Genomic DNA, 56,729 nt, shown 5'->3' on the forward strand with positions numbered 1-56,729 from the left:
ACGCCCCGCCGCTGCACATGGAGCACCTGCCCGAACGGTTCGGGCTGTTCGTCATCCTGCTGCTCGGGGAATCGGTCGCCGCGACCGTGCACGGCCTGCACGACGGGAAGTGGACCGCCGGGGTGATGACCACGGCCGGCGCGGCGTTCCTGGTGGCCGCCGCGCTGTGGTGGTCTTACTTCGACCTGTCCGGCGGCGCCGCGAAACGCCGCCTGGTCCAGGAGGGCGGCGAACGCACCCATCAGGGGGTGCACGACTTCTACGTGTACGCCCATCTGCCGGTGGCGATCAGTCTCGCGGCGGTGGCGGTCGGTCTGGAACACGCCATCGTGCACGGCTCGGAGGGTCATCTCAGCTCGGGCACACGGGGGGTGCTCGGCCTCGGCCTGGCCGGCTATCTGCTCAGCGCCGCCCTCATCCAGGGCGTGCTGTCGCGCCGCTACCGTGCCGTGCTGATCTGGCCGGGCCTCGGCGTCCCGGCGATCGCCGTGGTCATGCTGCTCGATCTGGCCCCGCCGGTGCTGGTCGGCCTGTGCGCGGCGGTGCTCGTCGCCGGCGTCGCCACCGGCATCCGCCAGCACCGGCACGGCGAGATCAAGGTAGCGAAGGTTTGACCGCCGCCGTGCCGATCCGCTCGCGCAGGTCGGCGGCGCTCATCGGCCGTGCGAAGTGGAAGCCCTGTGCGCGGTCGTAGCCGAGCCGGGTCAGGCAGGCCACCTGCTCCTCGGTCTCGACGCCCTCGGCCACCGCCTCCAGGCCGAACGCGCGGGCCATCTGGGCGACCGCGTCGGCGATCGCCTCGGAGCCGCCGTCCGGCGCGAAGGAGCGATCCAGCTTGATCTGGTGCACCGGGCAGGTGGCGAGCAGGGTGAGTGTGGAGGCGCCGGTGCCGAAGTCGTCCAGGGACAGCCGTACGCCCATGTCCCGCAGGGCTTGCAGGTTGTCGGCGGTGGCGCCGCCGCCCACCGCGACCGACTCGGTGATCTCCACGGTCAGCCGGTGCGACGGCAGGCCGCTGTCGTGCAGCGCCGCCGCCACCACCGCCGGTAAGCCGCACTCGCGCAACTGGCGGGCCGACACGTTCACCGACACCTTCAGCCCGCCCGGCCACGTCGCGGCCTCCCGCGTGGCGGCGCGCAGCACCCATTCGCCGAGCGGCACGATCAGGCCGGTCTGCTCGGCGAGGTCGATGAAGGCGCCCGGCCCGAGCAGGCCCTCGACCGGGTGCTGCCAGCGGATCAGCGCCTCGGCGCCGGTGATCCGGCCGTCCGGCAGCGTCACCACCGGCTGGAAGTACGTCACCAGCTGGTCCTCGAGGATCGCCGTCTGCAGCGCGGCCGCCCGGCGGCGCCGTTCCGCGCCGCGCGCCTCCATGCCCGGCCGGTACCGCTCGCAGCCGCCCTCGCCACGGTCCTTCGCCTCGTACATCGCGATGTCCGCCCGGCGCAGCAGCTCGCCGGCGTCGACGCCGTCGCTGCCGTCGACGACGCCGAAGCTGGCGTGCACGGTCATCGGTTCGCCACCGATCACGGCCGGTTCGAGCAGCGCCGAACGGATCCGGATCAGCACCTGGTCGACGTCCGGGCCGGCGATTCCCTCGAAGAGGACCGCGAACTCGTCGCCACCCAGCCGGGCCACCGTGTCGGTGGGCCGCACGCACGCCCGTATCCGCCCGGCCACGTGCACCAGCAGCGCGTCCCCGGCGACGTGCCCGAGCGTGTCGTTGACCAGCTTGAAGTCGTCCAGGTCGACCAGCACGACGCTGACCGGCAGATCCGCGCCGGTGGCGGCCACGGCGGCGGCCAGCCGCCTGCCGAAACGCGCCCGGTTCACCAGGCCGGTGAGCCGGTCGTGACCGGCCTCGTAGCTGAGCCGGTCCCGCACCTCACGGGTCTCGGTGATGTCCCGCGCGTTGCTGACGATGCCGCCCACGCTGGGCTCGGCGGTCAGGTTCACGCTGATCATCTCCAGCCACCGGTAGGTGCCGTCGGCGTGCCGCAGCCGGGCCTGGTAGGTCGCCGCGTTGCCGGGCGCCTCGGCCACCGTCGCGATCCGCTCGGCCACCGTGGCCCGGTCGTCGGGGTGCATCCGCGGGGTGATGTCGGCGCCGGTCAGCTCGTCCGGGTCGGTGCCGAGGATCCCCCACGAGGCCGGGCTGACATAGGTCAGCACACCGCTCGGCTGTCCGATCGTGACCAGGTCGGTGGAGTTCTGCACCAGCAGACGGAACCGGTTCTCCTGCACGCCGATCCGGGCGAGCAGCGCGTCGTTGAGCCGGAACGCGATCAGCTGTCGGAGCACCACCAGCCCGGTCAGCCCGACGGCGACGCCGTCGATCAGGATGCTGTTCCGGCCGCCGGAGACGTTCTCGTAGATCACCATGGCGTCCACGGCCGCGATCGCCACGTACGGCATCAGGCTGTAACCACGCGAGGCGCTCCGCGGCCGGGCGGCGGCAGCGGAGTCGACGACCTGCACGCGCGCGCCCACCGCGGCCGCGTACGCGGCGAGGGGAAGCACCAGCACCAGCAGGTTGCCGTCCGGCTGGAGCGGGTGCAGGAAGGCGATCGCCGAGCCGAGGCCGCCGGTCAGCGCCGACGCGCCGATCCAGTAGAGCCCTCGCCGGGCGAACGAGTCGACCCCGGCGAGCACCACCTTGGCGGCCAGGTAGACGCCGTTGAGACCGGCACCCATGATCACGATCGCGGACAGTGTCCCGGTCACGGTGACCGGGCCGCCGGCGAACTGGCGGGACGCGGCGAAATGCCAGATCAGCAGGCCGGCGGCGGCTGACAGGGTGCCGAGATCCAGCCAGACCCCGAGCTTGCGGGACCGGCCCCGGGCGCTGAACGGCAGGCCGACCAACGGCCAGGTGAGCACCAGTCCGCCGATGACGTGCAGCACCACGGAGACCGGCAGCGGCCAGTCGCCGAGCCCGGCCTCGTACAGCACGCGCAGTCCCGCGACCCCGACGAACAGCGCGATGCCGGCCCGGACCGTGCGCCAGTAGCGGCGCACCACCGGCGACGACGCCGGGTCGGTCTGCACGCGCCGGCAGAGCACCAGCGTGGGCACGATGACAGCGATCATCAGCAGCCAGTCCACCGGCGCCGGCCACAACCGGCCGAGGCGCTCCTGCGACAGGAACGCCACGACATCGACGACTGTCAGGGCCGTGACGGCCTGGAACGCCCGGTCGGCGAGGAGCGGCAGACGGCCGGTCGTGTCGGGCACACGATCATCATCGACGCCGCCCCCACCGAGTTTAGGTTCCGCGGTGGCTAGGCGCAGGCGTCCGGGCGGTCGTTGCCGGGCACCGACAACGGGTTGCGCTCGTCGTCGCGGGCCGCGAGCCGGGCCAGCGCGGCCTGGTACTGCGTCCGGTTGATCTCCCCGTGCACGAGCTGAGCCACCAGCGCGCCCTCCAGGGTGGTCGCCGCGGGGGCGGCATCACCGGGTTCGGTCTTCTGCTCCGCGGCCTGGGCCTCGTCCGTCTCGTCCCGCGGGAACAGGAGGATCAGGACCGCGATGAACAGCGCCGCAGCTCCGATTGCCGTCAACATCCCAACCACCTCCGTCGATACCCATCCTCGGCCGGGCGGCGGCCGGCCGGGAGGGACGAAGGTCCCGCCCACCAGGGCAGGACGGCCGGGGGGCGAACAAGGCGCCGGGCGGGTCCGGCATACGAATCCGGCCCGCCCGCGCGCTGCTGTGACGATGTCGTTCTCCGGGCGTGGCACCGGTCGATGCCGGCCGACCTCCGACTCCGGCCGGCATGCGAGATCCGGGGCCCCGCCCATGGCGCTTGTCAGTACCGGCCGGCCTCCGAGATCCCGGCCGACATCCGGCCGGCCTCCGAGACCCCGGCCGACATCCGGCCGCCCACCGGCCACCCCGGCGGCACGAGCAGGACCGGGCACAGCTGGCGGCCACCGGACGCCATCCCACCGGAGTTGTAGACCGCCTCCACCGACCAGCCCTTGCGGCCCCGCCCGGCGACCAGCAGCCGGCAGCGGCGCGACGCCCGGTCGATCGTGTACGGCACCTCGTCCTCACCGACGGACAGCCGTTCCACCGGCACCTCGGGCCACAACGCGCCCCACTCGGCCAGCACCTCGTCCAGGTGGGCCTCCACCATGCCGCCGGTCTCCTTCACGTGCACCGCCGTCAGGCCACTGCCCGCCCGGGCCGCCGACTCGAACGCACACCGCAGCGACGCGGTACGCCGGCCGGACACGGCCACCACGACCGGGCCGCGCGGGGTGGACGCGCCACGATGGACCAGCAAGGGGCAGACGCTGTGGTGCGCCACGTACGCCGCCGTCGAACCCCACCCGTGACCGAGGCCGCCCTCGTCGCGATGCCGGACCACCAGCAGCCCGGCCCGGGCCGACCAGCGGACCAGCGCCTCGGCTGCGCCCTCGTCCACCAACTGGGTTCCGACTATCAGGCTGGGGTAGGCCAGCTGGGCACGACGGATCGCCAACTCCAGGAGGTGGCGCCCGTCCAACTGGTCCGCCGCGCCTCGATGCCGCGACCACATCACCTGCCGGCCAGGCCAGGCGTGCACCACGTGCAACGGGACTCCACGAACTGCCGCCTCTTCGGCGGCCACATCCACCACCTGCAGATCGGCCGGCATCCCATCGACGCCGACCACCACGGGCAGCCTCTCCACTACCGACACGACACTACTCATATCCGCACCGTAAGACTCGGGTGTGGCGTGCGGCACCGCCGGGCGGCAGGTACCAGTGGTCCGTTGGGCCCGGGGTCCGGCGGTCGGGACCTTCGGCTCTGGGTACCGTATCGCCACCGCGCGACGCTTCAGACACCCCCCCCACCGGCCGGGTGGCGAAGCCCACCGGCTGCCGGACGAGACACTGGACGGCCTTGGTGCCACCAGACCCACCGTCGTCAAGACGGGCACCGGATCCGGCGGGCCGCCGCCCGGCCGGGCGGGCGGGACGGAACCGTTCCTCACAGGTCCGGGGTGTGCCATGGACACGACGGCGTCATACACATCGGTGGAACGGCTGGCCGCGGCGATCCGGGAGCATCTGGACGCGGACGGGCCGTGGCGCCCGCACGCCGACCCGGACCGCCACGCGGTCGAACTCACTCCCGCGACGAGACCGCCCGGCGACGTGGTGCTGGCCGCGATCACCGAGGACGCCGCCCTGGACGCCGTGCTCGGCTACGCCCGCGCCCGGGCCGCCGAGCAGGGCCTGCCGCTGCGCCTCGTGCACGTCTGGACCGGGCACGGCCGGGAGGCCGCCGGTGTCCGGATGCGCCCGGAGTCGCTGGCCCACGCCGATCTGCTGCTGGCGTCCGCCGCGCACGAGCTGGGCATGCCGGCCGAGCGGCAGATCCTGCACGACACCGACCCGGGCGCGGCGCTGCGGGCGCTCGGCGACCATGCCGCGCTGCTGGTGGTGGGCGCGTCCCCGGACCTGCACGGCCACACCGCTCGTGCCCTGGTCGGCCGGACCGCCTGCGCGCTCGCCCTGGTCGTTCCCCGGCCGCCGCGATGACACGGCTCGCCGAGACGGCGGGCCTCACGGTACGGGGCCTGTCCGGTGTGGAGGCGGCGGCCCGGCTGGCCGCCGACGGCCCCAACCTGGTGGCTCCGCCGCGGCGGCACGGCGTCGCCTACCGGGCCGGCCGGCAGCTGACCGACCCGCTGGTGGCGCTGCTGCTGGTCGCCGGGGTGGTGACCGCGGCGCTCGGCGACGTGCCGGACACGTTGATCATCCTGCTCGTGGTGACCGTCAATACGGTGATCGGCGTGGTGCAGGAGGTCCGCGCGGACGCGGCGATCGCCGCCCTGGACCGGCTGGCCGCACCGGTGGCCCGGGTGGTCCGCGACGGCCGCGACCAGCTGGTGCCGGCAGTCGACCTGGTCCGCGGCGACCACGTACGCCTGGAAGCCGGCGACGTGGTCCCCGCCGACCTGGACCTGACCGAGGCGCACCGGGCCGCCTTCGACGAGTCCGCGCTGACCGGCGAGTCGGCGCCGGTGCACCGGGACGTCGGCGAGCCAGCCGGCGCCGGGACCGTGCTGGCCGCCGGCCGGGCCGCCGGAACGGTCACGGCGACCGGCCCGGACAGCGCGCTGGGCCGGATCGCCGACCTGGTCGCCCGGACCCGGCCCGGCCCGACCCCGTTGCAGCGGCGGATCACCGCGCTCGGCCGGCTGCTGGGCGCCACCGCCGTGATGGTGTCGGCGCTGGTGTTCGCCCTCGGGGTGCTCGCCGGGCAGCCGGTGACCCGGATGGCGATCACCGCGGTCAGCCTGGTGGTGGCGGCGGTGCCGGAGAGCCTGCCGGCGGTGGTGACGCTGGCGCTGGCGCTCGGGGCCCGCCGGATGGCCCGGACCCGGGCCATCCCGCGCCGGCTGCACGCCGTGGAGACGCTCGGCTCGGTCACCGTGATCGCCTCGGACAAGACCGGGACGCTCACCGAGAACCGGATGGCGGTGCAGCGGGCGGTCACCGCGGACGGCGCCCGGCACACGGTCACCGGCACCGGCTACGACCCGGCCGGCACGGTCGGCGGCGCCGTCGGCGAACCGTTGCGGCTGCTGGCACGGGCCGGGGCGCTGTGCAACGACGCGAGCCTGCTGCCGCCGGACGAGGGCCGCGCCCACTGGGCCGCCGCGGGCGATCCGATGGAGGCGGCGCTGCTGGCCTTCGCCGGGCGCTGCGGCCTCGACCCGGACGCCGAACGGGCCGCCGCGCCCCGGATCGCCGAGCAGCCCTTCGATCAGGCGCACCGCCGGATGACGACGGTCCACCGGACCCCGGACGGGCGGTATCTGGTGGCCCGCAAGGGCGCCCCGGAGACGGTGCTGGACCCGGCCTCCGACGCGGACCTGCTGGCGGCGGCCGCCGAACTCGCCGCCGCCGGACTGCGGGTGCTGGCCGTGGCCACCGCCGTCACCACCGTCCGGCCCGACCCTGCCACGCCGCCACCGCTGCACGCCGCCGGCCTGGTCGGCATCGGCGACCCGCTGCGGGCCACCGCACGCGACACGGCGGCGGCGTTCGCGCGCTCCGGCGTACACCTGCTGTTGATCACAGGTGACCACCCGGGGACCGCGAGCGCCATCGGCCGGGATCTGGGGATTCTGGCGCCCGGCGACGAGGCCGCCCGCGGTGACCTCGGCCCGCTCACCCCCGCGACCATCGAGAAGACCCGGGTGTACGCGCGAACGCGCCCCGAACAGAAGCTGGACATCGTGGCCGCGCTGCAGGAACGCGGCGAGGTCGTGGCGATGACCGGCGACGGGGTGAACGACGCCCCGGCGCTGCGCCGCGCCGACATCGGGGTGGCCATGGGCAGCGGCACTGAGGTGGCCCGGCAGGCCGCCGAGCTGGTGCTGGTCGACGACAACCTGGCCACCGTGGCGGACGCCGTCGGCGAGGGCCGGCGGATCTACGACAACATCCGCCGGTTCCTGCGCTACGCGCTCTCCGGCGGGCTGGCCGAGCTGGCGGTGATGCTGGCCGGGCCGCTGCTGGGTATGCCGCTGGCGCTGCTGCCGGCCCAGCTGCTCTGGATCAACCTGCTCACCCACGGGGTGCCGGGTGTCGCGCTGGGCGCCGAACCGGCCGAGGCGGACGTGCTGCGCCGGCCACCGCGATCGCCGCAGGAGTCGGTGCTCGGCGGCGGCCTGCTGCGTGACGTGCTGACCGGCGCCGGGCTGCTGGCCGCGGTGACGCTGGCGGCCGGGGTGACGGCGCACCGGCTGGACCTGCCGTGGCAGTCGGTGATGTTCCTGGTGCTCGGGTTCGCTCAGCTCGGCGTGGCCCTCGCGGTACGCGCGCGGCCCGCCCCCGGCGCGGCCCGCAACCACGCGCTGCCGGCCGCCGTCGCGGTGTGCCTGCTGCTGCAACTGGCCGGGGTGCTGGCTGCCCCGATGCACACCCTGCTGGGCACCGAACCGCTCTCCGCCGCCACCGTCCTGGCCTGCCTCGCGGCCGCCGTCGTGCCCGGCGCGGCGCTGCGGATCGCCCGTGGGTGGCGCCGCTGAGGTACGGGACTTCCGGCCCTGCCCGGCAGGGGTCGATGGGCGTGCCATGGGAGGAGAGTGAAGAAGGAGGGCCGTACCGTGCACAAGAGAATCATCGTCGGGTACGACGGGTCGTCCTGGTCTCACGACGCCCTCGTCTGGGCGCTGGAGGAGGCGGAACGCACCGGCGAATCCGTGGAGCTGGTCTACGCCGACGAATGGCCGGTCCTCGCCCCCGCGGCGAGCCTGGTCCCGTCCCCCGCCCTGCGCCCCGAGCCGTATGTCGCACAGGTCATCGACGGCACCTTGAACCGCGCGGTCGAGGCGGCCCGCAAGTCGCACCCGCTGGTGCCGGTCACCGCCGCCACCGTGCGCGCGCACGCGGCCACGGCCCTGCTGGAACGGTCCGGGCGAGCCCGTCTCATGGTGCTCGGCGGCCGAGGGCACAGCGCCGTCGCCGGGCTGCTCGGCTCGGTCACCGTCGCCGTGACCGCCCACTCGCACTGCCCGGTCGTGGTGGTGCGCGGCGCCTCGCCCGCCACCGGCGCGGTGGTCGCCGGCATCGACGACACCGCCGCCGCTTCCGGTGTGCTGGCGTTCGCCGCCGAACAGGCGGCGGCCCGCAAGGCGCCGCTGCGGATCATCCACGCCTGGCCGCCGGTCACCGGCATCTGGATGGAGACCCCGATGGCCACCTGGACGGTCACCGACGCGGAGCGGGCGCCGTTCGACTCACAGGTGACCGTCGTCCGCGACACCTTCCCGGACCTGCAGATCGAGGCGGACGCCGTCGTCGAGCACCCGGCCGCGACCCTCACCCGGGCCAGCGGCGGCGCGCAACTGCTGGTGGTCGGCTCCCGCGGCCGCGGCGCTCTCCGCGGACTGCTGCTCGGCTCGGTGAGCCAGCACCTGCTGCGCCACTCGGCCTGCCCGGTGGCGGTCGTCCACGACGGGACCGCGATGTCCTGACCCGCACCATCCGGCGGCAGGGAGGCCGGCATGAACAGCGTGTGGCACGACATGACGCCGCTGCCCGATCTGGTGCACGACCAGGCCCGGGGCGGTCCGGTACGGCAGCGGCGACCGGTCTACGTGGACCTGCTGCCGCCCTGCGACGCCGGCTGCCCCGCCGGGGAGAACATCCAGTCTTGGCTCGGGCACGCCCGGACCGGCGACCACGAGCGGGCCTGGCGGGTGCTGACCGCCGACAATCCACTGCCGGCGGTGCACGGCCGGGTCTGTTACCACCCGTGCGAGTCGGTCTGCAACCGCGCCCACCTGGACAGTGCCGTGTCGATCCACGGGGTGGAGCGGTTCCTCGGCGACCTGGCGCTGGAACGCGGCTGGCGGTTCGATCCGCCGCCGGCGCCGACTGGCCGGCGGGTCCTGGTGGTGGGCGCCGGGCCGAGCGGGCTGTCCGCGGCGTACCACCTGGCCCGGCTCGGGCACCGGGTGCACGTGCGGGACGCCGGCGACGAACCGGGCGGCATGATGCGGTACGGCATCCCGGCGTACCGGCTGCCCCGTGACGTGCTGGCCGCCGAGATCGCCCGGATCGCCGGCCTGGGTGTCACCATCGAGTGCCGGCGCCCGGTGCACGACCTGGAGGCGGAACGCCGGGCCGGCGGGTTCGACGCGGTGTTCGTGGCGGTCGGGGCGCACCTGTCCAAGCGGGTCGACATCCCGGCCCGGGAGGCCGGGCGGATCGTCGACGCGGTGAGCCTGCTGCGCAGCGTGGCGGCGGGCGAACGGCCGGCGATCGGGCGCCGGGTGGCGGTCTACGGCGGCGGCAACACGGCGATGGACGCCGCCCGGGTGGCCCGCCGGCTGGGCGCCGAGGAGGCGCTGATCGTCTACCGGCGGACCCGGGCGCAGATGCCCGCGCATGCCGAGGAGGCGGAGGAGGCCGAACGCGAAGGCGTGAAGATCAACTGGCTGCGGACCATCCAGGCGTTCGACGGCCCGGAACTGACCGTCGAGGTGATGGAGCTCGACGCCGACGGCCGCCCGGAGCCGACCGGCCGCACCGAGACGCTCTCCGCCGACACCGTGGTGCTGGCCCTCGGACAGCGCGCCGACACCGCCTTCCTGCGCGGGGTGCCGGGCGTCGAGTTCGGGCCGGACGGCACGGTCCTGGTGTCACCGACGTTCATGACCGGCTGCCCGGGCGTCTTCGCGGGCGGCGACATGGTGCCGGCCGAGCGCACCGTCACGGTCGGGGTCGGGCACGGCCGCACGGCGGCCCGGCACATCGACGCCTACCTGCGCGGGCTGTCCGCTCCGGCGCCGGACGAGCGCCCGGTCGCCGAGTTCGGCCTGCTGCACCCGTGGTACTTCGCCGACGCCGGCCGCCGGCCCCAGGCCGAACGCGACCCGGCCGCCCGGGTCGGCGACTTCACCGAGGTCGTCGGCGGGCTCGGCGAGGCCGCCGCCCGGTTCGAGGCCGGGCGCTGCCTGTCCTGCGGCACCTGCTTCGAATGCGACGGCTGTCTGGGCGCCTGCCCGCACGACGCGGTGATCAAACTGGGGCCGGGCGAACGCTACCGGTTCGACTACGACCGGTGCACCGGCTGCGGCACCTGCTTCGCGCAGTGCCCGGTACACGCGATCGAGATGATCCCGGAGGACCGGTCATGACCCGCGTGACGATCGACGGCAACGAGGCGGCGGTGTCCGTCGCGTACCGGCTGAACGAGATCTGCTGCATCTACCCGATCACCCCGTCCTCGGTGATGGCCGAACTCGCCGACCAGTGGTCGGCGGCCGGGCGGCCCAACGTGTGGGGAACCGTCCCGTCGGTGGTGGAGATGCAGAGCGAGGGCGGCGCCGCCGGAGCGCTGCACGGCGCCCTCCAGAGCGGGGCGCTGACCACCACGTTCACCGCCTCGCAGGGCCTGCTGCTGATGATCCCGAACATGTACAAGATCGCCGGGGAGCTGACCCCCGCGGTGCTGCACGTGGCGGCCCGGGCCCTGGCCACCCAAGGATTGTCCATCTTCGGCGACCACTCGGACGTGATGGCCGCCCGCGCCACCGGGTTCGCCATGCTCGCCTCCGCCTCCGTGCAGGAGGCCCACGACCTGGCACTGGTCGCCCAGGCCGCGACGCTGCGCACCCGGGTGCCGTTCGTGCACTTCTTCGACGGATTCCGCACCTCGCACGAGCTCAACACCGTCGACACCCTCACCGACGAGGACCTGCGCGCCCTGGTGCCGGCCGGCCTGGTCCGGGCGCACCGGGCCCGCGCGCTGTCGCCGGAACGGCCGGTGATCCGCGGCACCGCCCAGAACCCGGACGTCTACTTCCAGAGCCGGGAGACGGTCAACCCGTACCACGCGCGGGTCCCGGCGGCGGTGCAGGACGCCATGGACGCCCTCGCCGCGCGGACCGGCCGCGGCTACCGGGTGGTCGAGTACTCCGGCGCCCCGGACGCCGAGCGGGTGCTGGTGCTGATGGGGTCGGGCGCCGAGACCGCCCGGGAGACCGTCGCCCACCTCAACGCGCGCGGGCAACGCGCCGGAGTGCTGCGGGTGCGCCTGTTCCGCCCGTTCCCGGCCGCCGAACTGCTCTCCGCGCTGCCGCCCACCGTACGCCGGATCGCGGTGCTGGACCGTACCAAGGAACCCGGCTCGGCCGGTGAGCCGCTGTTCCTCGACGTGGTGGCCGCCCTCGCCGGCAGCGGCCGGCCGATGCCCGAGGTGATCGGCGGCCGCTACGGGCTCGGCTCCAAGGAGTTCACCCCCGGCATGGTCGCCGCGGTGCTGGACGAACTGGCCGCCGACCGGCCCCGGCCCCGGTTCACCGTCGGCATCGTCGACGACGTGAGCGGCACCAGCCTGCCCTGGACCGACCTGGACATCGAACCGGCCACGACCACCCGGGCGGTGTTCTTCGGGCTCGGCTCGGACGGCACGGTCGGCGCCAACAAGAACACCATCAAGATCCTGGCCGCCGGCCCGGGCACCCACGCACAGGGCTACTTCGTCTACGACTCCAAGAAGTCCGGCGGGCTCACCGTCTCGCACCTGCGGTTCGGGCCGGAACCGATCCGCGCCCCGTACCTGATCTCCCGGGCCGGTTTCGTGGCCTGCCACCACAGCGGCCTGCTCGACCGGGTGGACGTGCTGGACCACGCCGCACCGGGCGGCACCCTGCTGCTCAACAGCAACGCCGACGACGTCTGGCAGGCGCTGTCGCGCCCGGTCCAGGAACAGATCATCGCCCGGGACCTGACCGTCTACGCGATCGACGCCGACCGGGTCGCGGCCGCCGCGGGCCTGCCCGGGCGCAGCAACACCGTGCTGCAGACCTGCTTCTTCGCCATCTCCGGGGTGCTCCCGCGGGACGAGGCGGTCACCCGCGTCAAGCAGGCCATCACCAAGACGTACGCCCGGCGCGGCCCGGACGTGGTCGCCCGCAACCACGCCGCCGTCGACGCCACGCTCGCCGCCCTGCACGCCGTGCCCGTACCGGGACGGGCGACCGCCACCCGGCAGCCGCCGCCGGTCGTCCCGGACGGGGCGCCCCGGTTCGTCCGCGAGGTCACCGCCGCCATGATGGCCGGGCGCGGCGACCGGCTGCCGGTGAGCGCGCTGCCCGCCGACGGCACCTACCCGGGCGGCACCACCGCCTACGAGAAACGCAACATCGCCGACCAGGTCGCCACCTGGGATCCGCAGACCTGCATCCAGTGCGGCGCGTGCGCGTTCGTCTGCCCGCACAGCGTCATCCGGTCCAAGTTCTACGACGCCGACCTGCTGGCCGGCGCGCCGGACGGGTTCCGGTCGGCCGAACTGAACGCCCGCGGCCTGCCCGGCACCGCCTACACGCTGCAGGTCTATCTGGAGGACTGCACCGGGTGCGGGCTGTGCGCCGAGGCCTGCCCGGTCGCCGCGATCGACCTGCGGCCGCGGGAGCCGCAACTCGAGCCGCAACGCGCCGCCATCGCCCACTTCGAGACGCTGCCGTACGCCGACCGCTCCCGGGTCGACTTCGGCACCGTCCGCGGCGCCCAGTTCCTGCAGCCGCTGTTCGAGTTCTCGCTGGCCTGCACCGGTTGCGGCGAGACGCCGTACCTGAAGGTGCTGTCCCAACTGTTCGGCGACCGGCTGATGGTCGCGAACGCCACCGGCTGCTCGTCGATCTACGGCGGCAACCTGCCCACCACACCGTGGACCCGCAACGCCGAGGGACGCGGCCCGGCCTGGTCGAACTCGCTGTTCGAGGACGACGCCGAGTTCGGGCTCGGCTTCCGGCTCGCCGCCGACCTGCACCGGGGTCTGGCCGAGACCCGGCTGCGGGAACTGCGCGACCGGGTCGGCCCGGATCTGGTGGACGGTCTGCTGGCCGCGCCGCAACGCCACGAGTCGGAGTTCGCCGCGCAGCGCGAGCGCCTGACCCGGCTGCGGGAACGACTGGCCGGGCTGGACCCCGCCGAACCGGCCGTCGCCGACCTGTCCAGCGTGCTGGACCACCTGGTGCGCCGCAGCGTGTGGATCGTGGGCGGGGACGGGTGGGCGTACGACATCGGCGCGGCCGGCCTGGACCACGTGCTGGCCAGTGGCCGCGACGTCAACGTGCTGGTGCTGGACACCGAGGTCTACTCCAACACCGGCGGGCAGATGTCCAAGGCGACCCCGCTGTCGGCGGTCGCCCGGTTCGCCGCCGGCGGCAAGACCACCCCGAAGAAGGATCTGGCGTTGCAGGCGATCGCCTACGGCAACGTGTACGTGGCCCGGGTCGCGATGGGCGCCGACCCGCAGCAGACCCTCCAGGCGCTGCGCGAGGCGGAGGCGTACGACGGGCCGTCGCTGGTCATCGCGTACGCGCACTGCATCGCCCACGGCTTCGACATGCGCGACGGCCTGACCCGGCAGCAGCTGGCGGTGGCCACCGGCTACTGGCCGCTGATGCGCTACGACCCGCTGCTGCGGGCCGCCGGCGCCAACCCGTTCCTGCTCGACTGTCCCCGGCCGAGCCGGCCCCTGGCCGACTTCACCGAGGGCGAGCTGCGGTTCCGGCAGCTGCGTGACACCGACCCGGCCGAGGCGGACCGCTTGGCCCGGCTCGCGCAGGAGGCGGCCGACCAGCGCTGGATCCGGTACGAGGAGATGGCGGCGCACGGCCCGGAGCGGTTCCCGGCCGACGCCCGCCGCTGACGTTCGTCACGCTTGAGCAAGGAGGCTGAGGCGATGAGGACCGACGGAATTCGCGTTCTGCATCCCGCCACCGGCGAACTCATCCGGGTCTGCCCCGGCCCCGACCGGTCCGGTGGCTGCCCGCTGGCGGCCCCCAACGGGGTCGTGCCGTGCGCCGGGCTCCTGATCGCGCCGCAGCCGGCCGACCCGGAGTACTGGCCGCTGCCGGTGCCGCACGGATACCGGTACTGCGACGTGCCGTGGAACGTCCGGGCCCGCGCCTGCCTGCGGAAGGCGGAGTGGCTGCGCGAGCGCTGGCGGGCCGGCCTGCGCCAGGAGACCGAACGGGTGTGGGTCCTGGCCGGCCGCCACGACCCGCGCTACCGGAAGATGACTCCCCACGAACTCAACGCCACCGCGCTGTGGCGCTGGCGGCTGTCCGCGGCCGGCCAGGCGCTGCGGCGTGCCGAGCAGAAGGCCCAGGAGCAGGGCGAGACCTACCTGGCGTTCACCGAGCACCGGCGCAACTCCGGGCACTGGGTGGGCTGACCGGCCCGCCCGGGGCCGGCTCAGCAGATCCGGGGCAGTTGCTCGCCGAGCAGCACGTCGAGGACCCGGCGCGAGCCGACGGCGGTCCGGACCACCACCGGGCCGCCGGCACACGCCGTGCCGATCCGGACCGCCTGCCCGCCCTCCGGGCGGGCACGCATCGCGGCCAGCACCGCGTCCGCCCGGTCCGGCGCGACGAACGCCACCAGGCAGCCCTCGTTCGCCACGTACGCCGGGTCCAGGCCGAGCATCTCGCAGGCGGCCCGCACCGGCTCCGGCACCGGCAGCGCCCGCTCGTCGATCTCGACACCGACCCGGGAAGCCGCGGCGATCTCGTTGAGCGCCGACGCCAGGCCGCCCCGGGTCGGGTCACGCAGCGCGTGCACGGCCGCGCCGCCGGCCGCCACCATCGCCGCGACCAGCCGGTGCAGCGGGCGGCTGTCCGAGACGAGGTCGGCCTCGAAACCCAGCCCCTCCCGGGTGCTGAGCACGGTGACGCCGTGCGCGCCGATCGGGCCGGACAGCAGCACCGCGTCGCCGGGCCGGGCGGCCGCCACCGACGGGGCCGTGCCCGGCAGCCGCCGGCCCAGCCCCGCCGTGATCACGAAGAGCCGGTCGGCGGCGCCCCGGCCGACCACCTTGGTGTCGCCGGTGACGATCGGGACACCGGCCGCTGCGGCCGCCGCCCCGGCCGACTCGGCCACCGACCGCAGCACCGGCATCGGCAGGCCCTCCTCGACCACGTACGCCACGGTCAGCGCCACCGGCATGGCGGCGCGCATGGCCAGGTCGTTGACGGTGCCGTGGACGGCCATCGAGCCGATGTCGCCACCCGGGAAGAACAGCGGGTCCACCACGTACGCGTCGGTGCTCAGAGCCAGATCGGACTCGCCCACCCGGACCACCGCGGCGTCCTCGAGCGGGCCGCCGGGCGTGGCCGCGCCGAGCGCCGGGACCAGCACCCGGCCGATCAGCTCGGCGGACAGCCGCCCGCCGGACCCGTGCCCGAGCAGCACCCGCTCGGTCTCCGGCAGCGGGGTGGGGCAGGTTCCGGCGGTCGGGTCAACGTGGCGCATGACGGTCCTCCTGTCGGCGTCCGGCGTTGTGGTAGGCGGCGCAGGTGCCCTCGGCGGAGACCATCGGCGCGCCCAGCGGCGTCCGGGGTGTGCAGGTGATGCCGTAGGCGGCGCAGTCGAGTGGCGTCTTCGCGCCGGTCAGGATGTCACCGGCCACACAGTCCGGATGCTCGCGCGCCACCAGCCGGCCCACGTCGAAGCGGCGTTCGGCGTCGAACGCGGCGAACTCGCCGGCCAGGGCGAGACCGCTGGCCGGGATGACGCCGATGCCCCGCCAGGCCCGGTCGGTGACCCGGAACACCCGCCGGACGGCGGCCCGCGCCACGGTGTTGCCGTCCCGGCGGACCGCCCGGGCGTACTGGTTCTCCACCTCGTGCCGGCCCTGCTCCAGCTGCCGGACCGTCATCAGGATGCCCTCCAGCAGGTCCAGCGGCTCGAAGCCGGTGACCACGATGGGCACCCGGAACTCGGCGGCCATCGGCTCGTACTCGGTCCAGCCCATCACGGCACAGACGTGCCCGGCGGCGAGGAAGCCCTGCACCCGGCAGCCGGGGGCGCGCAGCACGGCGGTCATCGCCGGCGGCACCAGCACGTGGCTGACCAGGACGCTGAAGTTGGTGAGGCCGAGGGCGGCGGCGTGCAGCACGGCCATCGCGTTGGCCGGCGCGGTCGTCTCGAACCCGACGGCCAGGAACACCACCTGCCGGTCCGGGTTGTCGCGGGCCAGCGTCACGGCGTCCATCGGCGAGTAGACGATCCGCACGTCGGCGCCGCGAGCCCGCAGGGCCAGCAGATCGGTACGGGACCCGGGCACCCGCAGCATGTCACCGAAGCTGGTCAGGATCGTCCCGGGTGTCCGCGCGATCGCCATGGCCCGGTCCAGCACCTCGAGCGGGGTGACGCAGACCGGGCAGCCCGGCCCGTGGATCATCCGGATGCCGCCGGGCAGCAACTCGTCGATGCCCTGCCGCACGATGGTGTTGGTCTGCCCACCGCAGACCTCCATGAGCGTCCACGGGCGGGTGGTGACCCGGCGCAGCTCGGCGAGCAGCAGCCGGGCCAGGCCGGGATCGCGGTACTCGTCGAGGTACTTCACGGCCCCAGCTCCCGGTCGAGGACGTCGCCCATGGCCCGCAGCACCGCGAGGGTGCGCCGCGCCTCAGCGGCGTCGACCACGCTGATCGCGAAGCCGACGTGGACGATCACGTAGTCGCCGACCGTCGCCTCCGGGGCGTAGGCGAGGCAGACCCGTTTGCGGACGCCGCCGAAGTCGACCGTGCCGACCCGCAGCCCGTCCCGCTGCTCGACCCCGGTCACCAGGCCGGGAATGCCCAGGCACATGTCATCCTCCCCCGGCGATCCGGGCCGCGGCGACCACCGCCTGCCCGTAGCTGATGCCGCCGTCACCGGCCGGCACGTCCCGGTTGAGCAGCGCGGTCAGGCCGGCGGCGCGCAACGCCCCCGGCAGCGCGCCGGCCAGGATGCGGTTCTGCAGACAGCCGCCGGACAGGCAGACCACCCGTACGCCGGTGCTCTCCGCGGCCCGGCCGCACAGTTCCACGGTCACGTCCACCAGCACGCGGTGCACGGCCAGCGCCAGGTCGGCGGCCGGTTCCCCGGCGGCGCCGCGCCGCAGCAGGGCGCCCAGAGTGCCGGACCAGTCGTAGACCCACAGGCCGTCCACCCGGGTCAGCCGCCACGGCAGCGGGCCCGGGTGCCCGGTGGCCCGGTGCGCGGCGGCCTCCAGCAGAATCGCGGCCTCGCCCTCGTAGCCGTTGTCGTCACGGATGCCGAGCAGCGCGGCGGCGGCGTCCAGGAACCGGCCCGCGCTGGAGGCGTACGGGCTGTTCACCCGCCGTTGGATCATCCGCCGGACGACGGCCTGCTCGGCGGCGGGCATCCGGCGGCACAGCGCGGGCGCCGGGCCGTCCGGCACCGGGAACTCACCGCCGTACAGGTAGCCCAGAGCGGTGCGGGCCGGGCGGCGGACCGCGGCCTGCCCGCCGGGCAACGGCGCCCGCCCGAACCGGCCCAGCCGGCGGAACCCGGTGTAGGTGGCCAGCAGCAGCTCACCGCCCCACAGCCGGCCGTCGTCGCCGTAGCCGAGACCGTCGTACGCGATCCCCAGGAACGGTCCGGCGACATCGTGCTCGGCGGCGCACGACACCACGTGCGCGTGGTGATGCTGGACGCCGATCAGCCGCTGCCCGGTGGCGGTCTCCCGGGCGTACGCCGTGGACAGGTAATCCGGGTGCAGGTCGTGGGCGACCGCCCACGGCTCGAACCGGTGCAGGCGGCTCAACTGGGCCACGGTCGCCCGGAACGCCTCCAGGGTGTCGGCGTCGGACAGGTCGCCGCCGTGCGGGCCGACCAGCGCCCGGTCCCCGCGCGCCAGCGTGAAGGTGTGCTTGAGCTGCGCGCCGACCGCCAGCACCGGCCGTCGCGCGGGAACCGGCAGGGGCAACGCGCCGGGCGCGTAGCCGCGGGCCCGGCGCAGCATCCGGGCGGCCCCGGCGGCGATGTGCACCACCGAGTCGTCGTAGCGGGCCCGGATCGGCCGGTCGTGGCTCAGCAACCCGTCGGCGATCCCGGCGAGCCGCCCGGCCGCGTCGGCGTCGTCGATGGCGATCGGCTCGTCGGCACGGTTGCCGCTGGTCACCACGAGCGGACGGCCGACCGCGCGCAGCAGCAGGTGGTGCAACGGCGTACACGGCAGGAACAGCCCCACCCGGTCCACCCCCGGCATGACGGCGGCCGCCACCGGGGATCCGGTACGCGACGGCAGCAGCACGACCGGCCGGGCCGGCGAGGTCAGCGCCGCCCAGCCGGCCGGGCAGAGGTCGGCCACCGCGTGCGCCGCGCCCAGATCGGCCACCATCACGGCGAACGGTTTCCGGGGCCGCTGCTTGCGGTGGCGCAGCCGCTCCACCACGGCCGGGTCGGTGGCGTCACAGATCAGCTGGTAACCGCCGAGTCCCTTGACCGCGACGATCCGCCCGACCGCGATCGCCCCGGCGGCCACGGTCAACGCCTGGTCGCCGTAGGCGGACCGCTTCCCGGCGTGCCAGGTCAGCCGCGGCCCGCAGACCGGGCAGGCCACCGGTTCGGCGTGGAACCGCCGGTCGGCCGGGTCGCGGTACTCGGCCGCGCAGCGCCGGCAAAGCGGGAAGCCCGCCATCGCGGTGCGCACCCGGTCGTACGGCAGCTCGTCCACGATGGTGGCGCGCGGCCCGCAGTTCGTGCAGTTGATGAACGGGTACCGGAAGCGGCGGTCCGCCGGGTCGAACAGCTCACGCAGGCAGTCGTCGCAGGTGGCCAGGTCGGGCGGGAGCCCGGCGAATCCGGCGGTCACGTCCGCGTCGCCGCTTCCGGTGACCCGGAAGCCGGGCGGCGGCGCCACCGCGGCCGGGGCCACGATCACCTCGGCCACCCGGGCCGCCGGCGGAGCCTGATCGCGCAGCGCCTCCACCAGCCGGGAGACGGCCGCCTCCGGGCCGCCGACCTCGATCAGCACGTCCCCGCCCACGTTGCGGACCGCGCCGTCCAGGCTCAGCCCGGTGGCGATCCGGTGTACGAACGGCCGGAACCCGACCCCCTGCACCGTGCCGCGGACGCGGACCGACCACGCGTTCATGAGGGCGCCCCCAGCTCGCAGACACGGTCGGCGACCGGGCGCACCGCGGCGGCCACCGCGTCAGTGAGCCCGGCGCCGAACCCGAACTCCCGTCCGTACGCCACCACCGCCACCAGGCGGCGGGGCAGCCGGTCCAGTTCGCGGGCCAGGGCCACGGTGGCGCCCAGCCCGAAGCCGTGGCCGGAAGTGGCCGGCTCGGCGGTCGGCGGCAGGGTCAGCTCGGTCCATTCGCCGGGCGTGCCGCCGCGGGCCACGTCGACCACCACGGCCACGTCCGCGCCGGTCCAGGCCTCCAGCATGCGGGCCGGCTCGCCGTCGCTGACCCGCAGCTCCACACCGGCGAGCCGGGGGTCGTGCCGGCGCCGGACCGCGAGTTCGGCCACCACCCGGGGGCCGAAGCCGTCGTCGCGGCGGTACTCGTTGCCCACCCCGATCACCACCCGTCGCCCGTTCATCGCGGCGCCTCCCGGCCCTCGCCCGTGACGCCGCCGGCCGTGGCGCCCCGGTCCACATGCAGGTCGAGGAAGTGGGTGGCGCAGGAGATGCACGGGTCGTAGTTGCGGATCGCCTGCTCGCACTGGTGGGTGAGGCGCTCGTCGTCCAGGTCGAGCCGGCCGGCCACGAAGCGGGCCAGGTCGTCCTCGACGGCGGCCTGGTTCTGGGCGGTCGGCGGCACGATCCGGGCGGAGGTGATCAGCCCGTCGGCGTCCAGCTCGTACCGGTGGAACAGGGTGCCGCGGGGCGCCTCGGTGGCGCCGTATCCGACGGCGGCGCGGGGTGGCACCCGGACCGCGGGCGACGACGGCGGCTCGTAGGCGTCGATGAGGCGGATCGCCTCCTCCACGGCGTACACCGTCTCGACGGCCCGGACCACGATGCCACGGTAGGGATTGCGGCACTGCGTGCCGAGCCCGGCGGCCTCGGCCGCCTCCTTCGCCAACGGCGAGAGCCACCGGTGGTTGAGGGTGTAGCGGGCGGCCGGCCCGGTCAGGTAGCGGCCTCGGCCGGCCAGGTGGGCGTGCAGTGCGGTGGAGTGCGGCACGTGCTCCTCGACGACGTGCCGCTCGAAGTCGCGCACGCCGAACTCACACCCGCCGGTGGTGACGACCGACCCGGACTCGATGGCGTACCGGCCCGGCTCGGTCAGCGCGAGCATCTCGTGGTCGTGGTGGAACGGCGGGAAGTCGAAGCCGGCCACCCACCGGACGGTCTCCAGCGCCTGGTCGAGGGCGGCACGCAGCCGTTCCCGCAGCGGCGCCAGGTCAGCCGGCGCCGGGGCCCGGTAGAAGCCGCCCACCCGCACGTTGACCGGATGGATGGCCCGGCCTCCGATCGCCTCCATCAGGTCGTTGCCGGTCCTCTTCAACGCCAGCCCGCGTTCCACCAGGTCGCGACGGTCGCGAGCCAGGTCCAGGGCGCTGTCGTAGCCGAGGAAGTCCGGGGCGTGCAGCAGGTAGATGTGCAGGACGTGGCTCTCGATCCACTCGCCGCAGTAGAGCAGCCGGCGCAGCGCCGCGATGCCCGGCGGCACGGTCACCCCGCAGGCGTCCTCGATCGCGGCGCAGGCGCTCATCTGGTACGCCACCGGGCAGATCCCGCAGATCCGGGCGGTGATGTCGGGCGGCTCGGTGTGCCGGCGCCCGCGCAGGAACGCCTCGAAGAAGCGGGGCGGCTCGTAGATCTCCAGGCGCACGTCCTCGACCTCACCGTCGCGGACCCGGACGTGCATGGCGCCCTCGCCCTCCACCCGGGCCAGTCCCGGCACGTCGATGAGCCGGTCGTGTCGGTGGCTCATGGCGTCGCTCCCTCCGGTTCGGTGGCCGGGTCGAACAGGTGGCGCATCTGTTCGATGTCCGGGCCGGACATGCCGGCGGACCGCAGCAGCGCCGCCTCCGCCTCGTCGTTGGGTGTCTCGGCCGGGCCGAAGCAGCCGAAGCAGCCGCGCCGGAACGCGGGACAGATCGCCCCGCACCCGGCCCGGGTCACCGGCCCGAGGCACGGCTCGCCGTACGCCACCACCACACAGACGTTCTCGCGGCGCTTGCACTCGAAGCAGACGCTGTGCGCCGGCAGGTCCGGTTCGCGGCCCACCAGCAGCGCGCCGATCGTCTCCAGCAGCTGGCCCCGGTCGATCGGGCAGCCGTGCAACTCGTAGTCCACGTCGACGTGCGCGGCGATCGGCGTGGAGGTGGCCAGCGTGTCCAGGTACTCGGGGCGGGCGTAGACCACCGAGGCGTACTCGGCGACGTCGGCGGAGTTGCGCAGCGCCTGCACACCCCCGGCGGTGGCGCACGCGCCGATGGTGATCAGCAGCCTGGACATCGCCCGGATCTCGTGGATCCGGCGGGCGTCGCCGGGCGTGGTGATCGAGCCCTCCACCAGCGAGATGTCGTAGGGGCCCGGCTCCGAGGCGCGGGTCGCCTCCGGGAAGTGCGCGATCCGCACCCGCCCGGCCACCGCGAGCAGTTCGTCCTCGCAGTCCAGCAGGCTCAGCTGACAGCCGTCGCAGGACGCGAACTTCCACACCGCCAGGGTCGGCATCACAACTCCCGGACGTTCAGCAGCGGCTCGGCCACCGGACAGCCGACGACCGGTCCGTCCCGGCAGATCAGCAGCGGGCCGAGCTGGCAGTGGCCGCACCAGCCGGCGCCGCAGCGCATGGCGCGTTCCAGCGACAGCCACACCCGCTGCGCCGGAACACCCCGCTCCAGCAGGGCCCGGGCGGTCGCCCGCATCATCGTCTCGGGGCCGCAGACGTACGCCACGGCCCGCCCGGCGTCCACCCCGGCCGCCGGGATCAGCTCGGTGACCAGGCCGACCCGGCCCCGCCAACCGGGGGCGGCCCGGTCCACGATCACCTCGACCCGCGCGTGTGCCGCCCAGCGCCGCAGGTCGCCCGGGTAGAGCAGGTCACCCGGCCGCCGGGCGCCGGCCAGGACCGCGACATGCCCGAAGGACCGGCGATCGGCCAGCAGCCGCTCGACGACCGGGCGCAGCGGGGCCAGGCCGATCCCGCCGGCCACCACGAGCACGTCGTGGCCGGCCGCCGCGCCGACATCCCAGCCGGTGCCGAACGGGCCGCGCACGCCGATCAGGTCGCCGGGCGCGGCCGCGCACAGGGCACGTGTCACCGCGCCGACCGCGCGGATGGTGTGGATCAGCCGGGTGCCGCGGCTCCCGCTCACCGAGATGGGCACTTCCCCGATCCCGTACGCGGTGAGCATCGCGAACTGCCCCGGCCCGAACTCCGGCAGGCCCTCACCGGCCGGGTCGAGTTCCAGCGTGACCGTGTCGGCGGTGTCCTCCCACCGCGCCGTCACCCGGCAGGGCCACGGGATCACGCCGGTCGCGGTGGCCGTGGTCATGGCTGTGCCGGCCCGGCCATGCCCGCCCGGCCCTCGCGTGCCAGGACCGACGTCAGCCGCGGCCGGGTGCTGCTCGGTGCGGTCGGTCATGGCTGTGCCGGCCCGGCCATGCCCGCCCGGCCCTCGCGTGCCAGGACCGACGTCAGCCGCGGCCGGGTGCTGCTCGGTGCGGTGGGTCATGACGGGTCACCGGCCAGGGCGGCGGCCTCGCGGGTGATGTCGATGCCGGCCGGGCACCAGGCGGTGCAGCGCCCGCAGCCGACGCAGCCGGACATCCCGAACTGCTCGTGCCAGGTGCCCAGCTTGTGACTGATCCACTGCCGGTAGCGGGAGGCGCCGCCAGGGCGTACCGGGCCGCCGTGCAGGTAGGAGAAGCCGACGCTGAAGCAGGAGTCCCACTGCCGCCACCGTTCGGCGTGCTCGCCGCTCAGGTCGGTGACGTCCGTGGTGCTGACGCAGAAGCAGGTGGGGCACACCATCGTGCAGTTGCCGCAGGTGAGGCAACGGGAGGCGACGTCGGCCCAGTACGGGGACTCCCGGTTGGCGGCGATCAGCTCCGGCAGCGGCCGGTCCGGCATGCGACGTGGCATGGTGGCGGCGGCGTGCTCGACGGCGGTGTCCGCGGCGGCGACGTCGGTGGGGCTCGCCGGGCGGGCAGGCAGCAGCGCGAGCAGGTCGGCGCCGGCCGGGGAGCCGGCCCGGATCAGGAAGCGGTGGCCGCCGTCGATCAGTTCGGTGAGGGCCAGGTCGTATCCGCCGGTGGCGGCCGGCCCGGTGCCCATCGAGGCGCAGAAGCAGGTGCCGCCGGGTTCGGTGCACTCGGCGGTGACCACGAGGGTGCCGTCGCGGCGGGCGGTGTAGACCGGGTCCGGGTGCTCGCCGTGGGCCAGCACCCGGTCCAGGACGGCGAGCGCGGCCACGTCACAGGGGTGGACGCCGACCAGGGCGTACCGCTCGGCCGGCGGTTCCGGGCCGGTGGTGGTGATCCCGTCGGCGGTGCGGTCGGCCGACCACAGCCGGGCCCGGGGCGGGTGCAGGACGTTCTTGACCGATTGCGGGCCGGCGCAGTGCGCGAAACCGGCCTCGTCGGCACGCCGGCGCAGTCGGTAGCGGCCGGGTTCGGTGTCGGCGCTCCAGCCCCACGGGAGTTCGGCGGCGGTGTCCAGTTCGGCCATCGTGACGGTTCCGTCGCGTACAGCCGGGCCGATGATCGTGTAGTCCCGCTCGTGCAGGGCGCCGAAGAGCGCCTCGAGGCCGGCCATGTCGATCAGTTGAGCGGTGTCTCCGGTTCGCATGGCGCCTCCTCGGAGCCTGCGTGCCTTCGCCTGTTCGCTGGGGTGCCGGCCTCCGGCGGGGAGGGATCGTCTCGGATCCGGCCGGAAGCCGGCGACGGGTTCCGGCCATCCGGCAACGACCGGCCGGAACCCGGGCTGACGCCGTCGCCCCCGAGACGGCTCCGCCCACCGTTGCGGCGAAACCGCCGCCGCGGCATCCTTCGGGAGCATTCGCTCACTCCCTTCCCTCACCGTGCGCTACCGCCCGGTCACACCACAGGGCTGAAAGTCCTGATCCCGGCGGGCCGGAGGTCCGCTCAGCGAATCGGGGCGCGCAGCGGGTGGGCGCGGGCGTCCGCGGCGGCGATCGCCGCCACCGCGGACCGGTACTCCTCCTGGCTGATCCGCCCGGCACGCAGCCGGTCGAACAGAACGGTCTCCGAGCCGGGTTGCCGCACGGCCGGCAGCGTGCTCTCCTGGCCAGGCTGCGGCACGGGCGGCAGCGTGCTCTCCAGGCGGGGCTGCGGCACAGGCGGCAGCGTGCTCTCCGGGCCGGGATGCGGCACGGGCGGCAGCGTGCTCTCCGGGCCGGGCTGCGGCACAGGCGGCAGCGTGCTCTCCGGGCCGGGATGCGGCACGGGCGGCGGGGTGGTCTCCGGGCGGGGCGGTGGCAGGGCCAGCAGCGCCGCGAGGCAGGGGCCGGGCGGCAGCGGCGCCGGGCGCCGCCGGGGCGGGCGCCCCGCAAGGTACCGGGCGATGCCGTCCACCGACCGCATCAACAGCACGACCAGGACGATGACGAGCAGGACCTCCATGGCTTCTCTCTCCTGACTCGGCGGTGAGCCGGCTCAGCCGACCAGGAACACCGGGCAGTACGCCCGCTGCGGCAGCAGCGCGACGGCCGGGGCGAGCGCCGAGCCCGCGAGCGGGACGTGCGCCTGCCGGCCGAGGATCACCGCGGCGGCCCGCCCGGATTCCTCGATGAGGGCCGTGGCGGGATCGCCGGAGATGATCCGGTGATGCACCGGCACGCCGTCGTGGATCTCCAGGCGGCGGACCAGATCACCGGAGCCGGCCAGGTGCAGCAGGTTGACGTCGCATGCGCGGGCCCGCGCCTCGGCGAAGGTGAAGGCGACCGCCGTCTCGGACTCCGGCGAGCCGTCCACCGCGACGACCAGCGGCCGCTTGCCGAACTCCGGCCCGGACGGCCAGCCCGGCATGCGGACCACCAGGACCGGGCCGGTGTGGTGGCGGGCGACCCGGTCGGCGACGCTGCGGCCCAGGGTCGTGGTGGCGCGCCCGTGCCGGTGGCCCACCACCAGCAGGCCGGCGCCGGCCGCCTCGGCCGACAGGATCTGCGCCGGGTGGGCGCCGACAGCGACCCGTGCGGTCACCACGACCGCCGGCGAGCTGGCGTGCACCCGGTCGGTGAGCCGGCGCAGCAGCGCCTCCCCGGCCGGGTCGCCCGCACGGTGGCGCACGGTGACCAGGTGCAGCTCCCAGCCGTGCAGTTCCGCCTCGATGGCGGCGTGGTCGACCGCGACACAGCTGATCGGGCTGTCGTCGACGCCGACCAGCACCCGTCCGCCGCCGGGCGCCGGCCGGGGTTGTGCGGCCGGCGCCGGGGCGGGCCGGTCCGCGTACGGATCCGGGTAGCTCACCGCGCCCAGGTACCGGTTGATCACCTGACTGAAGCGGTTGGGCCGCGCCACGGCATCACGGTGCCGGCGGGCCTCCGTCTCGGTTCTGAAATCACTGCGATCTCTCATGGCGGCACCTCCGACAATGCCGGGGGCGCCGGCGGCGCGCCGGCGCCTCTACCTCTATGCGACCACTCGGTCACCAGTGGTGACAGTGCCGTTGGGCCCGCGATCCGGCTCGTGCCGCAACCGGACCGCGGAGACCCCGGGCACGGTACGGGCGAGCAGGGCCACCACCATGCGCTGCTGCTCGTTCGGGTAACGGCCGTAGACCACGGCGACGCCGGCGTTCACCTCGGCCCGCCACAGTCCGGGGTGGCCCGCGTAGTCGTCCAGTCGCGTCTGCACGTCGGCGGTGAGCGTGCCGTCGTCGCGGACCATCGCCTTGAGGATGTCGCGGCGGCTCACCATGCCGACCACCGCGCCGGTCTCCAGCACCGGAAGGCTGCGCACGTCGTGGTCGAGCATCAGTTGCGCGGCGTCGGCCACGTCCGTGCCGGGCGTGGTGGTGACCGGATACTCCGACATCACCTGCACCACCGTGCCGAGCCGGAACGTCGGTTCGGTGTCCGGGTGCCGGCCCGGATCGGCATCCGGTTCGGCGGGTACCCGATGCCAGAGCAGGTCGCCGTCGCTGACCACCCCGACCAGCCGGCCGTCGGCGCCCAGCACCGGCAGCGCCGTCACGTCGTGGGTGGTCATCTGGTCGGCGGCGCTCTCCACCGGAGCGTCGTACCAGGTGAAGTGGACCGGGCTGGTCATGATGTCGCGGACTCGCATGATGGCGCCTCCTCCGGGTGGGGACCGCGGCGGCGTCGCCGCGCGCGGTAGATCTCGTCGACGCCCCAGGCCAGCAGCGGGAACGGCACGAGGAACGCCAGCTCGGCGGCGCCGAGAGCGGCCGTGCCGAAGACCGCCTGCAGGGGCGGCAGGTAGATGAGCGCGGCGGCGAAAGCCAGCTCGAAGGCGATCCCGCCGAGCAGCAGCCGGTTGCTGAACACACCGATGGTCCGCAGCGCCGCGTGATCGGTGCGGGACGCGAACGCGGTCCCGATCTGGCAGGCCACGATCCCGGCGAAGGTCATCGTGGTGGCTCGCGCGTACGCCGGGCCGGTCAGTTCGGCGCCCGGGCGCCAGCCGCCGCGCAGGAGCACGAAGAAGAACCCGGCCAGCACCAGCACCGCGGAGGTGATCCCGAGCAGCGCCCACGCCCGCCACAGCAGCCGGGCGTCGATCACACCGGCCCGGCGAGGTCGCGGCGGCCGGTCCATCAGCCCCGGCTCGGCCCGCTCGCGGCCCAGCGCCAGCGCGGGCAGCGTCTCGGTACCCAGGTCGATGGCGAGGATCTGCAGGACCGTCAGCGGCAGCGGGACGGCGCCACCGGACAACGCGAAGACCAGGAAGGGCACGACCTCCGGTACGGCGTGGGCGAAGATGTAGAGCACGAACTTGCGCACGTTGTCGTAGACCCGGCGGCCGGCTTCCACCGCCCGTACGATCGTGGCGAAGTTGTCGTCGGTGAGCACCATCGTCGCCGCCTCCCGGGCGACGTCCGTGCCGCTGCGTCCCATCGCGACGCCGATGTCGGCGCGGCGCAGCGCCGGGGCGTCGTTCACGCCGTCGCCGGTCATCGCCACGATGTGGCCCTCCGCGCGCAGCGCCTCGCAGATGCGCAGCTTGCTCTCCGGCGACGAACGCGCGAAGACGATCTCCCTGCCCTCGGCGAGCACCCGGTCCAGCTCGGCGTCGCCCATCCGCTCCAGTTCCTCGCCGGTGACGACACGGCCGCCGGCGCCGATGCCGACCTCGGCGGCGATCTCCGCGGCGGTGGGGCCGTAGTCGCCGGTGATGACGTGCACGGTGATCCCGGCCCGGTGGGCGGCGGTCACCGCCTCGGGCACCGCCTGCCGGGGCGGGTCCACCATGGCCACCAGGCCGAGCAGGGTGAGCCCGGTCTCGGCGCCGTCCCGCCCGGCGTTCAGGAGGGCGGGCGCCGCCACCCGCTGGGCCACGGCGAGAACCCGCAGGCCGGTGCGGGCGTACCGGTCGACGACCTGGGTCGCCTCCGCGCGTACCGGCGGGGTCAGCGCGGCGAACCGGCCGGCGGCGTCGAGGTGGCGGTCGCACAGCGGGAGCACCGACTCGGGTGCGCCCTTGAGGTACAGATGCCCGCCGTGCACGGTGGACATCCGTTTGGTGCGCGGGTCGAAGGCGTACAGGGTGGTGCGTGAGCCGTCGCGTTCGGCGGCCCGGACCGGGACGCCGAGGGCGGCCGCCAGCCGCAGCAGCGCCAGCTCGGTGGGGTCACCGCTGTCCGCGGGCGCCCCGTCGCCGGCCAGATGGGCGGTGGTGCAGGTGGCCGCGGCGGTGGCCAGTTCCCGGCAGAGCCGGTCGCGGCCCGCGGTGGTGGCGTCCTGTTCCCGGCCGGCCACCCACAGCCGGGTGACCCGCATCCGGTTCTCGGTGAGCGTGCCGGTCTTGTCGGTGCAGATGACGGTGGTCGATCCGAGGGTCTCCACTGCGGACAGCCGCTTCACGACGGCGCCGGCGCGGGCCAGCTCGCGGACCCCGGCGGCCAGCGCCAGGGTGATGGTGGGCAGCAGCCCTTCCGGCACGTTCGCCACGATCAGCCCGATGGAGAAGGTGATCGCCGCGGTCCAGCCCAGGCCGGCGAGCACGCCGATCGGCAGGAACGCCGCGCCGGCGGCGACCGCCACCGCCGCGATGATCCAGGTGGCCTTGCGGACCTGCCGTTCCAGCGGGCTGGGTTCGGTGTGCCCGCGCTGCGACAGGGCGGCGATCCGGCCGATCTCGGTGTGCATGCCGGTGTGGGTGACCACGGCCCGGGCCTGCCCGGCGGTGCAGGAGGTGCCGCTGAAGACGAGTTCCCGGGCCTCCAGCAGAGGGCCCGGGACGTGTTCCAGATCGGCGGTCCGGATCGCCGGCAGGGACTCGCCGTTGAGAGTGGACAGGTCGACCGCCACGGAACCGTCGATCAGCCGGGCGTCGGCGCTGACCCGGTCCCCCTCGGCGATCTCCATGACGTCGCCCGGCACCAGGTCGCGGGCCGGGACCTCGACCAGCACACCGTCGCGGTACACCCGCGCCGACATCGGCAGGAAGGCGGCCAGCGCCTCGACGGCGCGTTCGGCCTGCCGCTCCTGCACGAACGCGAAGGCGGCGTTGAGGAGGATGACCGCGACCACGGCCAGGCCCAGCGCCGGGGCGTGGCCGAACCATGCCAGCACCGCGGCGACCATGAGCAGCACCGCCAGTGGCTGGGTGAACTGGGACAACAGCTGTCGCGGCCAGCGCCGCACGTGGCGGCGCGACAATTCGTTGGGTCCGTACACGGTCAATCGGCGCGCCGCTTCCCGAGACCGCAGTCCGTGGGGTGTGGAGCGCAGGTGCCGGAACAGTTCGGTCGGCGGCTGGCGTTCGTCGACCTCGGCCGGAGCCGTCATCGTCTGAGCCATGACTCCAGAGTTCGCCCACGCACAGTGATCCGGGCAGGGCCGAACGTCACGGCCCATCGAAGTCGGCACCGGCCGGCGCGATACGCCGGCCGGTGCCCTCCACGGAGATCACTTCCGGGCTCGTGTCCTCATTCGCCCGTCTCGCCGTGGACAGGGCGTTCCGTGCCGGACAGCCTCTGCGGATTGCCGCGGACCACCACGACCGGGCAGTGCGCGTGCTGCACGCACTGCTGGCTGACCGAGCCGATCAGCGCGCCCGCGAACGGGCTGTGGCCGCGGCTGCCCACCACGAGCAGGCCGGCACGCGCGGACAGGTCGATCAGGACCTGCGCCGGGTGGCCGGGTTCCACTCTCTCCACCACCTCCAGATCCGGGGGATCGTCGCCCAGCACACTGTGCACCGCCACCCCGAGCGTCTTCCCCGCGACGGCGGCCAGATCCTCGTCGTACGGCGCGGTCGGCGCCCACCCGTAGTAGGCCGGAATCTGCCAGGCCGTCACCGCGTACACGCGGCCGCCGGTCAGCCGGGCCTGCCGGGCCGCCCAGCGCAACGCGGCCCTGGCGGACGGGGAACCGTCCACACCGACCACGACGTCACCGAGCCGCACATCGGACGGATCATGCTCGTCGAAACCGTGTCATCACCCACCTCCAGTGGTCGAACCCGGATTTCACGATGCTCGGCGCGGTGCGCCCGGAGCAGGGCCCAAAGGCCCTGCCCTGCCCTCTCGCGCCGTGGTCACAGTGAAAAGGACAGCGGGAGGAGGTCACCATGACCGTGATCTGGCTGATCGTCTGGTTGATCCAGGGCACCCCGGACGTCGTCTCGTGGGGTCCCTGGAACTCCTGGGGCGTGGCCCTCTTCGTCTGCCTCGCCGTCGACCTGCTCGGGGTGCTCGGCCGGCGGGGCGGGGCCGCACGGGTCAAGGGAGGATGACCATGCTGACACCGGCCGTCGTCGTCGGAACCGACGGCACCGAACCCGCCACCGCCGCCGTACGCTGGGCCGCGCTCGAGGCCGGGCGCCGCCGGCTGCCGTTGCGGATCGTCTACGTCCTGGACTGGGACTGGTCCGTGAGCCGCTACGACTATCAGGGCGACCACTTCGACGTGTCCCGCCGCCTGGCCGGCATGGTCGCCGAGGAGGCGCTCCGCCGGGCCGGTGACATCGCCCCCGGTGTGGACGCCGGCTTCCAGGTGCCGGTCGGGCACCCGGTCACCCACCTGCTGCACCTGTCCGAGACGGCCGAGCTGCTGGTGCTCGGCAGCCGCGGCCGGGGCGGGTTCGCGGGGCTGATGCTCGGCTCGGTCAGCCAGCGGCTGGCCATGCACGCCAAGTGCCCGGTCGTCGTGGTACGCGGCCGGGCCGATGCCGCCACCGGGCCGGTCGCGGTGGGCGCGGAGGCCGGCGAGACCGCCGACGCGGTGCTGGAGGCCGGATTCGCCGCCGCCGCCGACCGCGGCGCCGGGCTGGTCGCGGTCCGCTCCTACGTGCCCGCGGTGGCGCCGCCGATCGGCCGGATCCCGCCGTCCGAGATCCGGACGCCGGAACAGGACGCCGCCGAACGCGGGCGGCTGGCCGTGCAACTGGCGCCGTGGCGGGCCAAGTACCCCGATGTGCGGGTGGAGACCCTGGTCTCGCCCGACAGCGCCGCCTCCGTGCTGGTGGAGGTGTCGCACGGCACCCAGCTGCTGGTGATCGGCAGCCACGGCCACGGCCTGATCGCCGGCGCCGTGCTGGGCTCCACCGGCATGCAACTGCTGCACCACGCGGACTGCCCCGTGCTCGTCGTCCGGCGGGGCCCGAACGGGAGGACATCATGAACGCACATGTCGGCGACCACGTCGTAGTCGAGGCCGTCCGTCTCGGCGGCGAACGGCGGATCGGCATCATCACCACGGTTGAGCACGCCGACGGCACCCCTCCGTACCGGGTGCACTGGCTCAACGACGGCCGTACCACGCTGTTCTTCCCCGGCCCGGAGGCGCACATCGAACCGGGGCGCTGACGGCCACGAGGCGGGGCCGGGATCCCCGGGGATCCCGGCCCCTGGTCGTGGCCGTCTGCGCCCGGTCAGCCGCTCAGGTACACGGGGCGGTGAACGATCGCCTCGATGTCGGCGGCCGTCACGTCCAGAAGCTGGTAGGCCAGATCGGCCAGGGCCCGCGCGGTGGCGAGCTCGTCGCCGATCTCCGGAACCTCCCGGTCACGGGGCGACCGGTAGGCGAAACCGACACCGCGCACCTGAGGACGGGCCTCGGTACGCAGGACGGCGACGGCACGGGTACGGCGTTCGTCCTCGTGTTCGTCGACGGTGATCTCGACCGTCCATCTGCGGGTGTGCACCATCACGCACCTCCTCGCGGTCTCTTCTCCCATAGCATCGCGCGGCACCCTCCGTAAACAGTGCCGTTGGTCCCGGTCCCGGACCCGATGTGCCCTGGGAGCCGCCCGCCGGCACCGGTGATGGTGGACGCAGAGAGCCGGAAAGGCGGTGCGTCGTGACCGTGCTCAACCAGGCGGAGATGTTGCAGACCCACTCCGCGGTCCTGGTGTTCTTCGGGGATCGCGCCTACAAGCTCAAGAAGCCGGTGGATCTGGGCTTCGTCGACTACCGCCGGCGTGCCGACCGGTTCCGGGCCTGCCACCGCGAGGTGCGGCTCAACCGGCGCCTGGCGCCGGACGTCTACCTGGGCGTCGCCGACGTCCTCGGCCCGGACGGCCTGCCCTGTGACCACATGGTGTTGATGCGCCGGATGCCGGCCGGCCGGCGCCTGTCCACGCTGGTCCGGCAGGGCGCCCCGGTCGACGGCGAGTTGCGCCGGCTGGCCCGGGTGCTGGCCGCCTTCCACGGCGCGGCCCGGCGCGGTCCGGCGATCGACGAGGAAGGCGACCGGGCCGGGCTGCGCGGCCGCTGGGACACCGCGTTCGGCCAGCTGCGCCGCTTTCACGGCGGGGTGCTGGACGAGGACGCGGCGGCCGAGGTGCAGTGGCGGGTCCACGAGTTCCTGGACGGCCGGGACCGGTTGTTCACCGACCGGATCGGCCGTGGGCGCATCGTGGACGGGCACGGTGATCTGGTCGCCGACGACATCTTCGTACTCGACGACGGGCCCCGGATCCTGGACTGTCTGGAGTTCGACGACCGGCTGCGCTATCTGGACGGGCTGGACGACGCCGCCTCCCTGGCGATCGATCTGGAGCATCTGGGCGCGCGGGTGCCGGCCCGCCGGTTCCTGGACTGGTACGCCCAGTTCAGCGGCGATCCGGCGCCGGAGCCGCTGCGGCGCCACTATCTCGCGTACCGGGCGTTCGACCGGGCGAGGCTCGCCTGCCTGCGGCACGAGCAGGGCGACCCGGACGCGGCCGCGGACGTCGCCTCCTACATCGGGCTCACGTTGCGCCACCTGCGGGCCGGTACGGCACGGATGATCCTGCTCGGCGGCCCGGCGGGGGCCGGGCGGACGGACCTCGCCGGGCGGCTCGCCGACCGGCTGGGCGCCACCGTGCTGAGCAGTGACCGGATCCGCCGGGAGCTGGCCGGGCTGGATCCGGCGACGAGCGCGGCCGCCGGTTTCGGGCAGGGCGTCTACACCCGGGAGTGGACCGACCGCACCTACGCCGAGTTGTGCTGGCGGGCCCGTCACCTGCTCCAGTACGGGCAGAGCGTGATCCTGGAAGCGTCGTGGGCCCGGGACCGGCATCGGCGTGGCGTCCGTGCTCTGGCGTCGTGCACTCACAGCGCGCTCACCGAGTTGCGCTGCGCCGCCCCGGCTCCGGCGGTCCGGCGGGGCGCTCCGGCCGGCGGCTTCCCCGACGCGGACGCCCTGATCGCCGGCCTGCTGGCGTCCGAGGCCGACGACTGGCCGGAGGCGCGGGAGATCGTGTCCGGCCCGGGCACCGATGACGTGGCCGACGCGCTCAGCGCCGTCGACGGCGACCGGCCGGCGGTGGCCGCGGGCCGGTGACCCGGTACGGCCCCGGCCGCGGCCGCGGGGGTGACGGCGTGGTGCCGGGTCAGCGTGCCGGGTCGTACCGGTGTGGCACCAGCAGGACCGGGCGGTGGGCGTGGTGCAATGTGGCCATCGCGACGCTGCCCAGCATGATCTCGCTCAGCGCCGACCGGCCGACCGACCCGACGACGATCAGCGCGGCGTGCTCGGCCCGCGCCTGCGCGGCCAGGGAGAGGGCGATCGCCCGCCCGTGCTCGGCCGGCAGGCCCGACCGGGACAGCGTGATCAGGCCTTCGGGGGCGGCGCCGGGCGGCTCGTCGCCGTCACGCACGAACGCCGGCACGACCGTCCGGGTTCCGAACAGCCGCTCGGCCACCCGGTGGGCGGCCGCGGCGCCCGCCGAGCCGTCCCAGCCGATCAGGACCGGGCCCTTGTCCAGGGCGGCGCGTTCCACGTCCAGCAGCGGGTAGGGCACCGCCAGGACCGGGCAGGGCGCGTAGTGCGCCACCATGTCGGAGACACTGCCGAAGATCGCCCGCACGCCGCCGAGGCCACGGGAGCCGGTGACGATCAGGCCGGCGCCGGTCCGTTCGGCGAGCTGCGCCAGTTGGGCGCCCTCACCGCCGTACGACCGTTCCACCAGCGGTTCGGCGTCCCAGCCGTGGGCGGCGGCCAGGGTGACACCCATCGCCGCCAGCCGCCCGGCCTCGGCCTCCCCCTCGCGTTCGATCGCCGCGACGTAGTCGTCGACGCCGGCCATGCCGTGCCACAGCCGGCGGCGCAACGGCTCACTGGCGTACGGCGGGGTCCAGAGGTAGGTGACGTAGGCCCGCCCGCGCGGCAGGAGCCGGGCCGACGCCTCCATCGCGGCGGCCGCCGGCACCGAGCCGTCGTAGCCGAGGATCACCCTGCCGTGTTCTGTCGTCATCGGACTGCCTCCTCCGCGGCGCCGGGCTCGTCCGGCCGGGGAACGCCGGGCCCGTCCGGCAGCAGCACGTCGCCGACCGCCCGGCGCGGCGTGCGCCCGGTGGTCCGGCCGTAACCGACGCGCAGCACCATCTGGGCCGGGAGTCCCGGCGGCGGACCGCTGAGCATCCGCCGGATGTCCGGCACCTCCACCGGCTGGCTGATCGGGGTGGCGGCCAGGCCGAGCCAGGTCGCGGTGAGCAGCACCCGTTGCAGGGCCTGCCCGGCGCGCAGCCAGTCGAGCGGGGTGTCGCCCTCGGTGGCCAGCAGCAGGATCGTCGGGTGCGGCTCGAACGGTTCGCTGGGCCGCAGCATGGCCGGAAGCTCGGTGAAGTCGCGGACCGGGATCATGCCGAGGGCGTCCCACGGTCCGGACGCCCAGGTCGGCACGCCGTCGTGGCGGGCGTTGGGCCCGGTCCACCGCCGCATCTCGTGGGCGTACTGCGGCCGGTCGCGCAGCCACTGGTCGGCGACCCGGGCCATCTCCAGGACGGTGTCCCGGCTCGCGCCCTCGGCCACCCGCAGGATCGCCGCCTCCTGGGTGGCGGCGGCCCGCAGCCGGCTGAGCGCCTGCGGCGGGATCGGCACCCGGGCGAACGGGCCGCGGTTGGTGTGCCGGTGCGGGATCGCGGCGGCCAGCGTCTCGGTGACCTTGTCGGTGCGCGCCGGGCGGCCCGCGTACACCCGCGCGATCAGCTCCGGGTCGCCGTCGTGCGGCAGCAGCTCGACCCGGGTCCGGTAGCCGCTGCGCCGGACCGCCACCCGTAGGGTGAGAACGGCCGCGCCGAGGCTGATCATGTGTTCCCGGCCGTCCGGGTCGGCCACCGGGAGTCTTCGCCCGGGGTCGGCGTACACCTCCACGGTCGGCCCGTCGATGCGGAACAGCCATGGCTGGCTGTTGTGCAGGGACGGCGCGGTGGTCGCGGCACGCACGCAGTCGACGAGGACCCGCCGTGACGGCGGCGCGAACGAGGTGGTCATCGCGGCCCCCTTCCGAGGTCTTCGTTCGAAGCTATGGCCCCGGGCGGCCCCCGGGCAGGGCCGGACGGCCCTGACGCCTACCGGGGGCCGGCGTTCTGCTGGAGGTAAAACCCGGGAGGTGTCATGGACCGCTATCCCCTTCGGATCGAAGCGCGCCGCGACGAATCCCCGAGCCGTTGGCTCTGGCTCGTCAAGTGGCTTCTGCTGCTTCCGCACTACCTGGCGCTGCTGGTCCTCTGGACCGGACTGGTGGTGCTCACCCTGGTCGCCTACCTGGCCGTGCTGATCACCGGCCACTACCCGGAGCCGATCCGCGCCTACAACGTGGGCGTGCTGCGCTGGACGTGGCGGGTCGGCTACTACGGCTACCAGGCGCTCGGCACCGACTCCTATCCGCCGTTCACGCTCGCCGACGTACCGGAGCACCCGGCCCGGCTGCGGCTGGACGAGGCGGCGGATCCGCCGCGCTGGCTGCCGCTGGTGGCCTGGCTGTTCGCCGTGCCGCACCTGATCATCCTGGGCGCGGTGCAGGGGATGGTGCGCGGCGGCGACGTGGACGGCGACGGCGTCGTCTACGTCCCGCTCAGCGTGACCGGCGCGCTGCTGCTGGTCGCCGCGCTGGCGCTGCTGTTCACCGGCCGCTACCCGGCCGGCCTGCACGATCTGCTGGCCGGCATCGCCCGCTGGAATCTGCGGGTGCTCGGCTATCTGACGCTGATCACGCCGCGGTATCCGCCGTTGCGGCTGGACCAGGGCGGTTCCGAGCCCGACCCGGTCGCGCCCCCGCCGGTGACGGCCGTGCCGCCGCGCGCCTCGTCCGCGGCCGGACCGGTGATCGCCCTGATCGCGGGTGTGCTGCTGCTCGCCCCGGCCACCGGTCTGACGTTCGGCGGCGGCGCCCTGCTGGCGCTGGAGGCCGGCAAGGACCGTGCAGGCTATGTCAGCAGCCCGGAGGTCCGGCTGGCCAGCGACACCGCGGCGATCACCGCGGAGCGTCTCGTCATCACCGGCGCCGACACCTGGGTGCGGGAGACCACCGACTTCGGCGGTCTGACCGTGACCGCGTCGGCGCCGTCCGGGCGGCCGCTGTTCATCGGCATCGGGCCGCAGTCCGACGTGGACGCCTGGCTCGCGGGCACCGGCCATGACCGGCTGACCGGCCTGGACGACGACCAGGCCCGGTACGACCGGACCGGCGGCCCGATCCGGGCTGTCGGCCCGCCGGGCACGCAGGACTTCTGGGTGGCCCGTGCCGCCGGCGCCGGCGAACTCACACTGAACTGGGAGGTGACCGACGGCGAGTACGCGGTGGTCATCGCGAACGCCGGTGGCGCCCCCGGCATCGCGGCGGATGTGAGCGGGGCCGTGCAGATCCCCGATCTGACCGGCATCGGCGTCGCTCTGCTGGTCACCGGGCTGCTGGCCGGCCTGGCCGCGCTGGCGCTGATCATCGTCGGCGGCATCGGGCTCGGCCGCCGGCACAGCGGCCCGCCGCCCGGCACGCCGTCCGGGCCGCCGGCCGGCGGGCCGGCGCCCACCGGACTGGTGACGGCCGGACGGTGAGCCCGGACGGTCAGCGGCCGGCCGACGACTCGGGGCCGAACGGGGGTTTCGGTCCCGGGGAGTCGGCCCCGAACGGCTGCCGCGGTCCCCGGAACTCCCGGTCGTCGAAGTCGTAGCGCAACCGGGACTCCACTTCGACCACTCCGGCGACCTGGCGGACCAGCCGGACCGCGATCTCCGCCGACGACCGGCGGTCGACCTTCCCGCTGAGCGTCACCACACCCTCGGTGACCTCGGTGACGACGGCGTTCGCGTCGTCGGCCAGGAACGGCACCAGCACCGCGTGCTCGATGTCGGCGCGGATCTCGTCGTCCGGCCGGAGGTGGACTTTCAGCAGGTCGCCGCGGGAGACGATGCCGATCAGCCGGCCCTTCTCGTCGACGACCGGCAGGCGCTTGACCGCCTCGCCGTCCATCAGCCGCGCGGCCGCGGTCAGCGGGGTGTCCGCGGACGCGACGACGGCCGGCGCGCTCATCAGCTCCGCGGCGGTACGCCCGTGTGCTTTGCTGCGCTCCCCGCGCCGGCGGCGGCCCTCGAACATCCGGGGCTTCTCGTCGCCGTTGTACTCGATCTTGCGAAGCAGGTCGGCCTCGGAGACCACCCCGAGCACCCGCAGCGACGGGTCCACCACGGGCACCGCGCTGAACCGGTGGCTCACCAGCACGTCGACGACCTCACGGTACGAGGCGTCCTCCTTCACCGAGACGACGGCCTGCGTCATCACGTCACCCACACTCCATGTCCGCATCGTGGCCTCCTCGGTAGCGGTTTCTTACCTCCACGGTGACCACCTGTCGTCCCGCGTGGTAGGGACCTCCGGCCCTGCCTGAGCGGTCGTGTCGGCGATATCACGGAGTGTGAGGGCGGGACGGTCCGCCATCGACCAAGAGCGAGGTACGAGGATGTCCCGCTACGTGTACGACTTCGTTGAAGGCAAGAAGGAGCTCAAGGACCTGCTCGGTGGCAAGGGTGCCAACCTGGCCGAAATGACCCGGATGGGCTTGCCGGTACCGCCCGGGTTCACCATCACCACCGACGCCTGCCGGGAATACCTGCGCACCGGCGTCATACCGGCCGGACTGTTCGACGAGGTGGAGGAACACCTGCGGCTGGTCCAGGCGCGGCTCGGCAAGCGGCTCGGCGACCCGCAGGACCCGCTGCTGCTGTCGGTCCGCTCCGGCGGCAAGTTCTCCATGCCGGGAATGATGGAGACCATCCTGGACATCGGCCTCAACGACGCCACCGTGCTGGGACTCGCCAGGCACAGCGGCGACGAGCGGTTCGCGTGGGACTCGTACCGCCGGCTGATCCAGATGTTCGGCAAGACCGTTTTCGGGGTGCCGGGTGAGGACTTCGAGGCGGAGCTGACCGCCGCCCGGGCCGCGACCGGGGCCGCCACCGACGCCGACCTCGACGCCGAGGCGCTTCGGGACGTGGTCGCCGTATACCAGAAGGTGTTCACGGCGCACACCGGCCGGGACTTCCCGCAGTCGCCGCACGAACAGCTGTACTCGGCGATCAGCGCGGTCTTCGGATCGTGGAACGCCGAGCGGGCGGTGCTCTACCGCCGGCAGGAGCGGATCCCGCACGACCTGGGCACCGCGGTCAACGTGATGGCGATGGTCTTCGGCAACCGTGGCCCGAACTCGGGCAGCGGTGTGGCGTTCACCCGGGACCCGGCCACCGGCCGCCGTGGCGCATACGGCGACTATCTGCCGAACGCGCAGGGCGAGGACGTGGTCGCCGGCATCCGCAACACCATGAGCCTGGCCGAACTCGCCGTGATCGACCCGAAGAGCCACGCCCAGCTGCTGTCGATCATGCAGAAGCTGGAGCAACGCTACCGCGACCTGTGCGACATCGAGTTCACCATCGAGGACGGCACCCTCTGGATGCTGCAGACCCGGGTCGGCAAGCGCACCCCGGCGGCCGCCTTCGTGATCGCCGCCCAGCTCGTCGAGGAGGGCCTGATCACCCTGGACGAGGCGTTGCAGCGGGTCACCGGCGAGCAGCTGGCCAACCTGATGTTCCCGAGCTTCGACGACGCCGCCGCCCCTGAGCCGCTGACCACCGGCGTGGCCGCCTCACCGGGCGCCGCGGTCGGCGCGATCGTCTTCGACTCGGCCGCGGCCGCCGCCGCGACCGGCCCGGTGATCCTGGTGCGCCGCGAGACCAACCCGGACGACCTGCCCGGCATGATCGCCGCCCAGGGCATCCTGACCAGCCGGGGCGGCAAGACGTCGCACGCCGCCGTGGTCGCGCGCGGCATGGGCAAGACCTGCGTGTGCGGCGCCGACGAGCTGGAGGTCGACCCCGCCGCCCAGACCCTGACCGTCGCCGGCCGGGTCCTGAACGCCGGGGACGTCCTGTCGATCGACGGCACCAGCGGCCGGGTCTACGCCGGACCGGTGCCGGTGCGCTCCTCCCCCGTGGTCCGCTACTTCGAGGGCGAACTGTCCCCGCTCGGCGACCCGCTGCTGTCCGCCGTGCAACGGCTCATGGCCCACGCCGACCACGCGGCCCGGCTGGGCGTTCACGCGAACGCCGACACCGGCGCCGACGCCCGCCGCGCGCACCGTTTCGGCGCCCAGGGCATCGGCCTGTGCCGGACCGAGCACATGTTCCTCGGCGACCGCCGGGAGCTGGTGGAACGGCTGATCCTGGCCGCCACCGACGTGGAGCGCGAAGCGGCGCTGGCGGCCCTGCTGCCGTTGCAGCGCGACGACTTCCTGGAGATCTTCGCGGCGATGGACGGCCAGCCGGTCACGGTGCGGCTCATCGACCCGCCGCTGCACGAGTTCCTGCCGCCGATCGAGGAGCTGACCGCACGGGTGTCCCGCGCCGAGGCGCTCGGCCAGGACCCGGGCGACGACGCCCGCCTGCTGACCGCGGTGCGCCGGATGCACGAGCAGAACCCGATGCTCGGGCTCCGCGGCGTACGTCTCGGTCTGGTCGTGCCCGGTCTCTTCGCGATGCAGGTCCGCGCGGTGGCCGAGGCCGCCGCGGCGCGGCTCGCCGACGGCGGCGACCCCCGGCCGGAGATCATGGTTCCGCTGGTCGGAGCCGTTCAAGAGCTCGAGATCGTACGCGCGGAGGCCGAGCGTGTGCTGTCCGAGGTCGCCGGCGCCCCGCCCATCCCGATCGGCACCATGATCGAGGTTCCGAGGGCCGCCCTGACCGCCCACCAGATCGCGATGAGCGCCGACTTCTTCTCCTTCGGCACCAACGATCTGACCCAGATGACGTGGGGTTTCTCCCGCGACGACGTGGAGGGCGCGTTCTTCGGCCGTTACCTGGATCTCGGTGTCTTCGGCGCCTCACCGTTCGAGACCCTGGACCGTCTCGGCGTCGGTGAGCTGGTCCGGATCGCCGTGGAGCGCGGTCGCGCCGCACGGCCCGGCCTGCCCACCGGTGTCTGCGGTGAGCACGGCGGCGACCCTGCCTCGATCCGCTTCTTCCACGACGCCGGGCTCACCTACGTGTCCTGCTCCCCGTTCCGGGTGCCGGTCGCCCGGCTGGAGGCGGGACGCGCCGCGACCGGCGCCGGCCCGGTGTCCGACAGCCGGTAGCCCGGGATTCGCCGAGGGGGGTCGAAACGAGGCGAGGTTCAGGTGGTGACACCGCCTGGGCCTCGCCCCGGCCCGGCCTTCCCGTGGCGAGACACGCGAGAGGAGTGTCCGATGAGTCCGGTGGCCGAGGCGCTCGGCGGCTCCCCGACCGAGCATTGCCGCGCGCGGCCGGTACGCCGTGGGCAGCGCGAGATCGGCGTCTACGCGACCGGGCCGGACGGCACCGTGTTCGTGCCGGCCGTGGACGTGACCACGATCGCCGTCGCGGCGCTCGGCACGGCCGCCGTGATCGCGGTGGCCGTGTCGGCCGGTGTCGCGGCACGCCGCCCGCCCGCCGTCGGCTCGGTGACCATGGGGCCCGGCGGGTGGGTGAGCCTGCGCCGCAGCACCGCCCCGGCGCTGCGGGCGGCCCCGTCCAGGGACGGCAGGCCCTGGTGGGCCCGTCTTCTGAGCGCCCACCGCCTGGTCGTCCGGCGCTGACCGAGGTCCCGGCCGGAGGGGACTTTGGGCCCTGCCCGGGTGCTCCGGCGCTGACGAGGCTGTGTGCCAGCAGCCGTGAGGGAGGATCCGATGGGCACTCCGACGATCGTGGTAGCCGTCGACGGCGCCGAGTCCTCCCGGGCGGCCGTGCGGTGGGCCGCCCGACAGGGTGCCCGCGACGGCCGGCAGTTGCTGCTGGTTCACGTTCTCGACTGGGACGGGGCGGGCGGCCGCTACGACTGGGGTGGCCGCCGGTTCGAGGCGGCCCGCCGGGTGGCCCAGGAGTTCGTCGACCGGGCGGAGGACGACGCCCGGACAGCCGACCCGTCGATCCTGGTGGACACCAAGATCCTGGTCGGTGACCCGGCCGCCCATCTGGTCATCACCTCCCGTCCGGCCACGCTGATGGTGCTCGGCAACCGTGGCCACGGCGGATTCGCCGGCCTCGGTCTCGGCTCGGTCAGCCAACGGGTCGCGACGCACGCCTACTGCCCGGTGGTGGTGGTCCGTGGCCGCGCCGACGCCGGGGAGGGGCCGGTCGCGGTGGGTGTCGACAACGCCGGCACGGCCGGCGACGTGCTGGCGGCCGGGTTCGCCGCCGCCCAGAGCCACGGCTGTTCTCTCCTCGCGGTCCGCTCCTGCGTGCCGGTCCCATCGGCGTACCGGACCGGCCCGCACAACCCCGACCAGGACGACACCGAACGTGCCCGCCTGCAGGAGCAGCTGGCGCCGTGGCGCACGAAGTTCCCGGACGTGCCGGTGGAGGTCCTGCTGTCGCACGACAGCCCGGCGGCCGCCCTGAACGGGGTGTCCCGCCGGTGCCGCCTGGTCGTGGTCGGCAGCCGCGGCCACGGCGTGTTCGCCGGCGCCCTGCTCGGATCCACCGGCCTGCAGCTGCTGCACCACGCCGACTGCCCGGTGCTGATCGTGCGCCCGGACGACCGGAAGGACGCCCGGCGATGACGGCCACAGCCGCGGCCACCACCACGGCCACCGGCTCGGCCGACGCGCTCACCGCCGACGGCGGCATCATCACCATCCGGCCCGTCACCGACGCGGACCGGCCGGCCGTCGCGGCCCTGTACGAGCGCGCGTCGGCGGCCAGCCTGCGGCTGCGGTTCTTCGCCCAGCCCAGCGTCGCCACCCTCGCCGCCGAGGTCCGGCGGGTCTGCCGGCCGGAAGCCGACGATCACGTCAACGTCGCCGCGTACGAGGGTCCCGACCTGGTCGGCATCGCGTCCGGGGAGCGGCTCGGCGGCCGGCCGCGCGCCGAGTTCGCGGTGTTCGTCGACGAACGGCACCGCGGCCGGGGCATCGGCACGCTGCTGCTGGAGCACCTGGCGGCCCGCTGCCGGCGGCACGGCATCACCGAACTGGTCGGCGAGGTGCTGCCCGGCAACACCGACATGCTGCGGGTGGCCCGGAAGCTGACCCCACAGGCGTCGCACCGCTACGACCGCGGGGTCGTCGACGTCACCCTGCTCACCGACGACGAACGCGACTGGGCGGCGGTGGACGAGCGGGACCGCACCGCCGAGCGGGCGTCGCTGCGGGCCCTGCTCAGCCCCATCTCGATCGCCGTGGTCGGCGCCGGTCACCGGCCCGGCGGCATCGGCCGCGAGACGGTACGGGCGCTGCTCGACCACGGCTACCCGGGCGTGCTGTACGCCGTCAACCGGCACGGCGCCCCGATCGGCCCGGTCCCCGCCTTCCACCGTCTGCGCGACCTGCCCGGTCCGGTGGATCTGCTGGTGATCGCGGTGCCGGCCGACCAGGTGGCGGGCGTGCTCGCCGACGGCGCCGAGGCCGGCGCCCGCGGGGCCGTGGTGCTCAGCTCCGGATTCTCCGAGGAGGGCCCGGAGGGCAGCCGCCGTGAGGCCGACCTGGTCCGGCTGGCCCGCGCGCACGGCGTCCGCCTGATCGGCCCGAACTGCCTCGGCGTGATCAACACCGATCCGGCCGTCCGCCTGACCGCCTGCCTGGCCCCGGTCACCCCACCGCAGGGCAGCCTCGGCGTCGCCGTGCAGTCCGGTGCGGTCGCCACCACCCTCCTGCAGCACGCGCAGCGGGCCGGGATCGGCGTGTCCACCCTGGTGTCGCTCGGCAACAAGGCCGACGTGAGCGGCAACGACCTGATCGCCTACTGGTACGACGACCCGGCCACCCACGCCGTCGCCCTGCACCTGGAGTCCTTCGGCAACCCGCGCAAGTTCGCCCGTACCGTCCGGGCCCTGTCCCGGCGTAAGCCGGTGCTGGCGCTGCGCACCGGCCGGACCGGCGACCCGAGCACGGTCGACGCCCTGTTCGCCCAGGCCGGGGTGATCGCCACCGACACCCTGGGCGAACTGCTGGACGCGGCCCGGGTGCTCACCGACCAGCCGCTTCCGTCCGGCCGGCGCCTCGCCGTGGTGAGCAACGCGGCCGGGCTCAACCTGCTCGCCGCCGACGCGGCCACCGCTGTCGGCCTGTGCCCGCAGCAACCGGTGGACCTGGGCGGCGCCGTGTCGCCGGAACGGTTCGCCGCCACCGCCGACGACGCCGCCGCGAACGCCGACATGCTGCTGCTCCTGGTCGCCGGCACCCGCGCCAACCGGCCCGCCGCCATTCTCACCGAGCTGGGCCGGGTGGTGGACCGGCACCCGGACCGCGCCGTCGCCGTCGTGCTGACCGGAGCCGCCGGGCTGCCGCGGCGGCTCGGTGAGCGTGGCGTTCCCGTCTTCGAACTGCCCGAGCAGGCGGTCCGGGCGCTGGGCCGCGCCGCGGACTACGCCGCGTGGCGGCAGACGCCGCTCGGCGGTCGCGCCGAGCTGCCCGGCATCGACCGCCGGGGTGCGCGCACCGTGATCGAACAGGCCCTCGCCGCCGGGCCCGGACAGCAGCCGCCCGAGGTGGCCACGGAGCTGTTGTTCACCTACGGCATCCACGTGCGGCCCAACGGCGGGGAGACCGGGACCTTCCGGCTCACCGCCGGGCTGCGGCACGACCCGCTGTTCGGGTCGCTGGTGACGCTCGCCCGGCACGGCGCCCCGGCCGACCCGAGCGACGACCGGGTGCTGCGGCTGGTGCCGATGACCGATCTGGACGCGAGCCGGATGTGGCGGTCGCTGCGCTGCGCCCCGCTGCTGGCCGGCGAACGCGGGCTGCCCGCCGCGCACACCGCCGGGCTGGAGGAGCTGCTGCTGCGCCTGAGCCGGCTCGCCGAGGACCACCCGGAGATCGCCGAGATCGAACTCGACCCGGTGACCGTCGGCCCGCACGCCGTCCGCCCGGCCGGTGCCCGCCTGAGTCTCGCCCCGGTCGGCGACGAACCGGACCCGGTGCTGCGCCGGCTGCGGGCGCCCGGCTGACGTACCGCTGAAGGGGTCTCAGCCGGCGACGGCACGCAGGCCGAGCCGCGGCGGGGTGGCCGGAAGCAGATCGGCGGCGTCCGCGGAGACGGTGACCACGACGCAGCCGGAACGGCGGGTGACCATGGCCGTCGCGCCGAGCAGGCGCGCCGCCCGGACCAGCACCGCGGCGATCTCCTGATCGCGGACCGTCACCCAGATCAGGTCGCGGCGCCGCCGCTGGCCGGCGGCCAGCAGCGCGGCCCGCCAGGCGGCCTGCGCCAGCGCGAGGCGCTGCGCGTGCCGGGGCGAGGAGGCGCCGAGCGACGTGGAGTCGAGGAGGGCCTGGCGGCCTTGCCGCCAGGCCGACTCGAGCATCCGGCCGGTGGCCAGACGCTGTGTTTCCTGTACGAGCACCCGCTGCACCTGGTAGCGACGGCGCCCGCCGCCCGACCAGGTCTCCCGTGCAGCCGCGCACCCCAGGTCGGTGAGCAGGAAGGCGAGCCGGTCGGCCGCTTCCGCGCGGTCGAACTCCGCCAGGGACTCACCGGACCGCGGAACCGGTCGCAGCGGCGACGGCCGCTGCGGGCGGGCCGTGTCGACACACTCGACGAGGCAGGCCGATTCGAAGGCGGCGGGCAGCGCACGGGCGAGAACGACCGCACGTGTCGTCGTCTGGTCCATCGGCATCTCCCTTCCGCGGTTATCCGACACCGTGGCCGATCCGGCCGTTCGGCCGGTACTCCCCCGGCGAAGACTTGAGGGAAACTTGCGCGGACCGGAACCTCCCGCGTTGGGAAACATGGTGACCCTCGGAAGCAGCCGCCGCTCGACCCTCGCCGGGCTGCTCGCGCTCCTGATGATCACCGCCTGTGACACCGGCACGACGCAGGAGCGCCGGGTGCGGATCGCCACCGGCAGCCCGACCGCCGTCTACCACGCCATCGGCACCGCCCTGGCCGGTGTGATCGAGCGCGAGCTACCGGGCACCGACGCCGAGGTGCTGGTCACCGCCGCCTCCAAGGAGAACCAGGACATGGTGTCGCGCGGCGCCGCCGAGATCGGTTTCACCCAGGCGGACGTCCTGGTCACCGGCGGGCAGCCGGCGCCGTCGCTGGTCGCGCTGGCCCGGGTGTACGACGATCTGCTGCACCTGGTGGTCCGCGCCGACGGCCCGATCCGGGACCTGGCGGACCTCAGAGGCCGGAAGGTCTCGGTGGGCGCCCGCGGGTCCGGCACCACCGTGACGGTGGACCGGCTGCTGTCGGTCGCGGACATGTCGACGGCGATGTACCGGCGGCAGTTGAGCCTGGACGACTCGATCCGGGCGCTGCGGGACCGGGAGATCGACGCGTTCTTCTTCTCCGGCGGTCTGCCGGTCACCGGCATCAAGCAGCTCGGCGACGACATCGGCATCCGGGTGGTGGACCTGTCCCGGTGGGCCGGCGACCTGCGCCGCGACTACAGCGACGTGTACGTGGTGCGCGATGTGCCCACCTCGGCGTACTCGGTGCCGCCGGTCGCCACGATCGCGGTGCCGAACCTGCTGGTGGCGGCCGAGTCGATGCCGGAGGATCTGGCGTACGAGCTGACCCGGCTGTTGATGGAGCGGCGTGAGGTGCTGGCGTCGGCGCATCCGGCGGCCGAGCGCCTGGACCCGCGGACAGCGATCTCCACCCTGCCGGTGCCGCTGCATCCGGGGGCGGCCCGCTACTACCGGTCGGTGAAGCCCTGACCCGTTCGCTGAGAAGCGAACGCCGGCGAGGTCGGGCCACCGGCTCTCACGGCGGCGGTACCCGCAAGGAGCCGATCGCCTCCTCCCTGGTATCGCCGAAACGCAACGGCACGAAGTGGCCGTTCACGTCCCGGCCGCACCGGACCAGGCCGCCCGACACCAGGGCCCCGTGCGGAGGATCCCAGGTCACCAGGGGTGAGAATCGGGCCTCCGCGCCGGAGGCCGCCGCCGGGTCGGCGATCTTCCCGGCGGCGAGACCCTCGGTCGACGGCAGGTCCGACATCCAGCCGAACACCCGGCCGGCCCGGATCTCGTCGCCGTCCTGAGCCGCGCACCACAGTGGGTAGGCCTGCGGTATGACCGTCATCCCGTCATTGTCGGCCACCGCACGGGCGCGAACAGCCGGTATGCGGCGTTCGGGGGTCAAGCCGTGAACCAGATCGTGGCGGCCAGGCCGCCGGACGCCGCGGGCGCCAGGGTGAAACGGCCGCCGGACGCCTCCACCAGCACCGCGACGATCGACAGGCCCAGGCCGGCGCCGTCGACGTTCTGCGCGTCCGGGGCCCGCCAGAACCGTTCGGACGCCCGGCGGCGCTGCTCCTCGGTCATGCCGGGGCCGGTGTCGCGGACCGTCACCTCGGCCCCGCCGTCACGGGACGTGACCTCCACCTCGACCTTGCCCCCGGCCGGCGTGAACTTCAGCGCGTTGTCGATCAGCGCGTCCAGCGCCTGATCCAGAGCGGTGGCCACGGTCCGCGCCGGCAACGGCTCCTCCGGCAGGACGGTGACCAGCTCGATCTCGCGCCGCTCGACGAGCGGCTGCCACGCCCGCACCCGGTGGCGGGTGAGCGCCACCGTGTCGACGACCTCGGTCCGCTGCTGGCCGCGCTCGGCCCGGGCCAGCGCCAGCAGCCCGTCCAGCACGTCGGCCAGCCGGTCCGTCTCCTCCAGGGCGAACTCGTGGTCGGCGCGCAGATCGTCGTCGTCGAGACGGCTGCCCAGATCCTCGATCCGCAGCCGCAGCACGGTGAGCGGATTGCGCAGCTGATGACTGGCGTGCGCCACGAACGAGCGCTGCCGCTCCATCGCCTCGGCCACCGCGTCCGCCATCTCGTTGAAACTGGCCGACAGCCGCCGCAGCTCCGGCGGGCCGAGGCCGGGCTGCACCCGGGCCCCGCTGTCCCCGGCGGCGATCTCGTGAGCGGCCGCGTCCAGCCGGGTCACCGGGCGCAGCACCCAGCCGGCCAGCCGGTGCGCGGTGGTCAGGCAGGCGACCACCGCGATCGCGCCGACCATGGCCAGGAGCAGCCACACCACCAGCACGGCGCGCCGGTTGCGGTCGGTGGGCGAGACGGTCAGCACCACTCCCAGTACGGCGCCGCCGTCACTGACCGGCACCGCCACCACCAGAGGCTCGTCCTCCCACGGCCACAGCGTCTTCGGGCTGCCCACCTGGTGACCGGCGAGCGCGCCGCGGATCGCCCAGCCCGGGTCGGCGGGCCGGTCGCCGAAGACGCTGAGCACCCGCTGATCCTGGTCGACCAGCATGGTGCCGATGCCGTACAGCTCCTGGTAGCGGCGCAGCTCGCCGGTGAGCGTGTCCAGCTCGCCGCTGCGCACCGCGGGCGCCGCCAGCGAGGCGAACCGGGTGGCGTCGGCCAGCCGGTCGGCGACCGCGCGATCGGTCTCCCTACTGGCGACCGTGACGGCCAGCGGAATCGCCAGGGCGAGCAGCACCATGCAGAGCAGCAGGAGGTAGGTGACCACCAACCGCCTGCGCACGGCGCCCCCTTCACGTCGAGCGCAAACCTAACCGACACCGCGGACGGTCCGCACCGGCTCAGGATCGCGGTTGTGTTACGCGAGCCGGGCGTCTCAGGTGGAGCGGAGGCGGTAGCCGACGCCGCGGACGGTCTGGACCAGGTCGGAATCGCCGAGCTTGTTGCGCAGCGAGCCGACGTGGACCTCCAGGGTGTGCTTGCCCGACCAGGTGGTCTGCCAGACGTCGAGCATGATGCGCTCGCGGGTCAGGGCCACTCCCGGCTGCCGGGCCAGCGACACCAGGATGTCGAACTCCTTGCGGGTCAGGTTGACCGGTGTGCCGCTCACCTCGACGGTCCGGGCGCCGAGGTCGATGCGCAGCGGCCCGACCTCGAGGACCTGGGCGGGCAGAGGAGCCGACCGCAGGGTCCGCCGCAGCAGCGCCTCGATGCGGGCCTGCAACTCGGCCATCGAGAACGGTTTGACCACGTAGTCGTCGGCGCCGACGCGCAGCCCGGTGACCCTGTCGCGCTCCTCGCCGCGGGCCGTGACGGCGATGATGCCGAGGTTCTCGTTGCGGGCGCGCAGGACCCGGCACACGTCGATGCCGTCGCCGTCGGGCAGGTTGAGATCCAGCAGGACGAGATCGCACGGGGCGGCCTCGAGCGCCGCGGTGGCGGTGGCGGCGTGCTCGACCGCGTAACCGCGCCGCTGGAGCATCACGGTCATCACCGCGCCGACCCGGCGGTCATCCTCCACCAGCAAGATCCGCATCGGTTCCGGCCCTTCCGTCGTTCGAACGCCGAACGGTAGCCGCCGAATGTTTCCGGCAGCCACTCGGAGAATATTGGCGCTTGACAATCCGGCGGTGGTTTTGTCGGTGACCCGGCAGCTCAGCCCGGCGGTCGCGCCGCGGGCCGGGCCCGGCAGCAAGCCCGGCGTGAGCTGCGGTAACGATTCCGGTTGCGGTTGGTTACCGTCCGTCGCGTACGCCGAATGGGTGTCAAGAAGCGGCCATCCGGATGAGCGCGTTGCCGCCGAGCATCAGCACGTCGGCGCCGGCGACGAACGCCATGCACCGGCGGAACAGGCGGTCGGCGAGTTCGGGGTCGGCGGTGGCGCCCCAGCCGCGGAACAGCAGGATGATCGCGCAGACCACCAGCGGCACCCCACCGATGACCAGCAGCCAGCCCTCGCCCGGCGTGGTGCCGCGCGCCACCAGCATGGTCACCATCACCGCCGGGAGGATCCCGAAGAACACCACGGCGAGTACGGCATACCAGCGCAGTGGTGTGACAGCGTTCGTCATCAGATCCCTTTCGTGTCGTCCGGCCCGGGAGAAGATACCGGCACGGGTGTCGGATCGGCACGACGGCGCTCGTAGCAGGGGTGAGGGGTGAGGCGTTGCCGGACCTGGACGTGGCGCTCGACCTTGCGGCCGCGGGTTCGAGGGCCTGCGGCCGCGAGGTCGAGGTGCGCCCCTCCTATGATCCGGCGGCCGCCCGGATGGCCTCCCTGATCCGGGCGTAGGTGCCGCACCGGCAGATGTTGCGGATGCCGTCGAGGTCGGCGTCGGTGATGTCGCGGCCCTCGGCGGCCACCCGGCGGACCAGGTCGACCGCCGCCATGATCTGCCCGGGCTGGCAGTAGCCGCACTGGACGACGTCGTGGTCGAGCCACGCCTGCTGCATCGGGTGCAGGTCGCCCCCGGCGGTGGCGGCCAGTCCTTCGATGGTGACCACCTCATCGCCGGGGCGCAGGTCCCGGACCGGTACGGCACACGGGTTGAACGCCCGGCCGTTGAGGTGGCTGGTGCAGGCTTTGCAGACGTTGATGCCGCAGCCGTACTTCGGGCCGGTGATCCCGAGGACGTCGCGCAGCACCCACAGCAGGCGCACGTCGCTGTCGACGTCGACGGTGACCTGCTCACCGTTGACCCGGAAGGTGTGCTCGGGCACTCAGGACGCTCCTTTTCAGCGGACGTGGTCGAGACCGTCGACCGGGGACGCCGGAATCGGCGGGACGGTGGGTTTCGGCACGAACGACAGGGTGCCGTGGTTGATCGGGAAGGTGGTCGGCATGGTGCCGGTGGCCCGGCCGTAGGCGCAGGCGACCGCCGCCATGGCCGCCGACACGCCCAGTTCGCCGGCGCCGCCGGGCTGGTCGGAGTCGCTGGGCATGATGATGATCCGCAGCTCGGGCGGGGTGTTCCACTGCCGGGTGTAGAAGTAGTTGTCCCAGCTCGCCTCCAGGAAGTAGCCGTCGCGCAGGTGCAGGCTGGAGGTGAGGGTCAGCGCGATGCCGTCCATCACACAACCCATCATCTGCGCCTGGAGCCCGAGCGGGTTCACGGCCAGCCCCACGTCGACGGCGAAGGTCGCCCGGGTGACCCGCGGACCGGCCACCCCGTCGCGGATCGGCCGGTTCACCGTCTCCGGCCGGCAGTCGATCTCGACGAGGCAGGCGCTGACCGCCTTGTACTCGGCGTGGAAGGCGATGCCCTGCGCGACCCCGGCCGGCAGTTTGCGCCCCCATCCGCCGGCCTCGGCCACGGTACGCAGCACGGCCCGGGAGCGTTCGCCGCGCAGCATGTCGTGCCGGAACCGGTACGGGTCCCGGCCCATCCGGCCCGCGACCTGGTCGACGACGAGTTCCCGGGCGGTGGTGGTGTCGGGTGAGTAGACGTTGCGCATGCTGCCGGTGTTGAAGCCTTTGCCGGTCTCGCTGAGCAGCCGGCTGTGCAGCCCGAAGTCGTACGGCGAGGTGTGGCTGAACTGGAAGAACGTCTGGGCGAACGCCTTGTCCCCGATCGGCAGTTTGGCGGCCATCGCGGTGAACAGCTCGCCCAGCCCATGTCCCAGGTCGGTGGTGACGCTGGTGTGCCGCTGTTCGAAGCCGAGGACCAGGTTCCCGGCGTAGGCGATGCGGACCCGGGAGGTGGCCATCGGGTGGGTGCGGCCCTGCCGGGAGTCGTCGGCCCGATGCCACATGAGCTTCACCGGTTTGCCGATCTTCTGCGACATCTCGGCCGCTTCCAGGGCGGCGTCGAAGAACAGTTTCCGGCCGAACGAGCCGCCGCCCTCGGTGACGTGCACGGTGACCGCGCCGACCGGCAGGCCGAGGCGGGCCGCGATGGTCTGCTTGGCGACGATCGGGGATTTCAGGGCCGACCAGATCTCGGCGCGGCCGTTGCGGACGTCGGCGATCGCGCAGTTCGGCTCCAGGGCGCTGTTGCTGCGGAAGTGGAAGGTGAACCGGCCCTCCACGTACGGGGTGATCGGCCGTGGACCCAGCGGCAGCTCGGCCGCGGCCAGCTCACGCAGCACCGACTCGTCCGACTTGCCCTCGACGGTGCCGGGTTTCCAGGAGACCCGCAGCGCGCGGACCGCGTCGATGCACTGGCCGAACGTCTCGGCGCGGACCGCGACGCCGGTGGAGATGGTGACGACGTCGGTGACGCCCGGCATGGCGCGCACCTCGTCGAGGTTGGCGACCGTGCCGGGTTTGCCGTTGATCGTCGGTGGCCGGCACACCATCGCCGGTTTGGCGCCGGGCACCGCCAGGTCCATGGCGAACTTCTTGCGCCCGGTGACCGCGTCGCGGGCGTCGACGCGGCCGTGCGGGCGGCCGATGACGGTGAAGTCGTCCTTGGCGGTCAGCTCCACCGGCACGGCGAGGGTGCGCGGGCTGGCGGCTTTGGCGGCCAGTTCGCCGATGCCGATCCGCCGCCCGTCGGCGGTGCTGATCACACCGTCGGCGAGCCGCAGATCGTCGGAGCCGAACTCCACGGCCGCCGCGGCGAGCAGGCGCTTGCGGGCGACGGCCGCGGCCACCCGGATCGGCGTGTAGGTGGCGATCGTCGTGTTCGACGCCCCGGTGAGCTGGTTGAACAGCAGTTCCGGCCGGGCGTCGGCCAGGGTGACCCGCACCCGGTGCACGGGCACCGCCAGCTCCTCGGCGATGAGCATCGCCGTCGAGGTGGTGATGCCCTGCCCCACCTCTGCCCGGGGCAGGGCGAACGACACCGTACCGTCGGTGTTGATCTCCACCGTGATCAGGCCGGACGTGGGCAGCGCCGCGGCCGTCATGATGTCGTTGAGATCGAGCAGTTCCGCGGCCTGCGCCTCCCCGGGGGAGGCGGCGGCCACCAGTACGGGGGCCGCCAGCACATATCCCAGGAACCGTCGCCGGGATGTCGCCATCACTCGGGCCGGTTCGTCGTCGGAATCTCGATCTTGGTCTCCTTGGCCTTGGTCAGGAACAGGAGGATGTACTGCCGGGCCGCCTCGTCCAGCACCCAGGCGACCTCGGGCACCAGCGGCAGCGGGATGAGCTTCTCCCGGAACTTGACCAGCAGCGGCCACGCCCGCGCCACCAGCGGCTCCCAGATCGGCTCCCGTCTGATCTGGTCCCAGTCGGCCACCTGGTCGCCGACCAGGTAGCGGGCCAGCGCGTTGACCAGCGGCCGGCTGATGCTGGCCGGGCTGGTCTGCTCGGCGAGCTGGCCGAGCAGGATGTCGGTGAGTTCGACGCCCTCCCGGGTGGGTCCCATGTTGGGCGGGAGCACCTGGTCGGACTGGGCGTTGGCGGCCGCCCAGGTGGCCGGGATGTACTCGTCGCGCACCCCGAGCATGTGCGCGGTGACCTGCCAGACGTGCAGGTACGCCTGGGAGTCGGCGGCGTTGATCGGGACCTGCCATTCCCGCATCTTGCGCATCGCGTACGTGGGAAGCGTGTGCCAGGTGACCAGGATGTCCTCCTGGCTGATCGGGACGCCCCACTTCCAGTGCGGCGACTGTTGCAGCAGGTGCCGCACCGCTGCGTGGACCAGTCGCGTCTTGACCGCCTGGACGATGCAGTCGCCGTCCGGCCGGTACGCGTTGAGCGACCCGACCGAGAACCCGAGAAGGCTGGTCTTGGCGACCCGGTCCTCCATGTCGGCCCCACCCTTGGAGTAGTAGACCGACCACGCCTCCTTCGGGATCGCCGTGCTCAGCATGCCGCCGCCGACACCGTTGAGCAGGTTGAGGTAGAGCCCGCGCGACTTGTTGAACTGAGCCGCCGTCTCCAGTTTCGTGCGGTCCGCCCAGGACGGGAGCTGCCGCGCCTTCTCGATGAAATCGTGCAGGTAGCCGGGCAGTCCGGCGGGCAGTGGCTGGTCGTTGCGGGTCCAGTTCCACAGCAGCCGGTTGACCTCGGGAACCGCGCCGCTGTCCAGCAGTTCCGCGGAGACCGGGTCGGCCTCGGCGTCCCAGATCTGCCGCGGGTCGGCGCCGGAGCCGGAGCCCGCGATCGAGGCGGTCGGCGACCAGGTCCACGGTGACACGTCGCGGGAGAAGGCCGGGGTGGGGAATCCGAAGACCCCCATCGCGCCCAGCGCCCCGCCACCGGCCAGCAGTTTGCGCCGGCTCATCTCAGCCATGCTGTTCTCCTCTTACAGGTCAGGTGGGACGGTTGGTGAGCGGGATCTCGATGCTGATCGGCTTGGCCTCGGAGAGGAACAGCAGCGCGGCCTTGCGCAGGAACTCGTCGAACAGCCAGTAGGCCTTCGGGGCGAGCGGGAAGGGCAGCAGTCCTTCTCGTACGGCCACGAACGGTCCCCAGGCGGTCCTCAGTAGCGGGTCCCAGATCGGCTCGCGGGGGATCTTCAGCCAGTTGGCGATCTCGTCGCCGAGCATGAACCGGGTGAACGAGCCGAGGATGGGCGCGCTGAGGATGCCCGCGTCGATCGGCGTACCCAGGTGCAGCAGGATGTCGGCGAGCTTGATGCCCTCCGGGGTGGGCCGCAGGATCGGGTCGAGGACCTGCTCGGCCTGCGAGTCGGCCTGGCTCCAGGAGTTGGGGATGTACTCATCCTTGACGCCGAGCAGGTGCGCGCCGACCTGCCACGAGTGCAGGAACGCCTCGGACTCGGCGGCCGGGATCGGCACCTTCCAGGCGGTCAGCTTCCGCATGACGGTGGTGGGCAGGCTGTGCCAGGTGACCATGATGTCGGCCTGGCTGATCGGGATGTCCTCCTCGGCGACCGGCGTCCAGTAGGGCGACTGCGGCAGCAGGTGGCGCACGGCGGCGTGCACGAGCCGGGTCTTGACCGCCGTCACGATCATCTCGCCGTCCGGCCGGTACGCGTTGACCGAGCCGATGTCGTACCCCAGTTTGGCGGTCTTGGAGATGCGGTCCTTCATGTCCGCGCCGCCCTGGGAGTAGTAGACGGCCAGGGCCTCCTTCGGGATGACGGTGCTCATCATCCCGCTGGCCAGGCCGTAGAGGACGCCGAGGTAGAGGCCGCGTTTCTCGTTGAACTTCACGGCCAGGTCGAGTTTGCCCTGGTCGGCCCAGGCGGGCAGCCGCCGGGCGCGTTCCATGAAGTCGCGCAGGTCGGCCGGGAGCCCGTCGGGCAGCGGCTGCCCGTTCTTCTTCCAGGTCCGTAGGAGGGCGTTGACCTGGGGCACGTCGCCGCGCTCGATGAGGGACGCGACGAGCGGGTCGGCCTCGGAGTCCCACACCCATCGCGGGTCCGCCCCGGCTCCCGCGCCGGCCACGGATCCGGTGGGAGACCAGGTCCACAGTGACTGTGCCTGTGCCGGCGCGGCGGCGCTGAGCGCCCCCAGCGCGCCCAGCGCGCCGCCGGCTCTCAACATGTTGCGCCTGCTGAGTGGTTCCATGCTTCACTCCAGCCTTGATACGGTGAAACACGAACTGCTTCGGTGTATCAGCCACTAGAGCACAGGGTCAGCGCGTTCACAAGCTTGAATTTTTGCGTTCATCGATATGTGACGGACGTTGATACGCTGATACGCCACGCGTAAAGCCATATCGGGGGAGGACGTCCATGTCGATGCTCGGACGTGCACTGGCCGAGGCCTTCGAATCCGACGACCCAGGCGACGAGGTCACCGCCCGGCTGCTCGACGCGGCCTACGACCAGTTCTGCCGGATGGGCATCCGCCGCTCCACCATGGAGGACGTGGCCCGCCGCGCCGGCGTCTCTCGGATCACCGCCTATCGCCGGTTCGCCACCAAGGATCTGCTGGTCGAGCAGGTGGTCCGGCGCGAGTTCCGGCGCTACTTCGACCAGTTCCTGCTCGACATCGCCGAGGCCCGCACCGCCGCCGACCGGGTCGTCGTCGGGTTCGTCAGCTCCCTGCAGGCGTTCCGGAGCAACCCACTGATCGGCGGCCTGATGGGCGCCGAGCCCGACCTGCTGGTCCCCTCGATGATCAGCGACGGCGGCGAGACCCTGTCCACGGTCCAGCAGTTCGTCGCCGGCCAGTTGCGCCGCGAGCAGGAGGCCGGTTACATCTCCGAGCGGGTCGACGTGAACCTGGTCGCCGAGATGTGGACCCGTCTCTCCGCGTCCTTCCTCGCCATTCCGAGCCGGGTCGTCGACCTCGACGACACCGAACAACTGCGCGCCCTGGCCCGCCGTTACCTCGCCCCGATGCTCGAAGCCCCCTGACGGCTACAGCGCGTCGCGGGCGCGGGTGAGGGCCCGGCGGGTCAGGGTCTGGAAGGCACGCCGGTCCCGGACCGCGTCGACGGTGGCCGCCGCCTCGGCGGCCGCGGAGATGCACGCGTCGGACAACTCAGCCCCGAGCAGCACGTTCTCCGCGGCGCGGGCCCGCACCGGGCACGGGCCGGCGTTGGCCAGACCGATCGCCGCCCGGCTGACCAGTCCCCCGGTCACGGTCACCACGGCCATCGCGGCGGCCTGCGGATAGATCGTCACCCGGCGGTCCTCGGCGTATCCGGTTCCGGTGCCGTCCGGGAACACCGGCAGACGGGCCTCCACCAGCAGTTCCTCCGGACGGCGCACGGTCGAGAACGGCCCGGTGAAGAACTCCGTGGCCGGGACGGTCCGGCAGCCGTCCGGGCCGGTCAGGGTCAGCTCCGCGCCGACCGCCGCGGCGAGGGCGGGCCATTCGGCCGCCGGGTTCGCCCAGGCGAGACTGCCCAGCATCGTGCCGCGGGCGCGGATCGGCGGATGCCCGATGTGCCGCACCACGGTGCGCATCAGGTCGCCGAGCGCCCCGCCGACGGTGTCCGACTCGAACTCGCGGTGCCGGACCAGCGGCCCCACCTGGACGTGGTCCTCACGCTCGGTGAGCGTGTCCAGCCCGTCGACCTCGTTGATGTCGACCACCCGGCGGGGCGCCTCCTTAGGCGCGGTCAGCTCCAGGATCAGGCTCTGCCCACCGGCGAGGACCGCGGTCTCCCCGTCGGCGAGAGCGCCCAGCACCTCTTCCAGCGTGCGCGCCGCGACGTACTCGACGACCGCAGGTCTCATTTCACGTCCTCCACCGGTTCGGGCTCAGACAGTTTCCCGGGGCCGGCGGCGGAAGGAAACGCCGTCCTTCTATCGGGTGACCACGTCACGGAGCCAGCGGACCTGGTCGCGTACGTGGTACGCCTCGCCGCCCTCGTGACCGTTGAACGGGTACACGCGCATCTCGCGGGGCGGCCGCCACCGGTGGTAGGCGGCGAATCCGGTGCTCGGCGGGCAGACCGTGTCGCGCAGGCCGATGCCGAAGTGGGCCGGGGCCGCCGCCCGCCGGGCGAAGTGGACGCCGTCGAAGTACGACAGCGTGTGCCACACGGTGTCGGCCGCGTCGCGGTGCACGGCCAGGTAGGCGGCGATCGCGCCGTACGGCTCGGCGTCGGTGAGGTCGACGGCGCGGCGGATGTGGCAGAGGAACGGCGCGGAGGTGAGCACCGCGGCCAGGCCGGGGACGAGGCCGGCGACGGCGATCGCCAGTCCCCCGCCCTGGCTGTTGCCGGCGACCGCGACCCGGGCCGGGTCGGCGCCGGGCAGGGCGCGGACGGCGTCGACGGCCCGGACCGCGTCGGTGATGAGACGGCGGTAGTGGTAGTCGTACGGGTCGAGGATGCCGCGGGTGACCGGGCCGGGACCGCCGGACGCGTACGGGCGCGGGTCGGGGGTGTCGCCGCCGCTGCCGTACTGGTCGCCCTGCCCGCGCACGTCCATCAGCAGGTGGGCGTATCCGGCGGCGGGCCAGGTGAGCCGCTCGAACGGCAGGCCCCGGCCGCGGCCGTACCCGACGAACTCGACGACGGCCGGCAGCGCTTCCGCACGGCCCGCGGGGCGCGTGTACCAGGCCCGGATCGGGTCACCGCCGAACCCGGCGAAAGTCACGTCGAAACATTCGAA

At 73.9% G+C, this 56,729-nt stretch carries 50 protein-coding genes (2 of these 50 only partly in view); 18 read left to right on the forward strand and 32 right to left on the reverse strand.

The features are described 5' to 3' along the window. Window positions 1–614: the 3' portion of a low temperature requirement protein A gene (locus AB0I88_RS01185; RefSeq protein ID WP_361016989.1), read on the forward strand. 637 nt of this gene lie to the left of the window's left edge; 614 of the gene's 1,251 nt are visible here — the last part of the coding sequence; its start codon lies beyond the left edge, outside the window; it ends in the stop codon at window positions 612–614. On the opposite strand, the gene AB0I88_RS01190 is transcribed toward AB0I88_RS01185, so the two are convergent. The 3 genes from AB0I88_RS01190 to AB0I88_RS01200 all read right to left on the reverse strand — a co-directional run bounded on the left by AB0I88_RS01190 (window position 595) and on the right by AB0I88_RS01200 (window position 4,699). Beyond that, on the reverse strand, window positions 595–3,234 hold the full coding sequence (locus AB0I88_RS01190) for an EAL domain-containing protein (RefSeq protein WP_361016991.1): 2,640 nt from the start codon (window positions 3,232–3,234) through the stop codon (window positions 595–597). The genes AB0I88_RS01185 and AB0I88_RS01190 overlap by 20 nt on opposite strands. Window positions 3,235–3,281: 47 nt before the next feature. Next, the gene (locus AB0I88_RS01195) at window positions 3,282–3,563 is read right to left on the reverse strand and encodes a hypothetical protein (protein ID WP_361016992.1); all 282 of its coding nucleotides are present in this window, start codon (window positions 3,561–3,563) and stop codon (window positions 3,282–3,284) included. Window positions 3,564–3,808: 245 nt separating this feature from the next. After that, window positions 3,809–4,699 carry a universal stress protein gene (locus AB0I88_RS01200; protein ID WP_361016994.1) on the reverse strand — a complete coding sequence of 297 codons (891 nt, stop codon included), beginning with the start codon at window positions 4,697–4,699 and terminating at the stop codon, window positions 3,809–3,811. 301 nt (window positions 4,700–5,000) lie between these two features. On the opposite strand from AB0I88_RS01200, the gene AB0I88_RS01205 reads away from it, so the two are divergent. From AB0I88_RS01205 to AB0I88_RS01230, 6 genes are all read left to right on the forward strand, one after another. Continuing rightward, a complete protein-coding gene (locus AB0I88_RS01205) occupies window positions 5,001–5,534 on the forward strand; it encodes a universal stress protein (RefSeq protein ID WP_361016996.1) in 534 nt (177 codons plus the stop codon). Continuing rightward, entirely contained in the window at window positions 5,531–8,035 is a 2,505-nt protein-coding gene (locus AB0I88_RS01210; RefSeq protein ID WP_361016998.1) for an HAD-IC family P-type ATPase, read from the forward strand. Before AB0I88_RS01205 ends, AB0I88_RS01210 begins: the two co-directional genes overlap by 4 nt. A gap of 78 nt (window positions 8,036–8,113) precedes the next feature. Further along, window positions 8,114–8,983, forward strand: coding sequence for a universal stress protein (locus AB0I88_RS01215; protein WP_361017000.1), 870 nt, complete (start codon window positions 8,114–8,116; stop codon window positions 8,981–8,983). A gap of 30 nt (window positions 8,984–9,013) precedes the next feature. After that, a complete protein-coding gene (locus AB0I88_RS01220) occupies window positions 9,014–10,651 on the forward strand; it encodes an NAD(P)-binding protein (RefSeq protein WP_361017002.1) in 1,638 nt (545 codons plus the stop codon). Beyond that, entirely contained in the window at window positions 10,648–14,172 is a 3,525-nt protein-coding gene (nifJ, locus tag AB0I88_RS01225) for a pyruvate:ferredoxin (flavodoxin) oxidoreductase (protein WP_361017004.1), read from the forward strand. The genes AB0I88_RS01220 and nifJ overlap by 4 nt, the downstream gene beginning before the upstream one ends. A 33-nt stretch (window positions 14,173–14,205) precedes the next feature. Further along, window positions 14,206–14,700 carry a hypothetical protein gene (locus AB0I88_RS01230; RefSeq protein ID WP_361017006.1) on the forward strand — a complete coding sequence of 165 codons (495 nt, stop codon included), beginning with the start codon at window positions 14,206–14,208 and terminating at the stop codon, window positions 14,698–14,700. Window positions 14,701–14,720: 20 nt separating this feature from the next. On the opposite strand, the gene hypE is transcribed toward AB0I88_RS01230, so the two are convergent. The 14 genes from hypE to AB0I88_RS01300 form a co-directional block, all read right to left on the reverse strand. Next, window positions 14,721–15,776, reverse strand: coding sequence for a hydrogenase expression/formation protein HypE (gene hypE / locus AB0I88_RS01235; protein WP_361017008.1), 1,056 nt, complete (start codon window positions 15,774–15,776; stop codon window positions 14,721–14,723). Next, a complete protein-coding gene (hypD, locus tag AB0I88_RS01240; protein ID WP_361017010.1) occupies window positions 15,763–16,872 on the reverse strand; it encodes a hydrogenase formation protein HypD in 1,110 nt (369 codons plus the stop codon). Before hypD ends, hypE begins: the two co-directional genes overlap by 14 nt. Further along, window positions 16,869–17,117: a HypC/HybG/HupF family hydrogenase formation chaperone gene (locus tag AB0I88_RS01245; RefSeq protein ID WP_361017012.1), complete on the reverse strand. Its 249-nt coding sequence runs from the start codon at window positions 17,115–17,117 to the stop codon at window positions 16,869–16,871. Before AB0I88_RS01245 ends, hypD begins: the two co-directional genes overlap by 4 nt. A 1-nt stretch (window position 17,118) precedes the next feature. Beyond that, entirely contained in the window at window positions 17,119–19,410 is a 2,292-nt protein-coding gene (hypF, locus tag AB0I88_RS01250; protein ID WP_361017014.1) for a carbamoyltransferase HypF, read from the reverse strand. Beyond that, window positions 19,407–19,865 (reverse strand): hydrogenase maturation protease, encoded by a 459-nt coding sequence (locus tag AB0I88_RS01255; protein WP_361017016.1) that lies wholly within the window; start codon window positions 19,863–19,865, stop codon window positions 19,407–19,409. The genes hypF and AB0I88_RS01255 overlap by 4 nt, the downstream gene beginning before the upstream one ends. After that, window positions 19,862–21,205, reverse strand: coding sequence for a Ni/Fe hydrogenase subunit alpha (locus tag AB0I88_RS01260; protein WP_361017018.1), 1,344 nt, complete (start codon window positions 21,203–21,205; stop codon window positions 19,862–19,864). Before AB0I88_RS01260 ends, AB0I88_RS01255 begins: the two co-directional genes overlap by 4 nt. Next, entirely contained in the window at window positions 21,202–21,951 is a 750-nt protein-coding gene (locus AB0I88_RS01265) for an oxidoreductase (RefSeq protein WP_361017019.1), read from the reverse strand. The genes AB0I88_RS01260 and AB0I88_RS01265 overlap by 4 nt, the downstream gene beginning before the upstream one ends. Next, on the reverse strand, window positions 21,951–22,775 hold the full coding sequence (locus AB0I88_RS01270; protein ID WP_361017021.1) for an FAD/NAD(P)-binding protein: 825 nt from the start codon (window positions 22,773–22,775) through the stop codon (window positions 21,951–21,953). Before AB0I88_RS01270 ends, AB0I88_RS01265 begins: the two co-directional genes overlap by 1 nt. Before the next feature lie 176 nt (window positions 22,776–22,951). Further along, window positions 22,952–24,070 carry a 4Fe-4S dicluster domain-containing protein gene (locus tag AB0I88_RS01275; RefSeq protein WP_361017023.1) on the reverse strand — a complete coding sequence of 373 codons (1,119 nt, stop codon included), beginning with the start codon at window positions 24,068–24,070 and terminating at the stop codon, window positions 22,952–22,954. A gap of 296 nt (window positions 24,071–24,366) precedes the next feature. After that, window positions 24,367–24,864 (reverse strand): hypothetical protein, encoded by a 498-nt coding sequence (locus AB0I88_RS01280; RefSeq protein WP_361017025.1) that lies wholly within the window; start codon window positions 24,862–24,864, stop codon window positions 24,367–24,369. Between the two features lie 33 nt (window positions 24,865–24,897). Further along, entirely contained in the window at window positions 24,898–25,761 is an 864-nt protein-coding gene (locus AB0I88_RS01285) for a universal stress protein (RefSeq protein ID WP_361017027.1), read from the reverse strand. A 111-nt stretch (window positions 25,762–25,872) separates the two neighbouring features. Beyond that, window positions 25,873–26,529, reverse strand: coding sequence for a CBS domain-containing protein (locus tag AB0I88_RS01290; RefSeq protein ID WP_361017028.1), 657 nt, complete (start codon window positions 26,527–26,529; stop codon window positions 25,873–25,875). Then, on the reverse strand, window positions 26,508–29,225 hold the full coding sequence (locus tag AB0I88_RS01295; protein WP_361017030.1) for a cation-transporting P-type ATPase: 2,718 nt from the start codon (window positions 29,223–29,225) through the stop codon (window positions 26,508–26,510). The genes AB0I88_RS01290 and AB0I88_RS01295 overlap by 22 nt, the downstream gene beginning before the upstream one ends. A 128-nt stretch (window positions 29,226–29,353) precedes the next feature. Beyond that, a complete protein-coding gene (locus AB0I88_RS01300) occupies window positions 29,354–29,833 on the reverse strand; it encodes a universal stress protein (RefSeq protein ID WP_361017032.1) in 480 nt (159 codons plus the stop codon). A gap of 164 nt (window positions 29,834–29,997) precedes the next feature. On the opposite strand from AB0I88_RS01300, the gene AB0I88_RS01305 reads away from it, so the two are divergent. From AB0I88_RS01305 to AB0I88_RS01315, 3 genes are read left to right on the forward strand one after another with little or no spacing between them, the layout of a single operon-like run. Beyond that, window positions 29,998–30,162 (forward strand): hypothetical protein, encoded by a 165-nt coding sequence (locus AB0I88_RS01305; protein ID WP_361017034.1) that lies wholly within the window; start codon window positions 29,998–30,000, stop codon window positions 30,160–30,162. Between the two features lie 2 nt (window positions 30,163–30,164). Beyond that, on the forward strand, window positions 30,165–31,049 hold the full coding sequence (locus AB0I88_RS01310) for a universal stress protein (protein ID WP_361017036.1): 885 nt from the start codon (window positions 30,165–30,167) through the stop codon (window positions 31,047–31,049). After that, window positions 31,046–31,234 (forward strand): DUF1918 domain-containing protein, encoded by a 189-nt coding sequence (locus tag AB0I88_RS01315; protein WP_361017038.1) that lies wholly within the window; start codon window positions 31,046–31,048, stop codon window positions 31,232–31,234. Before AB0I88_RS01310 ends, AB0I88_RS01315 begins: the two co-directional genes overlap by 4 nt. A 65-nt stretch (window positions 31,235–31,299) precedes the next feature. Here the strand turns inward: AB0I88_RS01315 and AB0I88_RS01320 are convergent, their stop codons facing one another. After that, window positions 31,300–31,575: a DUF1876 domain-containing protein gene (locus AB0I88_RS01320; RefSeq protein WP_361017039.1), complete on the reverse strand. Its 276-nt coding sequence runs from the start codon at window positions 31,573–31,575 to the stop codon at window positions 31,300–31,302. Between the two features lie 152 nt (window positions 31,576–31,727). Here AB0I88_RS01320 and AB0I88_RS01325 point away from each other — a divergent pair, with 152 nt between their 5' ends. Beyond that, entirely contained in the window at window positions 31,728–33,194 is a 1,467-nt protein-coding gene (locus AB0I88_RS01325) for an AAA family ATPase (protein WP_361017041.1), read from the forward strand. A 49-nt stretch (window positions 33,195–33,243) separates the two neighbouring features. Here AB0I88_RS01325 and AB0I88_RS01330 read toward each other — a convergent pair whose 3' ends face one another. Both AB0I88_RS01330 and AB0I88_RS01335 read right to left on the reverse strand, forming a co-directional pair. Further along, entirely contained in the window at window positions 33,244–34,107 is an 864-nt protein-coding gene (locus tag AB0I88_RS01330; RefSeq protein ID WP_361017042.1) for a universal stress protein, read from the reverse strand. After that, window positions 34,104–35,126 carry a nitroreductase family protein gene (locus AB0I88_RS01335; protein ID WP_361017044.1) on the reverse strand — a complete coding sequence of 341 codons (1,023 nt, stop codon included), beginning with the start codon at window positions 35,124–35,126 and terminating at the stop codon, window positions 34,104–34,106. Before AB0I88_RS01335 ends, AB0I88_RS01330 begins: the two co-directional genes overlap by 4 nt. A 123-nt stretch (window positions 35,127–35,249) precedes the next feature. Here AB0I88_RS01335 and AB0I88_RS01340 point away from each other — a divergent pair, with 123 nt between their 5' ends. Beyond that, a complete protein-coding gene (locus AB0I88_RS01340; protein ID WP_361017045.1) occupies window positions 35,250–36,689 on the forward strand; it encodes a DUF4389 domain-containing protein in 1,440 nt (479 codons plus the stop codon). A 10-nt stretch (window positions 36,690–36,699) separates the two neighbouring features. On the opposite strand, the gene AB0I88_RS01345 is transcribed toward AB0I88_RS01340, so the two are convergent. Further along, window positions 36,700–37,437 carry a CBS domain-containing protein gene (locus AB0I88_RS01345; protein WP_361017046.1) on the reverse strand — a complete coding sequence of 246 codons (738 nt, stop codon included), beginning with the start codon at window positions 37,435–37,437 and terminating at the stop codon, window positions 36,700–36,702. Window positions 37,438–37,591: 154 nt separating this feature from the next. Here AB0I88_RS01345 and ppdK point away from each other — a divergent pair, with 154 nt between their 5' ends. The 4 genes from ppdK (at window position 37,592) to AB0I88_RS01365 (ending at window position 44,085) form a co-directional block, all read left to right on the forward strand. Then, on the forward strand, window positions 37,592–40,258 hold the full coding sequence (ppdK, locus tag AB0I88_RS01350) for a pyruvate, phosphate dikinase (protein WP_361017048.1): 2,667 nt from the start codon (window positions 37,592–37,594) through the stop codon (window positions 40,256–40,258). 111 nt (window positions 40,259–40,369) lie between these two features. Next, window positions 40,370–40,738, forward strand: a complete 369-nt coding sequence (locus AB0I88_RS01355; protein ID WP_361017050.1) for a hypothetical protein — start codon at window positions 40,370–40,372, stop codon at window positions 40,736–40,738. A 90-nt stretch (window positions 40,739–40,828) separates the two neighbouring features. Further along, the gene (locus AB0I88_RS01360; RefSeq protein WP_361017052.1) at window positions 40,829–41,701 is read left to right on the forward strand and encodes a universal stress protein; all 873 of its coding nucleotides are present in this window, start codon (window positions 40,829–40,831) and stop codon (window positions 41,699–41,701) included. Continuing rightward, the gene (locus AB0I88_RS01365; protein ID WP_361017054.1) at window positions 41,698–44,085 is read left to right on the forward strand and encodes a GNAT family N-acetyltransferase; all 2,388 of its coding nucleotides are present in this window, start codon (window positions 41,698–41,700) and stop codon (window positions 44,083–44,085) included. Before AB0I88_RS01360 ends, AB0I88_RS01365 begins: the two co-directional genes overlap by 4 nt. Window positions 44,086–44,103: 18 nt before the next feature. Here AB0I88_RS01365 and AB0I88_RS01370 read toward each other — a convergent pair whose 3' ends face one another. After that, window positions 44,104–44,748 carry a hypothetical protein gene (locus AB0I88_RS01370; protein ID WP_361017056.1) on the reverse strand — a complete coding sequence of 215 codons (645 nt, stop codon included), beginning with the start codon at window positions 44,746–44,748 and terminating at the stop codon, window positions 44,104–44,106. 118 nt (window positions 44,749–44,866) lie between these two features. Between AB0I88_RS01370 and AB0I88_RS01375 the strand changes: the two genes are divergently transcribed. Beyond that, the gene (locus tag AB0I88_RS01375; protein WP_361017057.1) at window positions 44,867–45,799 is read left to right on the forward strand and encodes a TAXI family TRAP transporter solute-binding subunit; all 933 of its coding nucleotides are present in this window, start codon (window positions 44,867–44,869) and stop codon (window positions 45,797–45,799) included. A gap of 46 nt (window positions 45,800–45,845) precedes the next feature. Here the strand turns inward: AB0I88_RS01375 and AB0I88_RS01380 are convergent, their stop codons facing one another. The 8 genes from AB0I88_RS01380 to AB0I88_RS01415 all read right to left on the reverse strand — a co-directional run bounded on the left by AB0I88_RS01380 (window position 45,846) and on the right by AB0I88_RS01415 (window position 54,225). Continuing rightward, window positions 45,846–46,166, reverse strand: coding sequence for a hypothetical protein (locus AB0I88_RS01380; protein WP_361017058.1), 321 nt, complete (start codon window positions 46,164–46,166; stop codon window positions 45,846–45,848). A gap of 56 nt (window positions 46,167–46,222) precedes the next feature. Further along, entirely contained in the window at window positions 46,223–47,581 is a 1,359-nt protein-coding gene (locus AB0I88_RS01385; protein ID WP_361017060.1) for a HAMP domain-containing sensor histidine kinase, read from the reverse strand. Window positions 47,582–47,674: 93 nt separating this feature from the next. Next, window positions 47,675–48,334, reverse strand: coding sequence for a response regulator transcription factor (locus AB0I88_RS01390; protein ID WP_361017062.1), 660 nt, complete (start codon window positions 48,332–48,334; stop codon window positions 47,675–47,677). Window positions 48,335–48,563: 229 nt separating this feature from the next. Continuing rightward, window positions 48,564–48,869, reverse strand: a complete 306-nt coding sequence (locus AB0I88_RS01395) for a hypothetical protein (protein WP_361017064.1) — start codon at window positions 48,867–48,869, stop codon at window positions 48,564–48,566. A gap of 175 nt (window positions 48,870–49,044) precedes the next feature. Next, window positions 49,045–49,518, reverse strand: coding sequence for a (2Fe-2S)-binding protein (locus AB0I88_RS01400; protein WP_361017066.1), 474 nt, complete (start codon window positions 49,516–49,518; stop codon window positions 49,045–49,047). A gap of 15 nt (window positions 49,519–49,533) precedes the next feature. Next, window positions 49,534–51,762 carry a molybdopterin cofactor-binding domain-containing protein gene (locus AB0I88_RS01405; protein WP_361017067.1) on the reverse strand — a complete coding sequence of 743 codons (2,229 nt, stop codon included), beginning with the start codon at window positions 51,760–51,762 and terminating at the stop codon, window positions 49,534–49,536. After that, window positions 51,762–52,982, reverse strand: coding sequence for an oxygenase MpaB family protein (locus AB0I88_RS01410; protein ID WP_361017069.1), 1,221 nt, complete (start codon window positions 52,980–52,982; stop codon window positions 51,762–51,764). The genes AB0I88_RS01405 and AB0I88_RS01410 overlap by 1 nt, the downstream gene beginning before the upstream one ends. 19 nt (window positions 52,983–53,001) lie before the next feature. Then, window positions 53,002–54,225 carry an oxygenase MpaB family protein gene (locus AB0I88_RS01415; RefSeq protein WP_361017071.1) on the reverse strand — a complete coding sequence of 408 codons (1,224 nt, stop codon included), beginning with the start codon at window positions 54,223–54,225 and terminating at the stop codon, window positions 53,002–53,004. 167 nt (window positions 54,226–54,392) lie between these two features. Between AB0I88_RS01415 and AB0I88_RS01420 the strand changes: the two genes are divergently transcribed. Continuing rightward, complete coding sequence (locus AB0I88_RS01420) at window positions 54,393–55,019, forward strand: helix-turn-helix domain-containing protein (RefSeq protein WP_361017072.1); 627 nt, start codon at window positions 54,393–54,395, stop codon at window positions 55,017–55,019. A gap of 3 nt (window positions 55,020–55,022) precedes the next feature. Here AB0I88_RS01420 and AB0I88_RS01425 read toward each other — a convergent pair whose 3' ends face one another. Both AB0I88_RS01425 and AB0I88_RS01430 read right to left on the reverse strand, forming a co-directional pair. Further along, on the reverse strand, window positions 55,023–55,847 hold the full coding sequence (locus AB0I88_RS01425) for an FAD binding domain-containing protein (protein ID WP_361017074.1): 825 nt from the start codon (window positions 55,845–55,847) through the stop codon (window positions 55,023–55,025). Window positions 55,848–55,916: 69 nt separating this feature from the next. Then, on the reverse strand, window positions 55,917–56,729 hold the 3' portion of the coding sequence (locus AB0I88_RS01430; RefSeq protein WP_361017076.1) for an acetylxylan esterase. Its footprint extends 141 nt past the window's final position; only the last 813 of its 954 coding nucleotides appear in the window; its start codon lies off the right edge, out of view — the gene reads right to left on this strand; it ends in the stop codon at window positions 55,917–55,919.

It is taken from the genome of Actinoplanes sp. NPDC049802, from assembly GCF_040656595.1.
In the GTDB taxonomy this organism is placed as follows: domain Bacteria; phylum Actinomycetota; class Actinomycetes; order Mycobacteriales; family Micromonosporaceae; genus Actinoplanes.

Bases quoted from the DNA above. Each gene is read 5' to 3' on its own strand.
- AB0I88_RS01195 (WP_361016992.1), bottom strand. From the start codon at position 3,563: ATGTTGACGGCAATCGGAGCTGCGGCGCTGTTCATCGCGGTCCTGATC.
- AB0I88_RS01200 (WP_361016994.1), bottom strand. From the start codon at position 4,699: ATGAGTAGTGTCGTGTCGGTAGTGGAGAGGCTGCCCGTGGTGGTCGGC.
- AB0I88_RS01205 (WP_361016996.1), top strand. From the start codon at position 5,001: ATGGACACGACGGCGTCATACACATCGGTGGAACGGCTGGCCGCGGCG.
- AB0I88_RS01210 (WP_361016998.1), top strand. From the start codon at position 5,531: ATGACACGGCTCGCCGAGACGGCGGGCCTCACGGTACGGGGCCTGTCC.
- AB0I88_RS01220 (WP_361017002.1), top strand. From the start codon at position 9,014: ATGAACAGCGTGTGGCACGACATGACGCCGCTGCCCGATCTGGTGCAC.
- nifJ (WP_361017004.1), top strand. From the start codon at position 10,648: ATGACCCGCGTGACGATCGACGGCAACGAGGCGGCGGTGTCCGTCGCG.
- AB0I88_RS01230 (WP_361017006.1), top strand. From the start codon at position 14,206: ATGAGGACCGACGGAATTCGCGTTCTGCATCCCGCCACCGGCGAACTC.
- hypE (WP_361017008.1), bottom strand. From the start codon at position 15,776: ATGCGCCACGTTGACCCGACCGCCGGAACCTGCCCCACCCCGCTGCCG.
- AB0I88_RS01245 (WP_361017012.1), bottom strand. From the start codon at position 17,117: ATGTGCCTGGGCATTCCCGGCCTGGTGACCGGGGTCGAGCAGCGGGAC.
- hypF (WP_361017014.1), bottom strand. From the start codon at position 19,410: ATGAACGCGTGGTCGGTCCGCGTCCGCGGCACGGTGCAGGGGGTCGGG.
- AB0I88_RS01255 (WP_361017016.1), bottom strand. From the start codon at position 19,865: ATGAACGGGCGACGGGTGGTGATCGGGGTGGGCAACGAGTACCGCCGC.
- AB0I88_RS01260 (WP_361017018.1), bottom strand. From the start codon at position 21,205: ATGAGCCACCGACACGACCGGCTCATCGACGTGCCGGGACTGGCCCGG.
- AB0I88_RS01265 (WP_361017019.1), bottom strand. From the start codon at position 21,951: ATGCCGACCCTGGCGGTGTGGAAGTTCGCGTCCTGCGACGGCTGTCAG.
- AB0I88_RS01270 (WP_361017021.1), bottom strand. From the start codon at position 22,775: ATGACCACGGCCACCGCGACCGGCGTGATCCCGTGGCCCTGCCGGGTG.
- AB0I88_RS01275 (WP_361017023.1), bottom strand. From the start codon at position 24,070: ATGCGAACCGGAGACACCGCTCAACTGATCGACATGGCCGGCCTCGAG.
- AB0I88_RS01280 (WP_361017025.1), bottom strand. From the start codon at position 24,864: ATGGAGGTCCTGCTCGTCATCGTCCTGGTCGTGCTGTTGATGCGGTCG.
- AB0I88_RS01290 (WP_361017028.1), bottom strand. From the start codon at position 26,529: ATGCGAGTCCGCGACATCATGACCAGCCCGGTCCACTTCACCTGGTAC.
- AB0I88_RS01295 (WP_361017030.1), bottom strand. From the start codon at position 29,225: ATGGCTCAGACGATGACGGCTCCGGCCGAGGTCGACGAACGCCAGCCG.
- AB0I88_RS01305 (WP_361017034.1), top strand. From the start codon at position 29,998: ATGACCGTGATCTGGCTGATCGTCTGGTTGATCCAGGGCACCCCGGAC.
- AB0I88_RS01310 (WP_361017036.1), top strand. From the start codon at position 30,165: ATGCTGACACCGGCCGTCGTCGTCGGAACCGACGGCACCGAACCCGCC.
- AB0I88_RS01315 (WP_361017038.1), top strand. From the start codon at position 31,046: ATGAACGCACATGTCGGCGACCACGTCGTAGTCGAGGCCGTCCGTCTC.
- AB0I88_RS01320 (WP_361017039.1), bottom strand. From the start codon at position 31,575: ATGGTGCACACCCGCAGATGGACGGTCGAGATCACCGTCGACGAACAC.
- AB0I88_RS01330 (WP_361017042.1), bottom strand. From the start codon at position 34,107: ATGACGACAGAACACGGCAGGGTGATCCTCGGCTACGACGGCTCGGTG.
- AB0I88_RS01335 (WP_361017044.1), bottom strand. From the start codon at position 35,126: ATGACCACCTCGTTCGCGCCGCCGTCACGGCGGGTCCTCGTCGACTGC.
- AB0I88_RS01340 (WP_361017045.1), top strand. From the start codon at position 35,250: ATGGACCGCTATCCCCTTCGGATCGAAGCGCGCCGCGACGAATCCCCG.
- AB0I88_RS01345 (WP_361017046.1), bottom strand. From the start codon at position 37,437: ATGCGGACATGGAGTGTGGGTGACGTGATGACGCAGGCCGTCGTCTCG.
- ppdK (WP_361017048.1), top strand. From the start codon at position 37,592: ATGTCCCGCTACGTGTACGACTTCGTTGAAGGCAAGAAGGAGCTCAAG.
- AB0I88_RS01355 (WP_361017050.1), top strand. From the start codon at position 40,370: ATGAGTCCGGTGGCCGAGGCGCTCGGCGGCTCCCCGACCGAGCATTGC.
- AB0I88_RS01360 (WP_361017052.1), top strand. From the start codon at position 40,829: ATGGGCACTCCGACGATCGTGGTAGCCGTCGACGGCGCCGAGTCCTCC.
- AB0I88_RS01365 (WP_361017054.1), top strand. From the start codon at position 41,698: ATGACGGCCACAGCCGCGGCCACCACCACGGCCACCGGCTCGGCCGAC.
- AB0I88_RS01370 (WP_361017056.1), bottom strand. From the start codon at position 44,748: ATGGACCAGACGACGACACGTGCGGTCGTTCTCGCCCGTGCGCTGCCC.
- AB0I88_RS01375 (WP_361017057.1), top strand. From the start codon at position 44,867: ATGGTGACCCTCGGAAGCAGCCGCCGCTCGACCCTCGCCGGGCTGCTC.
- AB0I88_RS01380 (WP_361017058.1), bottom strand. From the start codon at position 46,166: ATGACGGTCATACCGCAGGCCTACCCACTGTGGTGCGCGGCTCAGGAC.
- AB0I88_RS01390 (WP_361017062.1), bottom strand. From the start codon at position 48,334: ATGCGGATCTTGCTGGTGGAGGATGACCGCCGGGTCGGCGCGGTGATG.
- AB0I88_RS01395 (WP_361017064.1), bottom strand. From the start codon at position 48,869: ATGACGAACGCTGTCACACCACTGCGCTGGTATGCCGTACTCGCCGTG.
- AB0I88_RS01405 (WP_361017067.1), bottom strand. From the start codon at position 51,762: ATGGCGACATCCCGGCGACGGTTCCTGGGATATGTGCTGGCGGCCCCC.
- AB0I88_RS01410 (WP_361017069.1), bottom strand. From the start codon at position 52,982: ATGGCTGAGATGAGCCGGCGCAAACTGCTGGCCGGTGGCGGGGCGCTG.
- AB0I88_RS01415 (WP_361017071.1), bottom strand. From the start codon at position 54,225: ATGGAACCACTCAGCAGGCGCAACATGTTGAGAGCCGGCGGCGCGCTG.
- AB0I88_RS01420 (WP_361017072.1), top strand. From the start codon at position 54,393: ATGTCGATGCTCGGACGTGCACTGGCCGAGGCCTTCGAATCCGACGAC.
- AB0I88_RS01425 (WP_361017074.1), bottom strand. From the start codon at position 55,847: ATGAGACCTGCGGTCGTCGAGTACGTCGCGGCGCGCACGCTGGAAGAG.